General features: G+C 71.2%; 46 protein-coding genes and 2 pseudogenes (1 of these 48 running past the window's edge). 12 read left to right on the top strand and 36 right to left on the bottom strand.

All coding sequences use genetic code 11. From position 1 onward, the window contains the following. Positions 1-241, bottom strand: a pseudogene (locus ABD339_RS27080) (RDD family protein); the annotation flags it as partial. 303 nt (positions 242-544) lie between these two features. Here ABD339_RS27080 and gabT point away from each other — a divergent pair. Both gabT and ABD339_RS27070 read left to right on the top strand, forming a co-directional pair. After that, a complete protein-coding gene (gene gabT, locus ABD339_RS27075; RefSeq protein WP_344569580.1) occupies positions 545-1,894 on the top strand; it encodes a 4-aminobutyrate--2-oxoglutarate transaminase in 1,350 nt (449 codons plus the stop codon). Positions 1,895-2,225: 331 nt separating this feature from the next. Beyond that, on the top strand, positions 2,226-2,987 hold the full coding sequence (locus ABD339_RS27070; protein ID WP_344569544.1) for a phosphatase PAP2 family protein: 762 nt from the start codon (positions 2,226-2,228) through the stop codon (positions 2,985-2,987). On the opposite strand, the gene ABD339_RS27065 is transcribed toward ABD339_RS27070, so the two are convergent. Then, positions 2,977-3,459: a hypothetical protein gene (locus tag ABD339_RS27065; RefSeq protein WP_344569543.1), complete on the bottom strand. Its 483-nt coding sequence runs from the start codon at positions 3,457-3,459 to the stop codon at positions 2,977-2,979. The two genes, ABD339_RS27070 and ABD339_RS27065, sit on opposite strands and share 11 nt — an antisense overlap. A gap of 64 nt (positions 3,460-3,523) precedes the next feature. Next, positions 3,524-4,402: a DUF4190 domain-containing protein gene (locus tag ABD339_RS27060; protein WP_344569542.1), complete on the bottom strand. Its 879-nt coding sequence runs from the start codon at positions 4,400-4,402 to the stop codon at positions 3,524-3,526. A gap of 94 nt (positions 4,403-4,496) precedes the next feature. Between ABD339_RS27060 and ABD339_RS27055 the strand changes: the two genes are divergently transcribed. The 3 genes from ABD339_RS27055 to ABD339_RS27045 all read left to right on the top strand — a co-directional run bounded on the left by ABD339_RS27055 (position 4,497) and on the right by ABD339_RS27045 (position 6,877). Continuing rightward, a complete protein-coding gene (locus tag ABD339_RS27055) occupies positions 4,497-5,567 on the top strand; it encodes an adenosine deaminase (RefSeq protein WP_425576105.1) in 1,071 nt (356 codons plus the stop codon). Between the two features lie 5 nt (positions 5,568-5,572). Continuing rightward, positions 5,573-6,343, top strand: coding sequence for a glycerophosphodiester phosphodiesterase (locus ABD339_RS27050; protein ID WP_344569538.1), 771 nt, complete (start codon positions 5,573-5,575; stop codon positions 6,341-6,343). 159 nt (positions 6,344-6,502) lie between these two features. Then, complete coding sequence (locus tag ABD339_RS27045) at positions 6,503-6,877, top strand: zinc ribbon domain-containing protein (protein ID WP_344569578.1); 375 nt, start codon at positions 6,503-6,505, stop codon at positions 6,875-6,877. Between the two features lie 122 nt (positions 6,878-6,999). On the opposite strand, the gene ABD339_RS27040 is transcribed toward ABD339_RS27045, so the two are convergent. Continuing rightward, a complete protein-coding gene (locus ABD339_RS27040) occupies positions 7,000-8,433 on the bottom strand; it encodes a gamma-aminobutyraldehyde dehydrogenase (RefSeq protein WP_344569537.1) in 1,434 nt (477 codons plus the stop codon). A 172-nt stretch (positions 8,434-8,605) separates the two neighbouring features. On the opposite strand from ABD339_RS27040, the gene ABD339_RS27035 reads away from it, so the two are divergent. The 4 genes from ABD339_RS27035 to ABD339_RS27020 all read left to right on the top strand — a co-directional run bounded on the left by ABD339_RS27035 (position 8,606) and on the right by ABD339_RS27020 (position 12,630). Continuing rightward, on the top strand, positions 8,606-9,109 hold the full coding sequence (locus tag ABD339_RS27035) for an Lrp/AsnC family transcriptional regulator (RefSeq protein WP_344569535.1): 504 nt from the start codon (positions 8,606-8,608) through the stop codon (positions 9,107-9,109). A 235-nt stretch (positions 9,110-9,344) separates the two neighbouring features. After that, entirely contained in the window at positions 9,345-10,118 is a 774-nt protein-coding gene (locus ABD339_RS27030; protein ID WP_344569533.1) for an ABC transporter ATP-binding protein, read from the top strand. After that, positions 10,100-11,335 carry a hypothetical protein gene (locus ABD339_RS27025; RefSeq protein ID WP_344569531.1) on the top strand — a complete coding sequence of 412 codons (1,236 nt, stop codon included), beginning with the start codon at positions 10,100-10,102 and terminating at the stop codon, positions 11,333-11,335. Before ABD339_RS27030 ends, ABD339_RS27025 begins: the two co-directional genes overlap by 19 nt. 281 nt (positions 11,336-11,616) lie before the next feature. Continuing rightward, positions 11,617-12,630 (top strand): hypothetical protein, encoded by a 1,014-nt coding sequence (locus tag ABD339_RS27020; RefSeq protein WP_344569529.1) that lies wholly within the window; start codon positions 11,617-11,619, stop codon positions 12,628-12,630. On the opposite strand, the gene ABD339_RS27015 is transcribed toward ABD339_RS27020, so the two are convergent. The 9 genes from ABD339_RS27015 to rpsB all read right to left on the bottom strand — a co-directional run bounded on the left by ABD339_RS27015 (position 12,613) and on the right by rpsB (position 22,851). Continuing rightward, the gene (locus ABD339_RS27015; RefSeq protein WP_344569527.1) at positions 12,613-13,656 is read right to left on the bottom strand and encodes an ABC transporter ATP-binding protein; all 1,044 of its coding nucleotides are present in this window, start codon (positions 13,654-13,656) and stop codon (positions 12,613-12,615) included. The two genes, ABD339_RS27020 and ABD339_RS27015, sit on opposite strands and share 18 nt — an antisense overlap. Next, positions 13,656-15,266 (bottom strand): ABC transporter permease, encoded by a 1,611-nt coding sequence (locus tag ABD339_RS27010; protein WP_344569525.1) that lies wholly within the window; start codon positions 15,264-15,266, stop codon positions 13,656-13,658. Before ABD339_RS27010 ends, ABD339_RS27015 begins: the two co-directional genes overlap by 1 nt. A gap of 197 nt (positions 15,267-15,463) precedes the next feature. Further along, complete coding sequence (locus ABD339_RS27005) at positions 15,464-16,549, bottom strand: thiamine ABC transporter substrate-binding protein (RefSeq protein WP_344569576.1); 1,086 nt, start codon at positions 16,547-16,549, stop codon at positions 15,464-15,466. A gap of 163 nt (positions 16,550-16,712) precedes the next feature. Then, positions 16,713-17,825, bottom strand: a complete 1,113-nt coding sequence (gene rlmN, locus ABD339_RS27000) for a dual-specificity RNA methyltransferase RlmN (protein WP_344569521.1) — start codon at positions 17,823-17,825, stop codon at positions 16,713-16,715. 156 nt (positions 17,826-17,981) lie between these two features. Next, a complete protein-coding gene (locus ABD339_RS26995; protein ID WP_344569519.1) occupies positions 17,982-19,151 on the bottom strand; it encodes a phosphatidate cytidylyltransferase in 1,170 nt (389 codons plus the stop codon). 39 nt (positions 19,152-19,190) lie between these two features. Further along, positions 19,191-19,748 (bottom strand): ribosome recycling factor, encoded by a 558-nt coding sequence (gene frr, locus ABD339_RS26990; protein ID WP_344569517.1) that lies wholly within the window; start codon positions 19,746-19,748, stop codon positions 19,191-19,193. A gap of 255 nt (positions 19,749-20,003) precedes the next feature. Continuing rightward, entirely contained in the window at positions 20,004-20,756 is a 753-nt protein-coding gene (gene pyrH, locus ABD339_RS26985; RefSeq protein ID WP_344569515.1) for a UMP kinase, read from the bottom strand. Positions 20,757-20,948: 192 nt separating this feature from the next. Next, the gene (gene tsf / locus ABD339_RS26980) at positions 20,949-21,785 is read right to left on the bottom strand and encodes a translation elongation factor Ts (RefSeq protein ID WP_344569513.1); all 837 of its coding nucleotides are present in this window, start codon (positions 21,783-21,785) and stop codon (positions 20,949-20,951) included. A 148-nt stretch (positions 21,786-21,933) separates the two neighbouring features. Further along, positions 21,934-22,851, bottom strand: coding sequence for a 30S ribosomal protein S2 (gene rpsB, locus ABD339_RS26975; protein WP_344569510.1), 918 nt, complete (start codon positions 22,849-22,851; stop codon positions 21,934-21,936). A gap of 438 nt (positions 22,852-23,289) precedes the next feature. Between rpsB and ABD339_RS33885 the strand changes: the two are divergent. Beyond that, a pseudogene (locus ABD339_RS33885) lies at positions 23,290-24,084 on the top strand (peptidoglycan DD-metalloendopeptidase family protein); the annotation flags it as partial. Between the two features lie 370 nt (positions 24,085-24,454). Here ABD339_RS33885 and ABD339_RS26965 read toward each other — a convergent pair. The 16 genes from ABD339_RS26965 to ABD339_RS26890 form a co-directional block, all read right to left on the bottom strand. Next, complete coding sequence (locus ABD339_RS26965; protein WP_344569574.1) at positions 24,455-25,012, bottom strand: TetR/AcrR family transcriptional regulator; 558 nt, start codon at positions 25,010-25,012, stop codon at positions 24,455-24,457. A 138-nt stretch (positions 25,013-25,150) separates the two neighbouring features. Further along, positions 25,151-25,996 (bottom strand): RNA polymerase sigma factor WhiG, encoded by an 846-nt coding sequence (gene whiG / locus ABD339_RS26960; RefSeq protein ID WP_344569508.1) that lies wholly within the window; start codon positions 25,994-25,996, stop codon positions 25,151-25,153. A 299-nt stretch (positions 25,997-26,295) separates the two neighbouring features. Then, positions 26,296-27,600: a DNA-processing protein DprA gene (gene dprA, locus ABD339_RS26955; RefSeq protein ID WP_425576109.1), complete on the bottom strand. Its 1,305-nt coding sequence runs from the start codon at positions 27,598-27,600 to the stop codon at positions 26,296-26,298. A 71-nt stretch (positions 27,601-27,671) separates the two neighbouring features. Beyond that, positions 27,672-29,291, bottom strand: coding sequence for a YifB family Mg chelatase-like AAA ATPase (locus tag ABD339_RS26950; RefSeq protein WP_344569506.1), 1,620 nt, complete (start codon positions 29,289-29,291; stop codon positions 27,672-27,674). Continuing rightward, entirely contained in the window at positions 29,291-29,677 is a 387-nt protein-coding gene (locus ABD339_RS26945; protein ID WP_344569504.1) for a YraN family protein, read from the bottom strand. Before ABD339_RS26945 ends, ABD339_RS26950 begins: the two co-directional genes overlap by 1 nt. Before the next feature lie 479 nt (positions 29,678-30,156). Further along, positions 30,157-30,480, bottom strand: coding sequence for a DUF2469 domain-containing protein (locus ABD339_RS26940; protein WP_027735391.1), 324 nt, complete (start codon positions 30,478-30,480; stop codon positions 30,157-30,159). A 39-nt stretch (positions 30,481-30,519) separates the two neighbouring features. Further along, the gene (gene lepB, locus ABD339_RS26935) at positions 30,520-31,257 is read right to left on the bottom strand and encodes a signal peptidase I (protein ID WP_344569501.1); all 738 of its coding nucleotides are present in this window, start codon (positions 31,255-31,257) and stop codon (positions 30,520-30,522) included. A gap of 71 nt (positions 31,258-31,328) precedes the next feature. Beyond that, positions 31,329-32,345 (bottom strand): signal peptidase I, encoded by a 1,017-nt coding sequence (lepB, locus tag ABD339_RS26930; protein WP_344569570.1) that lies wholly within the window; start codon positions 32,343-32,345, stop codon positions 31,329-31,331. Beyond that, positions 32,227-33,759 (bottom strand): signal peptidase I, encoded by a 1,533-nt coding sequence (gene lepB, locus ABD339_RS26925; protein WP_425576104.1) that lies wholly within the window; start codon positions 33,757-33,759, stop codon positions 32,227-32,229. Before lepB (ABD339_RS26925) ends, lepB (ABD339_RS26930) begins: the two co-directional genes overlap by 119 nt. 91 nt (positions 33,760-33,850) lie before the next feature. Further along, positions 33,851-34,570: a signal peptidase I gene (lepB, locus tag ABD339_RS26920; RefSeq protein WP_344569500.1), complete on the bottom strand. Its 720-nt coding sequence runs from the start codon at positions 34,568-34,570 to the stop codon at positions 33,851-33,853. Positions 34,571-34,614: 44 nt separating this feature from the next. Next, entirely contained in the window at positions 34,615-34,965 is a 351-nt protein-coding gene (gene rplS, locus ABD339_RS26915) for a 50S ribosomal protein L19 (protein ID WP_344569498.1), read from the bottom strand. A 127-nt stretch (positions 34,966-35,092) separates the two neighbouring features. Then, on the bottom strand, positions 35,093-35,902 hold the full coding sequence (trmD, locus tag ABD339_RS26910) for a tRNA (guanosine(37)-N1)-methyltransferase TrmD (protein ID WP_344569496.1): 810 nt from the start codon (positions 35,900-35,902) through the stop codon (positions 35,093-35,095). Beyond that, the gene (rimM, locus tag ABD339_RS26905) at positions 35,899-36,516 is read right to left on the bottom strand and encodes a ribosome maturation factor RimM (protein WP_344569494.1); all 618 of its coding nucleotides are present in this window, start codon (positions 36,514-36,516) and stop codon (positions 35,899-35,901) included. The genes trmD and rimM overlap by 4 nt, the downstream gene beginning before the upstream one ends. Before the next feature lie 97 nt (positions 36,517-36,613). After that, positions 36,614-36,853 (bottom strand): RNA-binding protein, encoded by a 240-nt coding sequence (locus ABD339_RS26900; RefSeq protein ID WP_326687697.1) that lies wholly within the window; start codon positions 36,851-36,853, stop codon positions 36,614-36,616. Positions 36,854-36,855: 2 nt separating this feature from the next. After that, entirely contained in the window at positions 36,856-37,311 is a 456-nt protein-coding gene (gene rpsP, locus ABD339_RS26895) for a 30S ribosomal protein S16 (RefSeq protein WP_344569491.1), read from the bottom strand. Between the two features lie 244 nt (positions 37,312-37,555). Continuing rightward, positions 37,556-38,272, bottom strand: a complete 717-nt coding sequence (locus ABD339_RS26890; RefSeq protein ID WP_344569489.1) for a hypothetical protein — start codon at positions 38,270-38,272, stop codon at positions 37,556-37,558. 552 nt (positions 38,273-38,824) lie between these two features. On the opposite strand from ABD339_RS26890, the gene ABD339_RS26885 reads away from it, so the two are divergent. After that, complete coding sequence (locus ABD339_RS26885; protein WP_344569487.1) at positions 38,825-39,631, top strand: class I SAM-dependent methyltransferase; 807 nt, start codon at positions 38,825-38,827, stop codon at positions 39,629-39,631. A 102-nt stretch (positions 39,632-39,733) separates the two neighbouring features. On the opposite strand, the gene ABD339_RS26880 is transcribed toward ABD339_RS26885, so the two are convergent. From ABD339_RS26880 to ABD339_RS26855, 6 genes are all read right to left on the bottom strand, one after another. Next, a complete protein-coding gene (locus ABD339_RS26880; protein ID WP_344569485.1) occupies positions 39,734-40,252 on the bottom strand; it encodes a GNAT family N-acetyltransferase in 519 nt (172 codons plus the stop codon). 32 nt (positions 40,253-40,284) lie between these two features. Further along, positions 40,285-41,847, bottom strand: coding sequence for a signal recognition particle protein (gene ffh, locus ABD339_RS26875; RefSeq protein ID WP_344569484.1), 1,563 nt, complete (start codon positions 41,845-41,847; stop codon positions 40,285-40,287). Positions 41,848-41,967: 120 nt separating this feature from the next. Continuing rightward, positions 41,968-44,604 carry a [protein-PII] uridylyltransferase gene (locus ABD339_RS26870; RefSeq protein WP_344569566.1) on the bottom strand — a complete coding sequence of 879 codons (2,637 nt, stop codon included), beginning with the start codon at positions 44,602-44,604 and terminating at the stop codon, positions 41,968-41,970. A 98-nt stretch (positions 44,605-44,702) separates the two neighbouring features. Continuing rightward, on the bottom strand, positions 44,703-45,041 hold the full coding sequence (locus ABD339_RS26865) for a P-II family nitrogen regulator (protein WP_344569482.1): 339 nt from the start codon (positions 45,039-45,041) through the stop codon (positions 44,703-44,705). Beyond that, a complete protein-coding gene (locus tag ABD339_RS26860; protein ID WP_344569480.1) occupies positions 45,038-46,405 on the bottom strand; it encodes an ammonium transporter in 1,368 nt (455 codons plus the stop codon). Before ABD339_RS26860 ends, ABD339_RS26865 begins: the two co-directional genes overlap by 4 nt. 303 nt (positions 46,406-46,708) lie before the next feature. Beyond that, entirely contained in the window at positions 46,709-48,337 is a 1,629-nt protein-coding gene (locus ABD339_RS26855) for an NsdA family TPR-like regulatory protein (protein WP_344569478.1), read from the bottom strand. Positions 48,338-48,748: 411 nt separating this feature from the next. Between ABD339_RS26855 and ABD339_RS26850 the strand changes: the two genes are divergently transcribed. Next, on the top strand, positions 48,749-49,447 hold the full coding sequence (locus ABD339_RS26850; RefSeq protein ID WP_344569476.1) for a bifunctional DNA primase/polymerase: 699 nt from the start codon (positions 48,749-48,751) through the stop codon (positions 49,445-49,447). 171 nt (positions 49,448-49,618) lie between these two features. Here the strand turns inward: ABD339_RS26850 and ftsY are convergent, their stop codons facing one another. After that, on the bottom strand, positions 49,619-50,463 hold the 3' portion of the coding sequence (gene ftsY, locus ABD339_RS26845; RefSeq protein ID WP_344569474.1) for a signal recognition particle-docking protein FtsY. 376 nt of this gene lie beyond the right edge of the window; the window shows 845 of its 1,221 coding nt (coding positions 377-1,221); the start codon falls outside the window, past its right edge; it ends in the stop codon at positions 49,619-49,621.

The following is a 50,463-nucleotide window of genomic DNA, read 5'->3' as shown; positions in this document are numbered from 1 at the left end:
CGGAGACGGGCTGCGGCGGCGGGGCGGCCGGCTGCGGGGGAGGGGCGGCGGCCGGCGGTGGTGTGGCCGGGCCGGCGGGGGCGGCCGGGAGGTCGTTGCCGCCTGGGCCGGCGGGGCGCTCGGCCCAGGCGCGCCCGGCACCGTACGGGGTGCCGTTCGGGGTGCCGTACGAGCTGTCGCACGCACTGCCGTCCGTGCCCTCGTCCGTGCCCTGCTTCCGGTGGGGAAGCCCCATGTCCATGCGCTGCCTCTGCTCCCTGACGCCCCGACGCACCGGCCCGGCGAGGCCGACGCCCTCCTGTCCCAATCTAGCGGCCGCTCATCGGAGTTGGACCACGGCCGCGGGCCCGGCCCGGCCCGCCGTGACCGCACCTGTCCCCATACGTGCCGGGCTACGCCCCGGGGCCCGGGTGGCACCTATGTCCGTGGCGGACAACACGCGCGCCACACTTCTCCGGAGCGGTGCATGTGTCGGCCCCGGAGGTGCCCCTAGCCTGCGAAGTGCCAGTCCCCCGTTCCTCCCGAGGAGTGCGCTATGACCGCAATGACGGAACTGCCCGGAGGCCCCGCTCTCCCCCAGGAGCGGCGTGTCGTCACCGCCGTCCCCGGGCCCAAGTCGCAGGAGCTGATGGCCCGCAAGCAGGCCGCGGTCGCCAACGGCATCGGCACGGTGATGCCCGTCTTCGCGCGGCGCGCGGGCGGCGGTGTGCTGGAGGACGTGGACGGCAACTCGTTCATCGACTTCGGCTCCGGCATCGCTGTGACCTCGGTCGGCAACAGCGCGGAGGCCGTGGTCCGCCGGGCGACCGAGCAGCTGGGCGACTTCACGCACACCTGCATGATGGTCACGCCTTACGAGCCGTACGTCGAGGTCTGCGAGGAGCTGGCCAAGGTCACCCCCGGTGACCACGCGAAGAAGAGCGTGCTGTTCAACTCCGGTGCGGAGGCCGTCGAGAACGCCGTCAAGATCGCCCGGGCGCACACCGGCCGCCAGGCGATCGTCGTCTTCGACCACGGTTACCACGGCCGCACCAATCTGACGATGGCGCTGACCTCGAAGAACATGCCGTACAAGCACAGCTTCGGCCCGTTCGCGCCCGAGGTCTACCGGGTGCCGGTCGCCTACCCCTACCGGTGGCTGACCGGGCCCGAGAACTGTGCCGAGGAGGCGGCGGCCCAGGCCATCGACCAGATCACCAAGCAGATCGGCCCGGACAACGTCGCGGCCATCCTGATCGAACCGGTGCTCGGCGAGGGCGGGTTCATCGTCCCGGCCAAGGGCTTCCTGCCGCGTCTGGCGCAGTTCGCGCGGGACAACGGCATCGTCTTCGTCGCGGACGAGATCCAGTCCGGCTTCTGCCGCACCGGCCAGTGGTTCGCGTGCGAGGACGAGGGCATCGTCCCCGACCTGATCACCACGGCGAAGGGCATCGCGGGCGGCCTCCCGCTCGCCGCCGTCACCGGCCGGGCCGACATCATGGACGCCGCGCACAGCGGCGGCCTCGGCGGCACTTACGGGGGCAACCCGGTGGCCTGCGCCGCCGCGCTCGGCGCGATCGAGACGATGCGCGAGCAGGACCTGGCCGGCAAGGCACGGCGTATCGAGGAAGTCATGAAGCCGCGCCTGGAGAAGCTGGCGGCCCAGTCCGACGTCATCGGCGAGGTGCGCGGACGCGGCGCCATGCTCGCCCTCGAACTGGTCCGACCCGGCGGCAAGGAGCCCAACCCGGAGGCCACCGCCGCGCTCGCCAAGGCGTGCCACCAGCAGGGCCTGCTGGTGCTGACGACCGGCACCTACAGCAACGTCGTCCGCTTCCTGCCGCCCCTGGTGATCAGCGAGGAGCTGCTCAACGAGGGCCTGGACGTGCTGGAGGAGGCGCTCTCCGGTCTGTGAGCGAGAGCGCGGGTGAGCGCGGTGGGCGGGTGAGCGCGGTGGCGAGCGGCGCGAGGGCGGCCCGGAAAAGGTGCGGGTGTTCGGTCACCCGCACCTCGCGCGGAGGAGTTGTGGCGGACGATGCGGGCGGGAGCGGTACCGGTGAAGAATCTGTGCGGGGGCGATGTCAGCAGCGCGGACCGGCTGTCCGGCGACGTCGTCCTGCCGTACGGTTTCCGCAGATGCCGGGATGTACGGGGGGATCTCCCCGGACTTCCGGTCCGAGCCCGTCACTCCCCTGGACAGGCCCGGTCGTGCCCTCGCGCACGCTCCACGGTGATCGGCTGACCGCGTGTCCCACACCCCCCGGGATCCGCGGGAACCCGATCGCCCCGGCCGCCCTGGAACTGTCCCCCCTGTTCCCGGGCGGCCGACCGCGTCCGCGCGGCTCCCCCGATTCCCCGGCCCGGCCGCCGCGCTGCTGTGCGCCGTCGCCTTCGCGCTGTTCACCTGGCAGGTGCTCGCGAACGGGCCGCTGCGCCGCTGGGACGAGACGGCGGGGGAGGTGCTGCGGGCAGCGTCACCTGCTCAGGGGGTGACGGAATTCCTCGCCGACCTCGGCAATCTCCCCGTCGCCCTCCCCGTGCCGGCCGTGGCCATGGCGCTGGTGCTGTGGCGCAGCCGTGGCCGCGACTGGTGGCCGGTGGTGTGCTACGCCTCGGCCCTGGGCGTGATGGCTCCGCTCGTCTCCGGTCTGAAGGCGGGGGTGGACAGGACGGGGCCGCTGGGCGGCGGCGGCTTCTTCCCCTCGGGCCACGCTGCGACCACGGCCCTCGCCTTCGGGGCCGCGGCCCTGCTGCTCACCGGCGTGCTCCGCGATCTCACGGCACGCGCCGTACCCGCCGCAGGCCCTGAACTCGCCGAACTCGCCATGTGGTCCGTCGCCGTGCTCGTGACCGCGGGCAACGGACTCGGGCTCGTGTGGCGCGGGTATCACTGGCCGCTGGATGTGGCGGCGAGCTGGTGTCTGGGTGCGGTGCTGCTGGCGGCGGCCACCGCAGCCGCCAGGCACGGTCTTCCGGCCTCGGGCCGGGGCCGGGACCTCAGTCGTTGATCCCCCTCGCACGGCCGTCCTCGTGCGCCGCGATCCGTGCGGCGGCCTCGTGCAGAGCCATTTCCACCACCACCGGGTCGTTGAGCGTGCCCCGGCCGTCCGGCGGAACGAGCCAGCGGGTGCCTCCCGTCGCCCGCCCCGGATACGGCACCACGACCCAGGTGCCGTGCCCGGCACAGCGCACCCCGGTACCCAGCCAGCGAGAGGCCGTGCCCGGCGGTACGAAGAAGCCGATGCGGGAGTCGCCGAAGTCCGCGAGCACGGGCCCTGGCTGGTCGAGGCAGCCGGTGAGCACGTCCAGCGCGGGGTGACCGAGCGCGGAGCCGACGATCAGAACGTCCCACAGCCGCCCGGCGGGCAGCAGCGTGACACCCAGCGAACTGCGCTCCCACTCCCATTGGCAGGCCACCGGATCCGCAGCGGCCGATGCCAACCACGCCACAGCACCTTCGGGCCCCGCCGTGCCACTCATGCCCTCCGCCTTTCCTCGTGATTGCGTACGCCGTCACGAGGGAGAGCGGGCCGGTGCGGAATCCTTACAGCACTTCGGCGGTATTTCCGCCGGGCTGCCTTCCGCCGACCTGTTTCCCGCCGGCCCGGCTCCCGAGGGGCGCCACGCTCCCGGGGATCGTCGGGACCGACACCTTCGCGTCGTACGAGTCCCCGTCGTCCCGTGAGGGGCCGCTTCCCGGGCCGGGGCCGGGACCACCGCCGCCGGGCTCGTCGGAGCCGGTCGCCAGAAGAACCACCAGTAGCGCGCTGACGACGACGGAGCCGACCAGCCCGACGATCCCCAGCACGAAGCCGGCCGTCGCCTGGCCACGCCCGCCCAGCTGCCCGGCGCGCACGCCCCGGCGCGCGCTGATGCCGAGGAAGAGCGCCACGGTGGAGGTGAGCACGCTGAGAAAGCTGCCCCAGCAGGTGACGATCAGCACCACGCTGACGATGCCCACCACCATGGCGGAGACGGATTTGCCCACGGGCGGCGGCGGTCCCTGCCAGCCGTACCCATGGGACGCGTACGCCCCCGCGCCATAGGCGGCCTGGCCGGGGGCACCGGGGTGCCCGGGCGGGGTCCCATAGGGGCCTGCCGCCGGCCCCGCCCCCGGCACCGCTCCGGGCCCGGATCCCGCCTCGGGGACGGACGGCCCGTGGCCATGACCGAACCCGTACGGTCCGCCGTATCCGGGCTGCCCCGGGTACGGCTGCGCGGGCCCGTCCGGGGCGAGGGGGATCGGCGGCGGCTGCTCCGGGCCGGCTCCACCGGGGCTGCCCGCCTGGCCGTTCGGGGACGGTCCGGCCGCCCAGGAACCCTGCACGTGCCCGCGTCCCGGTATCTGCCCTTGTCCCCGCTGCTGGTCGTCCTGCCGCCCCGGTCCCCCGGAGGGCGGCGGGTGCCCCGCCCCGTCGTCCATCCTGTCCCCTCTCCCGCTCGCAGCTGCCCACCGCGCGCTGGTCGTCCCATGCTATTCGCCAGCTCAGACACCGCCCCGGGCCATCCGACCTACGATGAACCGGTCCCCAAGGAGCCGGAGGCACCACTTGTCCGATTCAACCGACCTGAGCGCCTTCATCGCCGGGCTGCCCAAGGCCGAGCTGCACGTCCACCACGTCGGCTCTGCCTCCCCCCGGATCGTCGCCGAACTCGCCGCACGGCATCCGGGCGCCGGGGTTCCGGACGACCCCGAGGCGCTCGCCGAGTACTTCACTTTCACGGACTTCGCGCACTTCATCCAGATCTACCTCTCGGTCGTCGATCTCATCCGCGACGCGGAGGATGTGCGGCTGCTCACCTACGAGATCGCCCGCGACATGGCGCGCCAGTCGATCCGCTACGCCGAGCTGACCGTCACCCCGTACTCCTCGGTGAGCCGCGGCATTCCCGACGGCGCGTTCCTGGAGGCGATCGAGGACGCCCGGGTCTCCGCCGAGCGGGAGCTGGGAGTGGTGCTGCGCTGGGCCTTCGACATCCCGGGCGAGGCCGGGCCGGCCGCGGCCGAGGAGACCACCAGGATCGCCACTCGGATGGCACCCGACGGGCTGGTCTCCTTCGGGCTGGGCGGGCCCGAGATCGGCGTGCCGCGCCCGCAGTTCAAGCCCTACTTCGACCGCGCGCTGGCCACCGGTCTGCACAGCGTGCCGCACGCGGGCGAGACCACGGGGCCGGGCACGATCTGGGACGCGCTGACCTCGCTGCGGGCCGAGCGCATCGGCCACGGCACCAGCGCCACCCAGGATCCGCGGCTGCTGGAGCACCTGGCGGAGCGGGCCATTCCACTGGAGGTCTGCCCCACCTCCAACATCGCGACCCGCGCCGTGGAGACCCTGGAGAGCCATCCGATCGTGGAAATGGCCAAAGCGGGTGTCCTGATCACTGTCAACAGCGACGACCCGCCGATGTTCGGCACCGACCTGAACACCGAATACGCCATCGCCGCACGGCTGTTGGGCCTGGACGCACCGGGAGTCGCCGCGCTGGCCAGGAACGCCGTCAAGGTCTCCTTCCTGGACGAGCCGGGCAAGGCACGGCTGCACGAGGAGATCGACGCCCACCTCGCCGCCTGGCAGCGGCAGGCGTGAGCGCTATGACGGCGCGTGGCGACGGCACACCCGACGGGCTCCGCACACGAGCGGACACCGATCCGCTGACGGGGGGCGCCGGGCGGCCGGCGGCGGTCGCCCACCGGGGGGCGCCCTTCACCGCGCGCGAGAACACCCTGACGTCCTTCCGCGCGGCCATCGCGCAGGGCGCCGACGCGGTGGAGCTGGATGTCCGTCTGACGCGGGACGGGGTGCCCGTCGTGCTGCACGACAGGACGCTGCGACGGCTGTGGGGGCACGATGCCGCCGTCACCGCCTTGACCGGTGAGCGGCTGGGCTCCCTGATCCCGGGCATCCCCTCGCTCGCCGCCGCGCTGGCGGAAACCGGCGCGGTCCGCACGATGATCGACCTGCCCGATCCGGCAGCGGTACGCGCCACCGTCGGCACCGTCCGGGAAGCCGGGGCCACGGGGCGCGTGTACTACTGCGGCGGCCCGGAGGCCATGCGCCGGGTGCGGGCCGCGGACCCGTCGGCCGAACTGGCGCTCAGCTGGGACCGCGCGGCTCCGGTACGGGCCACCTTGCTGGACGAGCTGCGCCCGCGCTGGCTCAACTACGGCTTCGGGCTGCTCACTCCCGAACTGGTGGCACGCGCGCACGCGGACGGCCGACTGGTCTCCGCGTGGACGGCGGACCGGCTGCGTACCATGCGCAGGCTGACAGCGATGGGCGTCGACTCGATCACCACGAACCACATCGCGCGGCTGGTCGGAGAGCTGAACCGGAGGGACGGAACGGCCCTGCGGGGCCGGTGAGTTGGCAGGGCCCGGTGAGCCGGCCGGGGCCGCTGGGCCCTGCCGCACACCTTCGGGGGCCTGTCGGTGCACGGCTGTTACACGATTCGGCTTACGCCGACGGCCCGGCCGGTGGTTGGCTTCCGTTCAACAGCTACGCACACGTGAATGGAGCCCGCCGTGATCATCTTCGGCACCACCAGCAAGCTGGTGCAGCTGGCCATGCTGAATCTGCTCTGCGGTTTCTGCGGCAACCCGTCCGCACACGGGCTGCGGAAACGGGTCACGAAGTTCTCCCTCTTCTTCATTCCGCTTTTCCCGATCGCACCTGCGAAGCACTCGTTGCAGTGCACCTTCTGCGGAGCCCAGAGCGAGGTGCCCAAGGAGGAGGCGGAGCGCATGCTGGCCCAGGCGCAGGCTCCGGGCGGACAGCCGGGGGCGCCGCAGGGCATGAACGGCGTCCCGCAGCAGCCGGGCTACGGCGGCAACCCGTACGCCGGGCAGCACCAGCCCCAGCAGCCCCAGCAGCAGCCGGGAAACCCGTACCAGTCCTGAAGCGGGCACACCCCAGCACGCACGACGCGGCCACGGCAAGGGGGGCCCGGCATCGCCACACGGCGATACCGGGCCCCTTCCCGATGGCGGCACCTCACGCCGCCTCCGCTCACATCGTCCGCTCACATCGCGGTCATCACATGCTTGACCCGCGTGTAGTCCTCCAGCCCGTACATCGACAAGTCCTTGCCGTAACCGGACTTCTTGAACCCGCCGTGCGGCATCTCGGCCACGAGCGGGATGTGGGTGTTGATCCACACACAGCCGAAGTCGAGCGCCTTGGACATCCGCATGGCGGTGCCGTGGTCGCTCGTCCACACGGACGAGGCCAGCGCGTAGTCGACATCGTTGGCCCAGGAGAGGGCCTGCGCCTCGTCGGTGAACTTCTGGATCGTGATCACCGGCCCGAAGACCTCGTTCTGGATGATCTCGTCGTCCTGCCGGAGCCCGGAGATGACGGTGGGAGCGTAGAAGTAGCCCTTGTCCCCGACGCGTTCGCCACCCGCCTCGACCTTGGCGTGGGCCGGGAGGCGGTCCACGAAACCGGCGACCTTCTCCAGGTGGGTGGGGTTGTTGAGCGGACCGTAGAAGCAGTCCTCGTCGCTCAGGTCTCCGGTCTTGACCTCGTCGGCGGCTTTGGCGAGCGCCGTCACGAACTGTTCGTAGACGCCCTGTTGTACGAGCACGCGGGTCGCGGCCGTGCAGTCCTGGCCGGCGTTGAAGAAGCCGGCGTCCCGGATGCCCTCGACGGCTGCCGGGATGTCCGCGTCGTCGAAGACCACGCACGGGGCCTTGCCGCCCAGCTCCAGGTGGACCCGCTTGAGGTTCCTGGCCGCGCCGCCGGCGACTTCCATGCCCGCGCGCACCGAACCGGTGATCGAGGCCATCGCGGGGGTCTTGTGCTCGACCATGAGGCGGCCGGTGTCCCGGTCGCCGCACACGACGTTGAAGACCCCCTTCGGCAAGATCTCCCCCATCACCTCGGCCAGGAAGACCGTCGAGGCCGGAGTGGTGTCGGAGGGCTTGAGGACGACCGTGTTGCCCGCGGCCAACGCCGGGGCGAACTTCCACACGGCCATCATCGCCGGATAGTTCCACGGTGCGACCTGCGCGCACACGCCGATGGGCTCGCGCCGCACAAAGGAGGTGAGGCCCTCCATGTACTCGCCCGCCGACTTTCCGTCCAGCATCCGGGCGGCACCCGCGAAGAACCTGATCTGGTCGAGCATCATCGGCAGTTCCTCCTGCCGGGTCAGCTCCAGCGGCTTGCCGCAGTTCTCGCACTCGGCGGCCAGCAGCTCGTCGGCCCGCGCCTCCAGCGCGTCGGCGATCTTGAGGATGGCCATCTGACGGGTGCCGGGGGTCGCGTCGCGCCAGGCCGGGAAGGCGGCCTCGGCGGCGGCCATCGCGGCGTCGACATCGGCGCCGCCCGACAGCGGCGCTGTGGCGTACGGCTCGCCGGCGGCCGGGTTGACCACCTTCGTCGTCCGGCCGTCAGCGGCGTCCCGGAACTCCCCGTCGATGTAGTTGCGCAGCCGACGCAGCTCGGTGGTCACTTCGCACCCCTCCTGCTCCGTTTGTCCAATAGGTGAGACTGCCAGCCTAACGGGCCGGACAACGCATTCGATATACCTGACCCACTAGAACAACGGAATCAGTTCTGATCACGTGGCATAGCTACGGATTCCGTCTCGTACGGCTTGCGGGACAGTCGATGTCTCATGCACAGTGACCCGCGTGGCTCGTGACGCGAAGAAGACGAACGGCTCCTCCCCCCTGGACGCCGTGTCCCTGGCGATCATCGAACAGCTCCAGGAGGACGGGCGGCGGCCGTACGCCGCGATCGGCAAGGCCGTGGGCCTGTCCGAGGCGGCCGTGCGGCAGCGCGTCCAGAAGCTCCAGGAGCAGGGCGTCATGCAGATCGTCGCGGTGACCGATCCGCTCACCACCGGATTGCTGCGCCAGGCGATGCTCGGCGTGCGTGTCGAGGGAGATGTCGAGCCGGTGGCGGACGCGCTCGCCGAGATCGACGAGGTGGACTACGTGGTGATCGCGGCGGGCTCCTACGACCTGCTAGTCGAAATCGTGTGCCAGGACGACGAGCACCTCCTGGAGCTGATCAACAAGCGCGTCCGGTCCCTCCCCGGCGTGCGCTCCACAGAGAGCTTCGTCTACCTCAAACTGCGCAAGCAGACCTACACGTGGGGAACGCGATACCAGCCAGTCCAGTGAGCCCGGCCAACCCAGCGAGCCCAGCGAGCCCGGCGGGCAAGGAGTGGGAGCCAGGCTGGATCCACGGCCCACCCGGCTCCGCCCGGCCACCAGATCGTTCGCGCGGGCGCGCGGTCCCGCAAGGCGGGGGTATCGGTTCCAGTGACCGATATCCCCGCCTCTCGTTTCACCCTCCAGAGGGAAATCACAGCCCTCCAGAGGGAACCACGGCGCACACTTGAGTGGAGGTGCCTCCATGGCCTCGCCGGACAACGACGTGCTCTGGGCACGCGGACTGCATTACGCCTACGACGGATCGCCCGCGCTCCAGGGCATCTCGCTCGGCATCCGGGAGGGCGAGATCCTCGCCGTCACCGGTCCACGCGGCAGCGGCAAGACGACGCTGCTGCGCTGTCTGTCCGGACAGTCGCTGCCCGGCAAGGGCGAAGTCTGGTTCAACAGCGCCCCGGTCCACACCCTGGGCCGCGCCGCCCGCGAGCGGCTACGGCTGAGCCGGTTCGGCTGGATCGACAGCAGCCCCCGCCTCATCCCCGAGCTGACCGCATGGGAGAACGTCGCCCTTCCGCTCCTCCTGCACGGCTCGGGCCACCGGGCGGCCCGCAAGGCGGCCCAGGAGTGGCTGGAGCGGCTGGATGTCGGCGACTGCGCGCGCAAGCGCCCCGTCGTACTGCGCCAGGCCCAGCGGCAGCGGGTGGCCGTGGCCCGCGCCCTGATCCACTCCCCTTCCGTGCTGTTCGCCGACGAGCCGACCGCCCCGCTCCACCAGAGCGACCGCGCCCAGGTGCTGCGGACGCTGAGCGCCGCCGCACGCTCGCACGGCATCACCGTCGTCCTGGCCACCCACGATCTGTCCTTGACCCACGCGGCACGGACGGCGGACGCGACGGGCGCCGAGCTGGCCGACCGCACCGTGGCACTGGCCGACGGGCGCCGCGTCCGCACACACACGACAGGCGGGACTTCGAACGCCGGACCGGGGGGCTCGGCAGCGTGCTCGCTCTCCGCCTGACTCTCTCGGCCCCGCCGCTCGCGCTGCTGCTCCGGATGCTGCTGCTGTGCTCCTCCGCCGGCGTGGGCCTGCTGCTCTTGACGGCGCTCGGCCACGCCCTCCAACACCCGGAGGATCCCGCGCCGTCGGTCGCCCGGCTGCTGTGGTGTCTGCTTCCGGTGATCGTCACCGCGCAGCTGTCCGCCGCGCTCTCCCGTACGGAGCCCCGGCTGGAGGCGCGCACCGGGCTCGCCTCGGCCGGGCTGGGCCCGGCAGGGCTGCCCCTGCTGGCCGCGCTCACGGCAGCGGTGCCGTGTGTGGCGGGCAGTGGCGTCGCCCTGCTGCTGGTGGCCCGCCGCAGTGGCGAGGACGACTTGGCGCTGCCCGGGGCGCTGGTCGATATCCCGCTGCCCGGGCTGCCGCTTCCGGTGCCCGCGAGCATGACGCTGCTCAGTGCCGTGCCCCTGGTGGCGGCCGGAGCGGCGGCCTGGGCGGCGTGGCCGCGCGCCTCCGGAGTGACGGCCGGCGCACCGGATGCCGCGCCTTTTGGCACGTCCACCGGCGCGGCATCCCGGGAACGGCTCGACAGGCGCGGGGCGCCGGTGCGGTCGGGGCTGCTCTGGGGTGGGGCACTCACCGTGTCAGGGCTGCTGCTCGCCGCCTTCTCCGCGAGCGGGCCGGCCGGCCTCGCCGCCAAGTCTCCTGGGAGCGTGAGGCATCCCGTGCGGGCCGAGGATCTGATGGCCTCGCCGGTGCCCGCCGGCTGGACGCTGGCGGCGTTCGGCCTGGTGCTGGTGGGGCCCGCTCTGGTGGCGCTCGGGGGGCGCCTGCTGGCCTTCGGACTGCCGGGTCCCGTACGGCTGCTGGCGGGCCGGGCGCTGGTGAACGAGGCTCCCTACCTCGGACGGCCGCTGGGCGGGCTGGCGGTGGCCGCCGCCGCTGTGGTGGTCTTCGCCCGTATCCGGGGCGAGGGCGGCGCAGCGGCGGCGGCACGCCTTCCCGGTCCGCTGGCGGGGCTGGCGGTCGCGCTGACGGCGTGCTGTGTGGTGGGTACGGTGCTGGCCGCGCTGGCCCGCTCCCGGCACACCCGGCTGCCCGCGCTGCGGGTACTGGACCGGCTCGGTGCCGCCCGCCGGGTGCGGCGCCGGGTGACGCTCGCGCGGATGGCGGTTCTGACGGCGGTCTTCGTGCTGCTGGTCTGGGGCGCCGGAGTGCTGGCCGCGCTGCCCTTGTCCTGAGACGGCGTGCTTCCTTGAGGGACCGGGCCTCCTGGTGCCCAGCGACCTCAGCAGCCCTGACAGCCCAGGCGGCCCCGACAGTCCCGACCGTCCCGTTGGCCCCGGCAGCCCCGTCGGCCCCAGCAGCCCCGTCGATGGAACTCTGCCCGCATACCTAAAGCGCGCGACCCCGGGCGTCAGCGGTTTTTGCGTATACCTAGGTGTCCGGTCACCGATGACCGGGCACCGCGCGCACGACCACCCTGTACACACCATCGGACCGATGTGTGTGCGGAGGCGTAATGGTGATGACAGGCATCTTCGACCGCGAGGACGGGCGTGCGCGGCACGCCTCCCCCGAACTGATCGGACGGGGCTGGGAGTCCGCGAGACTGGACAGCTTGTTGGAGCGGTCCCGTCTGGTGACGGTCGTCGGCCTGGGCGGCGTCGGGAAGAGCGCCCTGGCGGCGGACGCGGTCGAGCGGGTGGGCCGTACCGGCACCACGGTGGTGGCCGTCGATATGGCGGGCTTCAACGGTGTCGAACAGGTCTTCCACGCCGTCGGCCGCTCGTCCTCGGAGGCCCTGCTCCTCGTCGACAACTGCGACCGTCTGCCGGGTCCTGCGGCGGCGGCCCTCAGTCGGCTGCTGGAGGCCCGCCCGGGGCTGCGGGTGCTGATCACCTCGCGGCGCAGGCTCGGCGCCGCGGACGAGACAGTGCTGCCACTGGCCCCGATGCAGCTCAACGACGCGGTCAGTCTGCTGGAGCTGCGGGCCCGGCAGTTGGGCACGCCGCTGCCCGACAACGAGGAAGCACGGGTGACGGCGGGCCGGATCTGTCTGCGGCTGGACTGTCTGCCGCTGGCGCTCGGCCTGGCGGCGGGACGGCTGCCCGACCGGGGGCCGCGCGAGTTGCTGGCGCGGCTCTCGGAGCGGGGCGGCCCGCTCGGCCTCTCGGGGGTGGGCACCGACATTCCCGGCCGGCACCGTACGCTGCGGCACTGCCACGGGTGGAGCCACGAGTTGTGTGTCGCCCAGGAGCGGCTGCTGTGGGCCCGGCTGAGCGCCTTCGGCGGCACCTTCACCCGCACCGCCGCCGAACGGGTGTGTGAGGACGAGCAGTTGTCGCGTCCCGAAATCGCGACGGCCGTGGACGGGCTCGTGGGCCAGGGGCTGCTGGAACACGTCAACGAGCGCCCCGAGCTGCTCAGGATGCCGCGCACCGTCCAGGACTACGGGGCCGAGTGGCTGACCCGGCTGGGCGAGGAGACCCGGCTGCTGGAGCGCGTCCTGATGTGGTCACGCGGCCTGCTGTGAGCCACCCAGCGCCACCACCTCGCGCGGATCGAAGACGACCCCCACCTCCTCGCCTTCTCGCGGCGCCTCCCGCAGCGTGCACGCGGCCTCCAGCGGCGGCCCGTCACCGGGGCGCAGCAGGGCCGTGACCACCGAGGCGTCGCCGCCCCGGAATGTACGGGCCGCCACGGTGCAGCGCAGGCCCTCGCCGGGAGCGCGCAGCAGCACCCCGCTCGGCCGTATGAGAAGCCGGGCCCGGCCCTCGGGGGTGTCTTCGGGGACGGCGAGAGTGCCCCAGACGGTCTCGGCGGTGCCGCCTCGCACCGTCGCCTCGGTGATGTTGTCGAAGCCGAGGAAGCGTGCCACGAACTCCGAGGCGGGCCGCAGCCACACCTCCAGCGGGCTGCCCGCCTGTGCGATGCGCCCTTCCTCCATGACCACGACCCGGTCGGCGAGCGCGAAGGCTTCCCCGTGGTCATGGGTGACGGCCAGCGCGGTGGTGCCCAGCCGGTGGAAGAGCGCACGCAGTTCGACGACCAGCCGCTCGCGCAGACCCCGGTCGAGCTGTCCCAGCGGCTCGTCCAGCATCAGCAGCCGGGGGCGCGGGGCGAGCGCGCGGGCGAGCGCGACCCGCTGCTGCTCACCGCCCGACAGCTGCGTGACGGCCCGCTGCCCGGCGCCCGGCAGTCCCACGAGATCCAGCAGTCCGGCCACCTGACGCGCCGTCTCTTCCTTGCCCGTGCGGTGCATGCGCGGGCCGAAGGCGACATTGCCCGCCACATCCCGCTGCGGGAACAGCTGGTGGTCCTGGAACATCAGCCCGACACCGCGCTTGTGCGGGGGCACTCCGGTCTGGTCCCGGCCCGAGAGCAGCACCCGGCCCGTATCGGTCCGCTGGAGTCCGGCGACCACCCGCAAGAGGGTGGATTTGCCGCTGCCGCTCGGTCCCAGCACGCACACGGTCTCGTGTTCGGCCACCTGAAGGTCCACGGCATCCAGCGCCGTCCGTTCGCCGAACCGTACGGTCACATCCTCCAGTCGCAGCATCACAACTCTCCCTGGCCTTCGGTGCGTACGCGCTCCAGCGCGAGCAGGACACCCGCGCAAACGAGCATCAAGATGGTGCTCAGAGCCATCGCCTGCCCGTAGTTGGTCTCTCCCGCGCGGCCCAGCATCCGGGCGATCGCCACGGGCAGGGTCGGCGCGTCGGGCCGCGCGATGAAGACGGTGGCGCCGAACTCGCCCAGCGAGACAGCGAAGGCGAACCCGGCGGCGACCAGCAGCGCGCGCCGCACCAGCGGGAAGTCCACCTCCCGCCATGCCCGCAGCGGCGAGGCACCCAGCACTGCGGCGGCCTCGCGCAGCCGTACATCCACGGCACGCAGCACCGGGAGCATGGTCCGGATGACGAAGGGCACGCCGACCAGGGCCTGTGCCAGCGGCACCAGGATCCAGGACGAGCGCAGGTCGAGGGGCGGCTCGTCCAGGGCGATGAGGAAGCCGAAGCCGACGGTGACGGCGGAGGTACCCAGCGGCAGCATCAGCAGCGCGTCGAAGCCGCGTACGAGTCGCCCCGCGCGCCTGGTCAGCGCCGCAGCCGCCAGCCCGCCCACCACCAGCGCGAGGACGCTCGCCACGGCGGCGTAGGCGAGGGAGTTGCCCAGCGCTTCGATGGGCGCGACGACGAACGTCGCGCTGTCGGGCTGTGCCCCCAGCGCGCGGAAGAAGGTGAGCCCGTACCCGCCGGGCCCGTCGAAGGCCCGCTCGATCAGCACGGCCAGGGGGACGACGACCAGGAGCGCGATCACGCCCAGCACCGACCACAGCGCCGCCCACTGGCCCGCGCCGGACGGCCGCCGCGCCGTCCGCTCGGCGGGGACGAGGTGCAGCGCCGTCTCCCGCTTGCGCAGCGACCAGGCGTGCACGGCCAGCAGCGCGGCGACGGCGACGAACTGGATGAGCGTCAGCACCGCCGCCGTCGGCAGGTCCAGCAAGGTGGCGGTCCGGCGGTAGATCTCCACCTCCAGCGTGGCGAAGCGGGGCCCGCCCAGCACCTGGATGACGCCGAAGCTGGTGAAGGTGAACAGGAAAACGATCAGTGCGGCGGCGCCCAGCGAGGGGGCCAGCGCGGGCAGGGTGACCCGCCGCCAGGCGGCGAGCCGGCCGGCGCCCAGGACCCGGGCCGCCTCCTCCTGGCGCGGGTCGAGTTGCGACCAGAAGCCCCCGACGGTGCGTACGACCACCGCGTAGTTGAAGAAGACGTGCGCCAGCAAGATGGCCCACACGCTGGTGTCCAGCCGCAGCCCGAACCACTCGTCGAGCGCTCCCCCGCGCCCGGCAAGGGCCAGGAAAGCGGAGCCCACCACGACGGTCGGCAGCACGAACGGGACCGTGACCAGGGCACGCAACAGCCGCTTGCCGGGGAAGTCCAGCCTGGCGAAGACGTAGGCGGCCGGCAGCGCCAGCGCCAGGGTGAGCGCCGTGGAGGCCGCCGCCTGCCAGAGGGTGAACCACAGCACCTGGAGGATGTCGGGGTCGCCCAGCACCTCCGCGATGCGCCCGAAGTGCCACTGCCCGTCCTCGCGCAGCCCCCGGCCGACGATGGCGATGACCGGATACCCGAAGAAAACGGCGAAGAACGCTGTCGGCACCACCATGAGCCCCAGCCGGGCCCAGGTCCCGCGCTCCAGCCATCCGGTGCGCCTTCCGGCGCGTGCCTCGTGGCCGGAGCGGGACCGGGCGGAGCGGATCCCGCCGGACGGGAGCGGGAGAGCCGGACCTCCCGGGTCGGAGCCACCAGGGGCTTCGGGGGCGTCAGAGCCACCCGGGGTACCGAGGGCATCCGAGGCGTCGGCTACTTCACGACGAGCGAGGTCCACGTCTTGATCCACTGTTCACGGTTCTCGGCGATCGTCTTCGGTGCCACGGCCGCGGGGCTGTCGGAATGACCGATGCGCTCGCCGTACTTGGTGAACAGCTTCGGCAGCCGGGCGTCCGCACGCGCCGGGCGGACGAACATCTTCAGCGGCAGATCCTCCTGAAACCTCTTGCTCAGCAGGAAATCCAGCAGCGCCTTGCCGCCCTTGGCGTTCCGCGCGCCCTTGAGCAACCCGGCGTACTCGGTCTGCCGGAAGCAGGTGCCCTTCGCGATGCCGGTCGGCGCCCGGGCGGGCTCCGGCTTGGTGCCCAGCACCTCGACGGGCGGGCTGGAGGCGTAGGAGACGACAAGCGGCCGGTCGCCCTTGCCCTTGCCGCCGCGTGAGCCGCTGAAGCGGTCGTTGTACGCCTGCTCCCAACTGTCCACGACCTCGACCCCGTTGCCGCGCAGCTTCTTCCAGTAGTCCTGCCAGCCCTTGCCGCCGTATTCACCGACGGTGGCCAGCAAAAAGGCGAGGCCGGGTGAGGAATTGGCGGCATCCTCGGTGACCAGGAGGTTCTTGTAGCGGGGCTTGGCCAGGTCGGCCAGGGTCCGCGGCGGGCTGAGCTTCTTGTGGGCGAACCACTCGCGGTCGTAGTTCACGCACACATCGCCGGTGTCGATGGGGGTGACCCGGTGCTTGCCCTGGTCGGCCCGGAGCCCGGCGGGCACCGCTGCCAGGTCCTTGGCCTTGTACGGCTGGAAGACACCTTCGTTCAGCGGCCGGGACAGCAGCGTGTTGTCCACGCCGAACAGGACGTCCCCTTGGGGGTTGTCCTTGTTGAGCACGGCCTGGTTGACGGTGGCCCCGGCGTCCCCGCCGCGCATGACCTTGACCTTGTATCCGGTGCGCTCGGTGAAGTCCTTGAGTACGGACTTGGAGGCGGCGAAGGAGTCGTGGGTGACGAGGGTGACGGTCTTGGGGTCGCCGCCGCTTCCGGAGCCGCCGCATGCGGTGGCGAGCAGAGCGAGGGTGACGACGGCTGTGGTGGCGGCAGCGGCGCGGCGCGCGTGCTTGTTCATGGTGTGCATCGACTTCCTACCCGGCATGACCCGGGCGAGGTTCGAGGGTCTGCGGCGCGTACGGGACGCACGGCCGCACTCTCAGCGCCAGTGGCGCTCCCCTGTCGGCTGTTCGGTTGTCGGCCGCCCACAGACGGCCCGTTCGAACACTACCAGCCGGGTTTCACCGCTCCGTCGCGGCGAGCTGCCCGCACGCTCCGTCGATCTCCTGACCCCGGGTATCCCGTACGGTCACCGGCACACCGTGCGAGGCGAGGGTGCGCACGAACTCCGCCTCGTCCTCCGGCCGCGAGGCGGTCCACTTGGAGCCGGGGGTGGGGTTGAGTGGGATGAGGTTGACGTGCACGCGCTTGCCCTTGAGGAGCCGGCCGAGCAGATCGGCGCGCCACGCCTGGTCGTTGATGTCCCTGATCAGCGCGTACTCGATGGAGACCCGGCGACCGGACTTGGCCGCGTACTCCCATGCCGCGTCCAGGACCTCGCGGACCTTCCAGCGCGTGTTGACGGGCACCAGGGTGTCGCGCAGTTCGTCGTCGGGGGCGTGCAGCGAGACCGCCAGTCGGCATGTGAAGCCCTCGTCGGCGAAGCGCAGCATCGCGGGCACCAGGCCCACGGTCGAGACGGTGATCCCCCGCTGGGAGAGCCCGAGACCGTCCGGCTCGGGGTCGGTCAGCCGCCGGATCGCACCGATGACGCGCTTGTAGTTGGCCAGCGGCTCGCCCATGCCCATGAAGACGATGTTGGACAGCCGGGAGGGGCCGCCGGGGACCTCGCCGTCGCGCAGCGCGCGCATCCCGTCGACGATCTGGTGCACGATCTCGGCGGTGGACAGGTTCCGGTCGAGGCCGGCCTGGCCCGTCGCGCAGAACGGGCAGTTCATGCCACAGCCGGCCTGCGAGCTGATGCACATGGTGACCCGGCCCGGGTAGCGCATCAGGACGGACTCGACGAGCGTGCCGTCGTGCAGCCGCCAGAGCGTCTTGCGCGTCGCGTCGTCGTCACAGCTGATGTGCCGCACCACGCTCATCAGCTCGGGCAGCAGCTCGGCGGCGAGCTTCTCACGGGCGGCGGCGGGAATGTCCGTCCACTGCTGCGGGCTGTGCTCGAACCGGGAGAAGTAGTGCTGGGACAGCTGCCGGGCGCGGAAGGGCTTCTCCCCCGCCGCCGCGACGGCCTCCCGCCGCTCCCCAGGACTGAGGTCGGCGAGGTGGCGCGGGGGCCGCTTGGCTCCGCGGGGCGCCACGAAAGTGAGTTCGCCTGGTGCGGGCGGTGCCATGGGACAAGCTCCTACGTCGGGGCATCCCCGACGGGCGGGGACGGGGGTGGGCGGGCCCGCGCCGGGAAACTCACCGGATCGCTCCGCCGTGGGCGGGATCAGAGATCGCGGGTTCGGACGCCTGCGGGCCTTCCCCAGCGTACCCGTTGCCGTCAGCTACGAGCCGACGAAGATCACGTACAGCAGCCACACCACCGGCGCCGTCGGCAGCAGCGAGTCCAGACGGTCCATGATGCCGCCGTGGCCGGGCAGCAGCGTGCCCATGTCCTTGATCCCCAAATCCCGCTTCATCATGGATTCGCCCAGGTCACCCAGAGTGGCGCTGGTCGCGACAGCGAGCCCCAGCAGCAGTCCCTGCCACCAGACGCCGTCCTCGATCATGAACTGGGTGCACAGGGCCCCGGCAGCCATGGCGAACGTCACCGCACCGACCAGGCCCTCCCGGGTCTTGCCGGGGCTGATCCGGGGAGCCAGCTTGTGCCGCCCGAAGCGCCAGCCCACGGCGTAGGCGCCCGTGTCGCTGACGACGGTGAGGATCAAGAAGGTCAGCACCCGCAGCGGCCCGTCGTCGGCCGCCAGCATGAGCGCCACGAAGGTGGCGAGGAAGGGCACATAGAAAGCGGCGAACAGGCCCGCCGTCACATCCCGCAGATAGTCGGCGGGAGGCTCGGTCATCCGCCACACGAGCACCGCGAGGGAGGTGAGCGCCATCGCGACCCACGCCCCCTCAGCTCCCCGCACATAGCCGGCGACCACCATGGCCGCCCCGCCCACCGCCAGGGGCACCAGCGGGGCGCTGATGCCCTTGCGCTCGTTCAGCCGGGAGGTCAGCTCCCACAGGCCCACCACGACGGCGACCACGATGACGCCGATGAAGACGGGCTTGTAGAGGAAGAGCGAGGCCACCACGAGCACGCCCAGGCCGAGCCCGACACCTATGGCGGCGCGCAGGTCACGGCCGGCGCGCTTCTTGCCCTGCCCAGCGGCGGGCGCCGGGGCGGACGAGGAGGCGCCGGCGGCCGGCCCCTGCTCGGGCTGCCGAGGTGGCGGGCCGGGGTCACCCGCGGAACCCGCGGCACCGGTGCCCTGCGGACGGCGGCCGTTCCGGTCGCCGTCCTCGTCACCTGGGTCGGACACAATGGGCATACGCCGAGTCTGCGACGCTTCGCCGTCCACGTCGTGCGCTGGAGCGGTCACGTCGTAAGCGGACACCCCCACGTCGCCCGGCCGGGGCAGCGCCCCCGGCGCGGTGGGCCCCGGATCGGGAGGGCCCCAGTAGCCCGCACCCGCGCCCGGTTGCGGCACTCCCCAGGATGAGTCGTTCACAGATAGCAGCCTTCGACCTCGGACCGTAGACAGGGGATCTCAGACTTCGAGCAGCTCGGACTCCTTGTGCTTGAGCAGCTCGTCCACCTGCGCGACGTACTTCGCGGTGGTGTCCTCCAGGTCCTTCTCGCCCCTGCGGCCCTCGTCCTCACCGACGTCGCCGTCCTTGATGGCCTTGTCCAGGGATTCCTTGGCCTTGCGGCGGATGCTGCGGATGGAGACCTTGGCATCCTCGCCCTTGGTCTTGGCGACCTTGATGTACTCCCTGCGGCGCTCCTCGGTCAGCTCCGGGAACGTCACCCGGATGATGCTGCCGTCGTTGGAGGGGTTGACGCCCAGGTCCGAGTCGCGGATGGCCTGTTCGATGTTGCGCAGCGAACTCTTGTCGAACGGGGTCACCACGGCCATCCGGGGTTCGGGAACCGAGAACGACGCGAGCTGGTTGATGGGCGTCATCGTGCCGTAGTACTCGGCCACGATCTTGTTGAACATCGCCGGGTGCGCACGGCCGGTGCGGATGGCCGCGAAGTCCTCCTTGGCGACGACGACCGCCTTCTCCATCTTTTCCTCGGCTTCGAGGAGGGTCTCTTCGATCACCACGTGCTCCTGGTTCGATGAATGAGCCTGACTGCTTCATCCGGGGCTGTGCCACTTCCCCCTCGGGGCCGCATCCCGGAAGTTCCGAAAGACCCGCCCCTGGAGCCGCCCCGGCCCCCGCAATGCCCTGATTCCTGCACGGTGTCCGACCGGCAGGCTGTTGTCCATCCCCGTACCGTGCCGTTCGTACGCCACGGTGTTGCCGCAGGCACCCGTCTCATGACGCGCCCGCCACGGCCCCTGCCCGGCGGCCGGTCAGTCGCGGGTGCCCTGATTGCTCACGAGGGTGCCGATCTTCTCACCCTTGACCGCACGCGCGATATTGCCTTCGGCGAGCAGTTCGAAGACGAGGATCGGCAGTTTGTTGTCCCGACAGAGCGTGATCGCCGTCATGTCGGCGACCTTGAGGTCGCGGGTGATGACCTCGCCGTACTCCAGCGCGTCGAACTTGACCGCCGCTGAGTTGTGCGCGGGGTCGGAGTCATAGACACCATCGACGCCGTTCTTGCCCATCAGCATCAGTTCGGCGTTGATCTCCAGCGCACGCTGCGCGGCCGTGGTGTCGGTGGAGAAGTACGGCATGCCCATGCCGGCGCCGAAGATCACGACACGGCCCTTCTCCAGGTGGCGGATGGCGCGCAGCGGAATGTAGGGCTCGGCGACCTGTCCCATGGTGATGGCGGTCTGAACGCGCGAGTCGATGCCTTCCTTCTCCAGGAAATCCTGGAGCGCCAGGCAGTTCATGACCGTACCCAGCATGCCCATGTAGTCCGAGCGGGCCCGGTCCATGCCGCGCTGCTGCAACTCGGCACCGCGGAAGAAGTTGCCGCCGCCGATCACCACGGCGATCTCGGCACCGTCACGGACGACGGAGGCGATCTCCCTCGCCACCTTGTGCACGACGTCGGGGTCGACACCGAGTCCTCCGCCGCCGGAGAACGCCTCGCCGGAGAGCTTCAGCAAGAAGCGCCTGCTGCGGTCGCTGTCTTTGTCGGTGTCATTGCTCATGGAGATCTCCTCGTGCACATACGAAAGAGGCCACTGCCGTCGGACCCTCGCGGTTCCCTGTGCGGCAATGGCCTCCTCGTCACAACTGCCCTGTGCCCGACCTTATCGGGCCCGTGCCGGTTCCGTGCGCCCTGCGCAATCCGCTCCGCGCGCGGACGGGCGGAACCGGCCTTCGGCGCCAGGGTGCGGCTGTCAGGCGCCGACGCGGAAGCGCGCGAAACGCTTCAGCGAGACGCCGGCCTCGTCCAGGACCTTCTGGACGGACTTCTTGTTGTCCTTGGCGAAGGGCTGGTCGAGCAGGGTGTTCTCCTTGAAGAACCCGTTGACCCGACCCTCGACGATCTTGGCCAGGGCCTGCTCCGGCTTGCCCTCCTCGCGCGCGGTCTCCTCGGCGATGCGGCGCTCGTTGGCGACCGTCTCCTCCGGGATCTCCTCGCGGGTGAGGAACTTCGGCGCGAACGCGGCGATGTGCTGCGCGACGTCCTTGGTGATCTCGGCGTCGGCCTTGTCCAGCTCGACCAGCACGCCGACCTGCGGGGGCAGGTCCGGGCTGGTGCGGTGCAGGTAGCAGCCGACGTAGGCGCCGGAGAACTGCGCGAAGCGGTCCAGGACGATCTTCTCGCCAAGGGTGGCGTTGGCCTCGTCCACGTACGCCTGGACGGTCTTGCCGGCCTCGATCTCGGAGGCGAGCAGCGCGTCGATGTCGGCGGGAGAGGTGGCCTCGATGTGCGCGACGATGGCCTCGGCGACGGCGATGAACTTCTCGCCCTTGGCGACGAAGTCCGTCTCGCACTTCAGCTCGACCAGCACACCGGCGGAGTTGTCGTCGGCGATACGGGCGATGACCGCGCCGTTCTCAGCCGTACGGCTCTCGCGCTTGGCGACGCCCTTCTGGCCCTTGACGCGCAGGATCTCTACTGCCTTGTCGACGTTGCCCTCGGCCTCGTCCAGCGCCTTCTTGCAGTCCATCATGCCGGCGCCGGTCAGCTCCCGGAGCTTCTTGACGTCGGCGGCGGAGTAGTTCGCCATGGTCTGTGAATCTCTTCTCGAATAAGTCGATGAGGATGGATCGGCCCACCGCGGATCAGGGGCGTTCCACGGCTGTACGGCGGGGGCGCCCGGCCCCCGCCGTATCACCGCGAATCAGCGGAACCCATGTGACCCGCCGGGCCGTGGATCAGCCCTGCTCGGTGGCGGGCTGCTCGGCCTGCTCGGCCTCGGCGGCCTGCGGGGTCTCCGGAGAGGACTGGACCTCGGCCGTGGCGGCGGTCTCGTCCTTGGCCTCGGCTGCCTCGACGGGCTTCTCGGCCTCGGCGGCCTTCTCGCCCTCCAGCAGGTCGCGCTCCCACTCGGCGAGCGGCTCGCCCGCGGCCTTCTCGCCCTTGCCCTCGCCGGAGCCGCCGGACGAACGGGCGATGAGGCCCTCGGCGACAGCGTCGGCGATCACGCGGGTGAGCAGGGTGACGGAGCGGATCGCGTCGTCGTTGCCCGGGATCTTGTAGTCGACCTCGTCCGGGTCGCAGTTGGTGTCGAGGATCGCGACCACCGGGATGTTGAGCTTCCGCGCCTCACCGACGGCGATGTGCTCCTTCTTGGTGTCCACGATCCAGACGGCGCTGGGCACCTTCTGCATCTCGCGGATACCGCCGAGGGTCTTCTCCAGCTTGGCCTTCTCGCGGGAGAGGACCAGCAGCTCCTTCTTGGTGAGACCGGAGGCGGCCACATCCTCGAAGTCGATCTGCTCCAGCTCCTTGAGGCGCTGGAGGCGCTTGTAGACCGTCGAGAAGTTGGTCAGCATGCCGCCGAGCCAGCGCTGGTTCACGTAGGGCATGCCAACGCGGGTGGCCTGCTCGGCGATGGCCTCCTGGGCCTGCTTCTTGGTGCCGACGAACATGATGGAGCCGCCGTGCGCGACGGTCTCCTTGACGAACTCGTAGGCGCGGTCGATGTACGACAGCGACTGGAGCAGGTCGATGATGTAAATGCCGTTGCGCTCAGTGAAGATGAAGCGCTTCATCTTCGGGTTCCAGCGGCGGGTCTGGTGCCCGAAGTGGACGCCGCTCTCCAGCAGCTCCCGCATCGTGACGACGGCCATGGCCGTTCTCCTTGAGGTACTCGGTTGTCATCAGCGAGGGCCGGGATGGCCTCCGCTTGCCTGACGCCCCTGTCGCGCCGCCCTGGAACTACCGACTGGCGGACGTTCCTGGGACCGAGATGCACGGCCACCGGGTGAGGGTGGCGGGGCGTGCGAAGTCAGCCCGGTCACCCGGGCCGCACAAGCAGTGTACGGGACCCACGAGGGGGCCCGCGCCGGATGGGGAAACGGGAACCCAGTAGGTGCGGAGGGACTCCGGAAGCCGCAGAGAAGAGCGGGGAATTTTGCCCCGATCTCCACTGCTTTGATCCAGCACTCCGAGCCTCTGTCACTCACTCCGCTCCCCGGACGGGTGACGACTTTATCCACATCTCCCTGGCCATCCACAGATTCTCACCATGATCCAAAGGGCCCGGGAATGTGCGTCAGGGTCGCCGCATGAGACAACGCGGGCCCCGCAGCGGGGCGAGCACGGCGCGTACGACGAGCGAGCCGAGCGGGCGCCGCCCGGCGGCACACCCGCGGGCGGCGACAGGAGCGTGGACCCTGGCCCTGGCCGGGACCTTGGTGACGGGGCCGACAGCGGGGCTGGTGGCGGGGCTCGCATGGGTGGTCGCGGCAGCGGTCACGTGTGTGCTCGTGATCGCGGGGGCGGTCACGCATTCGTTCGCGGACGAAGTCGCCCCAGCGCGCTCAGGGAGTGCCGCCTGGCCGTGGGCCCCGCACACCGCTGCCCCCTCGCGGGAAGCGGCTCTCCCGGCACACCAGCATCCCGGCCCCGTCCCTTCCCCCGCACGGGCCGCCCGTGCGGGATCACGGGCGCAATCGGGCGCGCACACACAGTCGCTGGCACGGACACCCGTGAAGGCCCGGACAGGGACAGGAACGCGGGCGCGGGCGGGGGCCTCCGGCGGGAGAGCCTGGCCGGTGTCGGGGCCCGGGGGTGCGCTGCGGCCCTTGGTGCCGCGCGGCTGGGACCCGCCTCCGGAGCCGTGGGCCGCAGGGCATCGCGGTGTGGATCTGGCGGCCGAACCGCGGCAGCCGGTGCGGGCCGCCGCAAGTGGAAGGGTGTCCTTCGCGGGCAAGGTCGCCGGGCGCGGGGTGGTCTCCATCGAACTGTCGGGGACGGGCCGCCCGCCGCTGCGCACGACGTACGAACCGGTGCGGCCCTCGGTGCGCAAAGGAGACCGGGTGACGGCCGGCGAACAGGTCGGCAGCGTCACCCGGGGCCGCCACTGCCCTGTCACCTGCCTGCACTGGGGCCTGCTGCGGGGCGACCGCTACCTCGACCCGCTCTCCTTGCTGCCTCCCGGCCTGCTCGGCGGCGGCTCACGCCTCCTGCCCGTCACCGGAGTGCCGGTACCCGGCCGCCGCACAAGCCCGCACGGGTCCCCCGGAACAGCGGGCGCCACCGCACAGCTCACCCCGACGCGTCACGCCGTATCGGCGGACCCTCCCGACGGTGGCCTCGCGGAACTCTTCGCCGCGCTGGCCCTGGTGGTGTGCGCGCTGTGGGCGCACCGACGGCTGCACGGCGGGGCGGCGAATGCGTGGCTGCGGAAAGCACCGACGGCACAAGGGCAGCCACAGGAGGTCCGCGACGTCAGCCCCGGACGCCATTCAGCGCCATCGAGACGGCTGCCTCGGCGATCTGCTGCGGGTCCTCCGCGGCGCCCAGTTCGATGCGGCGCACACCGGCGTCCACGACACCTTGCAGCAGCATGGCCACCAGTCGGGGCTGCTCATGGCCGAGGTCTCCGAGCGCCTCGACGACCATGGAGATCAACCCCCCGTGGGCGGCACGGATACGTTCGCGGGCGCCGGCGTCGAGCTCGCCGGCCGAGATCGCGACAACGGCGCGGTGTCGTCGGTCGCCGACCAGCGTGAGCTGCTGGCGCACATACGCCTCGATCTTGCCCGCGGGGCTGCCTGCCTGAGCCATCGCGGATTCCACCTCGGCCGCCCAAACGGGAAAGTCGACGGCGCACAGCTCCTCGACAACCGCGGCGCGGGAGCGGAAGTACTCATAGACGGAGGAGCGCGCGAGGCCCGTGTGCTGGGCGAGGGCGGGGAAGGTCAGCGCTTCCGTTCCCCCCTCGGACAGCAGTGACCTCGCGGCGTCCAGCAAGGCCGCGCGCTGCATGGTCCGGTGCTCGGCCACGGAGGCCGCTCGAATCCTGGGCACGCTTCTAGCTTACGGACAGGAGGTCGAGGCTCACACGGGTAGGGCCGGGGCAATGAGGAACGACCGTTCATCAGACGCTGAATGATCGGTTCATCAGGTTCTGGGTTCGCCGGATCAGCGTCCGAGGTCGGCGAGCTTGGCGCGGAGCTGAAGGACGGACTTGGTGTGGATCTGGCTGACCCTGCTCTCGGTCACCCCCAGCACCTGGCCGATCTCGGCGAGCGTCAGCCCTTCGTAGTAGTAGAGGGTGACCACGGTCTTCTCCCGATCGGGCAGGGTGTTGATGGCGCGCGCGAGGAGTCTGCGCAGCTCACGGTCCTCGGCCACCTCGACTGGATTGTCGGCGGCCGTATCCTCCAGCGTGTCCATGAGGCTGAGCCGGTCACCGCCGTCGCCGCCCACGTGCAGCAGTTCTTCGAGGGCGACCACGTTCGCGAGGGACAACTGGCTGAAGACGCCGTGCAGTTCCTCTATGGCGATGCCCATTTCGGAGGCCACCTCGGACTCGGAGGGGCTTCGGCGGAGCTTGGCCTCCAAGGTGGCGTAGGCGCGCTCGACCGCGCGGGCCTTTTGCCGCACGGAGCGGGGAATCCAGTCCAGCGCCCGCAGCTCGTCGATCATCGCGCCCCGGATGCGGGTGATGGCATAGGTCTCGAACTTGATGGAGCGCTCGGGGTCGAACTTCTCGATCGCGTCGATCAGTCCGAAGATCCCGGAGGAGACGAAGTCGGCCTGCTCGACATTGGAGGGCAGACCGACACTGACCCTTCCCGCGACGTACTTGACCAGCGGCGAATAGTGCAGGATCAGCTGCTCGCGGAGCCTGCTGTCGGCCGTGTCCTTGTACGACCGCCAGAGTTCCTCCAGCGAGCTGGGCGCAGTCCTGGGCGCGCCGTCGTCGACCACGGTGGGCGCCACCGCGGCGGCCGTGCGGTCGGGCCCGGAGATGTGCTGAGGCATGCGTCGCCTTGAGCCGTTCTGCTGGGTGGGGGTGGTCTGTTGATGTGCGGAGCCGTGCGTCTCATCGAGAGATGGTGTGAGCGTAGCGTGACGAACAAGTTGCAGGGAGCGACGAATTGTTCGTTCTCGTGAGTGCGGTCGTATTCCTTTCGGCTGTGACTCACCGCTCGCCGGCAAGGCCGCGGGGCGGGTGACCGCGTGCGGGGCGGGAGTGGCGCATCGCGCGGGGCACTCCGCGGCCCGGCACGCGCACATGGCTCAGCTTTTCACCCGATAGCCCCAGGTCAAGGACCGGCTCTTCACCCGATGGAGTGCCCATCCCCTGCTCGGACCAACTGCCAGCGCTCGCCGACCCGTTCGACGAAGCCGAGAGCCCGCAGCTCATGGAGCCGGGCCAGCGTGACATCCGCCGGCATGCCCGCGGACCGGGCGATACGCGCCAGATCACACGCGCCACGCCCTGGCACCGCCTCCAGCACACCGCCCGCGCCCACGCTCAACGCGTCGCGCGGGACGGCCGGTCCGCGCCGCTCCGGCGCCAGCTCGCCCATCATCCCGACCAGTTCGATCACCTCGTCGGCGTCGGTGACCACCGTGGCCTCGCCCCGCAGGAGTTCGTGCACCCCTTGCGAGAGCCCGGAGGTGACCGGCCCCGGCAGCCCCATCACATGCCGGCCCAGCCCCAGGGCACGCCGCGCGGTGACCAGAGCGCCGCTGCGCAAAGCCGCCTCGATGACAACGGTGCCCCGCGACAACGCGGCGATGACCCGGTTGCGCAGCACGAACCTGCTGCGGGTCGGATGGGCGCCGGGTGGCAGCTCCGCGACCAGCAGGCCACGGTCGCCCAGCAGCCTGATCAGCTCCTGATGCCCCCGCGGGTAGGCGACATCCACGCCGCAGGCCAGCACACCGACGGTGGGTCCCCGGACCGCCAAGGCTCCCCGGTGCGCGCCCGCGTCGATTCCATAGGCGGCACCGGAGACCACCGTCCAGCCCCGCTCGGCGAGCCCGGCGCCCAGCAGCGAAGCACAATGGGCGCCGTACTCCGTGCAGGCTCGGGAGCCGACCACCGCCACCGAGCGCAGGGCCCATACGCGCAGCGACGCCGAGCCCCGGACCCACAGGCCGAAGGGCCTGCCCGTGCCCAAGTCGTCCAACTGCCGCGGCCATTCCGTGTCTCCCGGGCAGACGAACCGCCCGCCCAGCGCCTCGATCGCCGCGAGGTCCGCATGAGGCCGTGCCTCCTCGGCCCGCAGCCGCAGCCCCTCCCAGCGCTGTTCTCCAGCACCCTTCCACGGTGGCCGCGCCTCGGTCAGCGCGGCCACGACCTCCTGCGGTGTGTGGCTGGTGAGCCAGCCGCCCACCAGAGCGTCTCCGGGCTCGGCGATCCGGCTGAGCACGGCACGGGCCAGCCGCTCGGGGTCATCGGGTGGGCCGACAGCAGGGGAGGTCCGGGAGATGACATCAAGCGGGCGGGTTCCCGCTTCCGCCTGGCAAGAGGAAACAGAGGTGAGGGGGGAGGCAGCGGAGAGGGAGGAGGAAGGGCCTGAAGAGGCGGAGGAGGGAACGGAGCGAGAGGCGGCCCCTCCCCCAGGGGGCGGCATCACCGCGTCGGTGCCGCTCGCGGAGCCCGCCTTCCCGCCGGAGCCCCGGGCGCGTGCCGGACCGCGCGCCGTCACGCGAACCGCCCTGGCACGAGTGGGCTGCTGCGCCGAATCCCGGTGCGCAGCTCCAGCGCGAAGTTGACATCGTCACGCGAGGGCCTGGCATGCCCCGCCAGATCGGCGACGGTCCAGGCCACCCTGGCCACCCGGTCGAGCCCGCGCGCCGTCAGCAGGCCACGGTCCAGATCCGCCTCGGCCTCCCCCAGCGCTCCGGGCTCCACCGGATGACGGGTGCGCAACTCGTGGCCGGGCACCTCGCTGTTGGTCTTCCACGGTGTGCCCGTATAACGGGCGGCTGCCCGCTCCCTGGCTTCCCATACCCGGGCGGCGACCACGGCGCTGGACTCCCCGCTGCCGCACACGGCCGCCAGCTCCGAGCGGGCCAGCGGTTCCACGGTGACGCGCAGATCCACCCGGTCCAGTAGCGGGCCCGACAGCCGCGCGCGGTAGCGGCGTACCGAGGCAGGGTTGCATTCGCACTCGCCGCCGACGACGCTGTGCCGCCCGCACGGGCAGGGATTGGCGGCCAGAACCAGCAAGAACCGGGCCGGCATCCGCATCATCCCGGCAGCCCGCGCCACGACGACATGGCCGGACTCCAGGGGCTGCCGCATGGCATCCAGCACCCTCGGACCGCACTCGGCCGCTTCGTCCAGAAAGAGCACTCCGTTGTGCGCCAGGGACACGGCTCCGGGGCGCGGCAACCCTGTTCCGCCGCCTACCAGGGACGCCATCGTGGCCGAGTGATGCGGGGCGCAGTAGGGCGGCCTGACGATGAGTGGCTGGCCGGGCGGGAGCGCACCAGCGACCGAGTGGACGGCCGTGACCTCCAGGGACTCCTTGCGGTTGAGCGGCGGAAGCAGCCCGGGGAGGCGCTCGGCCAGCATCGTCTTGCCCGCGCCGGGCGGCCCCTTGAAGAAGACGTGGTGCCGGCCCGCTGCCGCGATCTCCAGAGCGCGGCGGGCACGCTCTTGTCCCACCACGTCGGCCAGGTCCACAGGCCGCTCCTCCGACAGGAGCCCGGTCAGCCCCGGTGTTCCCGGAAGCAGCCCGGTGAGACCGGCGAGCCCCGGATCGGGCAGACCGTCCTCCCGGTGCCCCGTGTCCTCGGGGACGGGCTCGTCCGTCAGTACGGCGATGAGCTGGCGCAGGCTGCGCACTCCCACCACCGAGACATCGGGCACCAGCGCGGCCTCCGCCGCCGTCTGTTCGGGCACGACCACCTGGCGGTACCCGGCCTCCGCCGCGGCCAACACCGCCGGAAGCACGCCGCGTACCGGCAGTACGCGGCCGTCCAGGCCCAGTTCACCGATCATCATCAAACCGGCGATCTCCCGGGGGTCGATACGCTCGGCGGCGGCGAGTACCGCGCAGGCCACAGCGATGTCGAAGCCACTCCCGCCCTTGGGCACGGCGGCGGGGCTCAGACCCACGGTGAGCTTCTTCTGCGGCCAGGCGACGCCGGAGTTGACCACGGCCGCGCGCACGCGGTCCCGGCTCTCGGTGAGACTCTTGTCGGGCAGGCCGACGAGGGTGAAGGCCGCGACTCCCGGCTCCAGATCGGCCTGGACCTCGACCAGGACCCCTTCGACCCCGACGAGCGCCACCGCACAGGTGCGGGCGAACCCCATCAGCCCACCCCTCGTACGTGCTGGAGGACAGGCGCGCCCCGGCCGGGCAGCACAACGCCCACCAGGTCGATCCGCACCCCGCCGACGGGCGGATATCCATAACGGGGGATCCAGCGCTCGGTCAGCCAGCGTGCGGCCAGCCGGCGCAGCCGCGCCGTCTTGGAGGCGGGCAGTGCGTCCATCGGATGCTGGAAGGGGATGGCCCTGCGCGTTTTGACCTCGCAGATCACCAGCGCGTCCGCTTCCCGCGCGATCAGGTCGATCTCACCCTCGGCACAGCGCCAATTGCGCTCAAGGATCATCATTCCTGCCTCGCGCAGCCTGCGAGCCGCGAGGTCTTCCCCGTACCGCCCCAGCGCTCCCCGCGCCCCGGTCCGCACCTGCACCGATGCCCGTGTCCGAGCCTGCGCCCGCGCTCCAGCTTCCCGCCCGGCTGCCGCGCCGGGCCGGCAGGTCCCGGTCGGCGTCCCGCCCGGCCGGGCTCCGGGCGACGTCCCGCTCCCGGCCCCCGCTTCGACGGCCGAACCGGGCTGTGCCGACTGCCGCTTGCGCGTGCTTCCTGTGCTCCGCGCGTTCTTCGTGGTCATACGAACCACCTCCGGACACCGACTGTGGCGGCACCGGAGGCGGCTTAGGGATCTTGGTCTTTTTCTGGGGACAACTCAGCGATTGTGGAAAACTCCGTCACCCTCACGAGCGGCAGCCGACGGACCGCCGACAGACCGCGAGCCCCTGCCGCAGCCATCGCGGCAGGCAAGCCGACAGACCGACAAACGGCCAGGGCAGCGGGTCAGCAAACCACTGGGCCAAAGGACCGACGGGCCGACAGACCGACAAAGCCCCAGGCCCCTGGTCCAAGCCGGCCTCAGCCCTTGAAGCCCGAATCCTCGGGAAGGTCCAGCTCGCTCTTGTTGAGCTCCTCAATGTTCACATCCTTGAATGTGAGCACTCGGACCTGTTTGACGAATCTGGCCGGCCTGTACATGTCCCAGACCCACGCATCCGCCATCGAGACCTCGAAGAAGACCTCGCCCTGTACCGAGTGGACCTGCATCTCATAATCGTTGGTGAGATAGAAACGCCGGTCAGTCTCGATCACGTATTTGAACAGACCGACGACATCCCTGTACTCCCTGTAGAGCTTCAGCTCCATCTCGGTCTCGTACTTTTCGAGGTCCTCGGCGCTCATGGCATGTTCCCCTTCAGCCGTGCGTCCCCCCATTGTGCGTCACCCCGAGCGGCCACGTGCCGAAGATGCGATGCGCCGCGCGATCGGCCCGTATGCGGCTCCGCCCAGTACCAGCACGGCTCCCACCACCACCGCCGTCAGCACCAGCGGCAGCGGTCCGCGCTCCGAGGTGCTCTCCGGGAGGGCCGCGAACCCGGTCGCCTCGGGCAGCATGCCGAGCGATCCGAGGGGCCAGGCGACCGCCTCGACCCGGCCTTTGACCGCGGTGCGCGGCACGGCCCCGTGGTCGGCGTCCTCAAGGTGCACCCGGGAGTCGAGCGACTCCATTCTGTTGTCCCCCAGCAGGAAGAGCTTGCCGCGGGGAATCTCCGTACCGTCGAATGGCCGCTGGGAATCGGCTCCCCGCGAGCGCAGATAGGGCTCTTCGACGGACTTCCCGTTGACGGTGAGTCGGCCGCCCCTGTCGCAGCAGGCCACCTTGTCGCCTCCGACGCCCACGACCCGCTTCACCATGGGGACGGCTCCCCATACCGAGTCCTGGAAGACGACGACATCACCTCGCCGTACCTCGCTTCCGTCCACCCGCTGGGCCAGGACCCGGCTGCCGGACGGGACAGTGGGGTGCATGGAATCGGTGGGCACGGTGTAGGGCTGGTAGAGCACGGCGCCCCAGACGAATCCGCCGAGGAAGAGCACACAGCCGAGGGCCACGGCCAGCCCGGACAACCTGCTGCCCAGGCGACCGGGGCCCTCGTCGGTACGTATCGCCTTGCTCACTTCCGCACTCCCGGTCGTCCGCCGCAGTCTCGAAGATCTGCGCGCACCCTACCCGGGGGTACGTGAGGCCGTCAGCCCTTGGGCCGGCCCTCGACAGCCCGCTTTCCGTCCTTCGCGACCAGGCGCTTGCGCCGCCACAGCGCCAGCGGCACGGCACCGGCGAAGCCGAGCGCGGCCGGTGCCGCGTTCAGCGCCCCGGAGGACTGGATGCCCTTCTGGTCGAAGGTGGCCGGCACGGGCAGCGTGCCCCAGCGGTTGATGGGCCATGCCTTGACGATCGCGCGTCCGACGACCTTGCTCTCCGGCACGAAGCCGCTGCCCGGCTGGTTTTGGTGATACCGGGAGTCGAGAGAGTCCTGCCGGTGGTCGCCCATCACCCACAGCTTGCCCTTGGGCACCTGGACCGGGCCGAACGGCTTGTCGTCGCAAGGGGTGTTGCCGGGGAAGAGGTAGGAAGACTCGTCCAACGGCTTGCCGTTGACCCGTACCTTGCCGCCCTCCTTGCACTCCACCGTGTCCCCGCCGACCGCGATGACCCGCTTGATCAGGTCCTTCTCGTTTGCGGAGGGCATCAGTCCGATGAAGCTGAGCGCGGTCTGGACGAAGTTCTCCTCGACGTTCGCCTCCGGAAGCCAGCCGCCCGGGTCGTTGAAGACCACGACCTCGCCCCGGTCGGGCGTTGACCCGAACCACGGGGTGAGCTTGTCCACCAGCACCCGGTCCCCGGTCTGGAGGGTGTCCTGCATCGAGTTCGAGGGAATGGAGAACGCCTGCACCAGGAAGGTCTTGATGATCAGAGCGAGGATCAGCGCGATGCCGATGAGCATCGGCAGTTCCTGCCAGAACGACCGCTGCTTTTTTCCGCCCTTCTTGGTGCCCCCCGAGGAGCCGCCGGAGCCGGAGCCGCCCGCGTCGTCTCCACCCGCGTTGTCGGCCGCATGTGTCCCATCAGTATCGGCGGTCACACCGTCACTCTCTCTTTCCACGGTCGGTGGCCCTGCGTCGCCCGTCCCGTTCGCCATCCCGCCGCCCACGCCGGGACGCTTGTCCTCCGGGTCGCCGGAACCGGACCGTGCGCCGACCGCCAAGTCCCCCACATTCACTCCTCACACCGCTCTGCCGCCTGTCCGCGTATCGGTACAGGCCCACCACTCCCATAACGAGCGGGAGTTCCGCAGAGAACGGGAGTTGCGCCACTCGATTGTCGGGGGCGACGGACGCCGAGGCCGGTGCGCCACGAGCGTCAGGTACGGAAGCATATGTCTCCGGCTCCTCAAGCCGTCGCCAGTGCCCGAACGGCCAGGCGATGACGAGCGCTCTTCCCTGGACGAGACGCTCGGGAACCATCCCCTTGTCGGGCTCTTTGAGGTGGTAGCGGGAGTCGGCGGAGTTCGCACGGTGATCACCCATCACGAACACGCGCCCTACTGGGACCGTGACCTTGAACTTGATCTGTGAGGGCTTGTTGCCCGGATGCAGATACGGCTCCTTGAGGGGCGTGCCGTTCACCGTAACGCGGCCCTGTTCGTCGCAGCAGCGCACGGTGTCTCCGCCCACGCCGACGACGCGTTTGATCAGGTCCTGTTCGTCGTCGGAGGGCAGCAGTCCGATGAAGGTCAGGAATTCCTTGCCCTGCTTGATGACCGGAGGGGGGTCCTCCTTCTTGGTCTGCTCGCCCTTGAGCCATCCGCCCGGGTCCTCGAAGACCACCACATCCCCTCGCTGCGGGTTGGAGCCGAACCATGGTGTGAGCTTGTCGACCAGGACCCTGTCGCCGATCTTGATGGTCTGCTCCATCGACCCGGACGGAATCACGAACGCCTGGACGAGGAAGGTCTTCAGCACCAGCGCGATCAGCAGCGCGACCCCTATGAGGATCGGAATTTCCTTGGTCGCCGAGAGGCGGCGGCGCCGCCTGATGCGCTTGGCCGCCCGCCTGCGGTCCGCCCGGCCCTGACCTGGACGGCGCAGCGCGGGCTCTTCCCGGGCATCCGGGGCCCCGGTTTCGCCGCCGGGTTCCGCTTCGGCGAACACCGGACCCGGGGGCGGGTCCTGGTCGTTGGTCCACTGCCCGTGAGGGCCGTCAACGGGGATGCCCGTACCCGCCGCAGAGGACGAGGCGGGGGACGGCGCGGGCTGTTCCGGAACGGCGTAGTCGAACGGTTCGCTGTACTCGTAGCTACCGCCATAGGGGCCGGGGGAGGGGGGCGGGGCGGCAGGGCCGTAGCCAGGGGCCGGGCCGAAGCCGGGGCCGGGCAGCGCTGTCCACTGCCCCTCGCCCTGCGACCACTGCCCGTTTTGCTGCCGACCGCCCCCCTGCTGTCCTCCGTATCCGTAGCCCCCGTACCCCTGGCCCTGATGTCCGGAGCCCGAATACCCGGGCTCCTGGCTCTGGCGTTCGTCATCGCCGCTCCCCTGGCCTGCCGGGGCGGGGCCCTCGTAACCGCCCGCGTAGCCGGCCTCGCGGCTGGGGTCGTAGTGGGCGTCGTCCTCGCTGGGCACGCCGTAGTCGTAGCGTCGCTTCTGGGGCCGCGGGGGGCGCGGATGCGGAGGCCGGGGGCGCCCGTCATCGCCGGGGGCCCGGCCCTGGCGGTCAGCCATGGCCGCCACCGGCCGCCCCGGGGGTCACCGAGCCGAGACGGCGTGGCGGCCACCCGATCCAGTCGGCCCGGCCGATCACGCGCTCCACGGGCACGGTCCCACCGCCGGGCTCGCCGAGGTGGTCGCGGGAGTCGCTCGACAGTGAACGGTGATCGCCCATGACCCACAGGCGTCCGTCGGGCACACGGGTCTCGAAGGGGACGGAGGAGGGGGCATCCGCGCCGTAGAGGTAGTCCTCATCCACAGGCTGACCGTTCACCTCGATCCTCCCCCGTCTGTCGCAGCAGCTCACCAGGTCCCCGCCGACGCCGATCACACGCTTCACATAGTCGGTCTCGGAGGGACGGACCAGGCCGGTGGCGGCACCCGCCTTGCGCAGCGCGGCAAGCACCGCGTTGCCGTCCGTCGCCTCCTCCCCGGCGAAGGAATCCGTCCCGTCGAAGACCACAACGTCCCCGCGCTCCGGATGGTTGCCGAATCGGTAGGCCAGCTTGTTCACCAGCACCCGGTCGCCGACATCCAGGGTCGGCTCCATGGAAGAACTCGGAATCAGAAAGGGCTGCACCACAAAAGCGCTGGTCAGCAAGAGGGCAACCAGCACCCCCGCCACCCAGGCAGCCATACGAAAGGAGCGCGATCCGCCCCAGCCTCCCCTTTCGGGGGCGGCGGAGGGATCGCGCTCCGGTTCGTCCTGCTGTTCCTGGTCGTCCATCGTGCGGAAGCCTAACCGGCGCTCCGGATGACCAGGACGCGAGATCAGTTCTCGCGCTTCTCCTTGATCTTGGCGGCCTTGCCGCGCAGGTCACGGAGGTAGTAGAGCTTGGCGCGGCGGACGTCACCACGGGTCACGACCTCGATCTTCTCGACGATCGGGGTGTGCACCGGGAAGGTGCGCTCGACGCCGACGCTGAAGCTGACCTTGCGGACCGTGAAGGTCTCCCGCACGCCAGAGCCCTGGCGACGGATGCAGACGCCCTTGAACTGCTGCACACGGGAGCGGTTGCCCTCGATGACCCGGACGTGGACGTTGACCGTGTCGCCGGGGCGGAACGCGGGGACGTCCTCGCGCAGGGACGCGGAGTCGACGCTGTCGAGAAGGTTGGACATGACCGTCTGCTTCCTCGCTGATGCCACAGGTCATCAGCGGAATATCGTGATGAGAATGGGAGCCGCCACTCCGTGCGTACGTTGGTCCCCCTGTGGCAGGGTCGCGCGCCGGAATCGAGGCAGCGGCCTATTCTTCCACGGGCTGCCCGCCGGGCCAAAATCGGCCGTCCGTCCCCTGCCGCCAGCCCAGCGCCTCCAGCGTGGCTCTGTCGTGCTTGTCCAGCGAAGCCGGGTCGCAGCGTGCGATCAGATCGGGGCGGTGCACTGCCGTACGGGCGAGTGCCTGGTCGCGGCGCCACCTGGCGATCTTGCCGTGGTGCCCGCTCAGCAGCACCTCGGGGATGCCGCGCTCGCGCCACTCGGGCGGCTTGGTGTAGACGGGGCCCTCAAGGAGGTCCGCCATGGCGCCGGCCGCGAAGGAGTCGTCGCGGTGCGACTCGGCGTTGCCCAGAACGCCGGGCAGCAGCCGGGCGACAGCCTCGACCATGACGAGCACGGGGGCTTCGCCGCCCGCCAGGACGTAGTCCCCGATGGAGACCTCGCGCACCTCGACGCGCTCCGCGTACTCCTCGATCACGCGGCGGTCGATGCCCTCGTAGCGGGCGGGCGTGAACACCAGCCACGGCTTCGCGGCCAGTTCGACGGCGAGTTCCTGGGTGAAGGGCCTGCCGCTGGGGGTGGGTACGACGATCACCGGCTCGTCCTGGCCGGACCGCAGCACCTCATCCAGCGCCTCGCCCCAGGGTTCCGGTTTCATGACCATGCCGGGGCCGCCGCCATAGGGGGTGTCATCGACGGTGTTGTGCCGGTCGTGCGTCCATGCCCGCAGGTCGTGGACGCGCACATCCAGCACCCCGCGGGCACGGGCCTTGCCGACCAGGGAGACGTTCAGCGGCTCCAGATACTCGGGGAAGATCGTGACGACATCGAGCCTCACCGCGAGCGCTCCTCGCCCTCGCCCCGCGGGCTGTCCGGGTCCGCTTCCCGCGGGCTCTTCGCGCCCTCGTCGCTGCCGCCCCCGCGCTGCTCCCCGCCCTCCGCCTCATCGCCCAGGAGGCCGGGCGGCGGGTCGATGACGGCCCGCTGTGCCTCCAGGTCGATCTCGGGGACGATCTCGCCGACGAACGGGATCAGCACCTCGCCCCCGTCCTCGCGCCGGACGACGAGCAGGTCCTGCGCCGGCAGGTGCGCGACGCTTTCGATGCGCCCCACCACCGCGCCCTCGCGCGTGACCACCTCCAGATCTTCGAGCTGGTGGTCGTAGAACTCTTCGGGGTCCTCCGGTTTCTCGTCCGGATCGACCTCGGCGATGAGCAGGGTGTTGCGCAGGGCCTCGACCGCCGTGCGGTCGCCGACCCCTTCGAAGCGAAGGACCAGGCGCCCGCTGTGCACCCGGCCGCTGCGGATGGTGAGCGGTCCGGCGGAGGCGGGGTCGGTGGCCAGCACGGCGCCGGGACCGAGCCGCAGCTCGGGCTCGTCCGTCCTGACCTCGACCGTGACCTCGCCCTTGATGCCATGGGGGCGGCCGATCCGTGCGACGACTAGCTGCACTGTGCTTCTCCGTGCTCGGTCTGTGGGTGCTCGCGACAACGGGCCGGGGACGGCTGTAGTGCCGTCCCCGGCCCGTGCCGGTGCTGCATGCTGCTGTTCAGCGGACCTGGTCCACGTCGACGAGATCGACGCGCACGCCACGGCCGCCGAGTGCACCCACGACGGTACGCAGAGCGCGTGCGGTGCGGCCGTTGCGGCCGATCACCTTGCCGAGGTCATCGGGGTGGACCCGGACCTCCAGCACACGCCCGCGACGGAGATTGCGGGAGGCGATCCCCACCTCGTCGGGGTGGTCGACAATGCCCTTCACAAGGTGCTCGAGGGCCTCCTCGAGCATCCTCAGGCCTCGGTCGACTCGGTGGCGGACGCCGACGAGTCAGCCTTCTCGGCCTCGTCCGCCTTCTTGTCGGCCTTCTTGGCCTTGGGCGTGATGGCCTCGCCCTTCGGGCCGCCGTCCGAGGAGTCCTTGGCCGCGGCCTCGAAGAGAGCCTTCTTGTCGGTCTTCGGCTCGGCGACCTTCATCGGCTCCGGCGCGGGCAGACCCTTGAACTTCTGCCAATCGCCGGTGACCTTGAGGATGGCGGTGACCGGTTCGGTCGGCTGTGCGCCGACGCCCAGCCAGTACTGCACGCGCTCCGAGTCGACCTCGATGCGCGAGGGGTTCTGCACCGGGTGGTACAGGCCGATCTCCTCGATTGCACGGCCGTCACGGCGAGTGCGGGAGTCGGCGACGATGATGCGGTAGTGAGGCGCGCGGATCTTGCCCAGACGCTTCAGCTTGATCTTGACTGCCACTGGTGTGGTGTCTCCTGGTCTTGACGTGGGTGGACACGGCGGACTTCCACGTGGGGTTGCGGGGCCGGGTGTCCGATGGACGCGTCAGCCGGAGGAGAGAGGGGTCCTGTGCGGCTGTCGAGTACAGCCGTCCATGATGCCACACCGCTCGGGCCCGGCCGAAACCCGCCCCCGGGCCGCGAAGAGGCCGCATCCGGGGAGCCGGGCCAGGGTGGGGCCGACGCCGCGAGGTGTGGTGGACCCGTCAGCCGACGGCCACCGCGGGCTCGGCCGCGGCAGCGGCTTGGACAGGATCGACGGCCTCGACGGCACTGACCGGACCGACGGGGCTGACGGGTTCGACAGGGATGCGGAACTGCTTGCCGCAGGCCCCGCACATGATGGGTGCCTGGGCCAGGACGGACGGGACGACGCGGACGTTGCGCCCGCAGTCGCAGACCGCCTTCACCCGCACCCCGCCTCCCGAGGAACCGTGCCGGGCCGCCGGGCCGCGGAAGCTGCGGCCGGTATCGGTCTCGGTAGCGGCGCTGTATGCCTTGAGCGCCCGCTGGAGCCGTTCGATGGTGGGGCGGTAGCGCCTTCTGGTCTCGGGGGTGAGGACCACGAGGGAGAAGCCGCTGCTGGGGTGCGGCTCCTCGGGGTGGTCCAGACCGAGTTCCTCGGCGATCGCCAGGAATCGGCGGTTGTGGTAGCGGCCTGCCCGTGAGGTGTCACGGACGCCCCGCGCTGCGGCGATGCCGTGGACTGCCTCATGGAGCAGCCTTTCGAAGGAGAGGCCGGTGCCGCAGGCGGACGACGACTCTCCGATGAGGGATTCGGGCGCGGCCAGGTCCGGCAGCTCGGGATGGTGCCGTTGAATGTCGGCCCAGGCGGCTGCCAGCTCGGCGGCGAGAACTGGTGGTGTCGTGCTCACGTCGTTCCCAACGAGCAGGAGTGCCCCGGTGTTCCGATTCCGGGCCATCCCAAATAATTTGCACGTACCAGTCAGTTAACGCTGATGGGTTGGGACGAGGGCGGGTGCGCAGATCTACGGAGAAGCCGCACACGCGGCTCAAGCCGGGACGTATCACCGGATCGGCGCGCCGCCGTAATGCAGTAGTCGCGCATCCACCTGGTGACGGATGCGGCCCGCTCCCCCTGCCGCCGCGGTATGCGCGGCCTCTGCTGCCGCAGTGTGAGCGGCGCTGCCGATCGTACGCACACTTCCTGTGCACCCCGAACAACATCGGCCACGCGGGTATCCGGGCGCCTGCTTCTGCGAGGCGCATCCACGAGGGGAATTCATGAGGGAGGGGAGCCCGGCCCGGCCCCGCGCTGTCCCCTTCCGGGTGGACGGCGCACGGAGCGGGAGGGGCGCACTCCGGGGGCGTGGAAGACATCAGGGCGCACCCTCTGGACGCGTGTACGGATGCGCAGTTCCCTGGGCACACAGGGAGGGGCAGCACTTTTCGGGGGGCCTGAACGGCTACGAGCCCACACGGCTACGAACAGACCTTCGGATTGGGGCGTTGTGATGTCACCCGCGCTCGTCGTGCACCACCCGCACCCCGCCGCACGCCCCGCCGCCGAGGCCGCGGCGCGCGCACGGGACTGGGCGGAGATCCAGGAACGGATGCTGGTCCCGCTCTACGAAGCGGTGTACGAACGGATGGAGACCGGCCCCGGAGCACGGGTGCTCGGCCTCGGCTGCGGTTCGGGCCTGGCGTTGCTGCTGGCGACGGGTCACGGGGCCGCCGTGCACGGGGTGGACGCGGACGGAGCCCGGCTGGAGCTGGCCCGGGAGCGGCTGATGGGCGGCGAGGCGGCCGGGTGCGACGCACGGCTGACCTGGGGCTCGTGCCTTGAGGCCCTCGCGGAGGCGCCGCCGCCCACCCTGGTGACCGCGTTCGACACGCCGCCCGGCAGTGAGGAACTGCTCTGTCTGCGCAAGTCGCTGGGCAAGGGTGTTCCCGTGGTCCTGGCGAGCTGGGGACCCGCCGAGCGCTGCTCGATGGCACCCGTGCTCCGGGTCGCCGAGCGGCTGGCCGACCCCTCGGACCCTCCATCCGGATGGTGCGGAAGGGATCATCTGGAAGAGCTGGCGACGCGCTCGGGGTTGCGGCTTGACGGGTCGGGCAGGGTCGCCTGCCCGTTCGGGTACGCGGGGCCGGAAAGCGCGGTGCGCGGCCTGCTCTCGACCGGGCTGTTCGACTCCGCGGTGCGCGCGACCGATGAGGAGCAGGTGTTCAAGGAGCTGGCGGAGGCGCTGCATCCGCATCTGCGCGCGGACGGAACGGTGTGGATGCCGAATCTCTTCCGGTACGTCATCGCGCGTACCTGACGGGCGCAGCCGCAGCTCGTGCCCGCGGCCGGGCATTCGTCGGGCCTTGGGGACGGGCCCGGCGAAGGACGTTCGGCGGACCTTGCGGCATCGGCAGGCCCGTCAGAAATCCTCCGGCCACTCCTCGGAGGTCAGTGCGAAACGCTCGTGGTCGCGCCAGGCGTTGTTGATGAAGAGCATCCGGGGCGAGAACCCCTCGTGCCGGAATCCGAGGCGCTTGGCCATCGCGAGGGAGCGCTCGTTCTCCGGCTGGACGTTGATCTCCAAGCGGTGCAGTCCGAGCCCGTCGGGGCCCGGCTGGAAGCAGCGGCCGACCACCAGCCGCAGCCCCTCGGACATGCGCCCGGTGCCGGCGTAGGGCACGTAACTGTCGTAACCGAGGGAGGCGTTGCGGAAGCGGGCACGCACGATGTTGGCGACGTTGACGCGGCCGACCAGCCCGTCGTCGCCCTCGTTGAGGATCAAGAACGTGCGCAGCGCGGGCCCCTGGCGGCGCAGCAGATCGGGAAGGCCGTCGGGTTCCACGGGATTCCACGGGCTGAGGTGGTCCGCCGAGCGGACGACAGCTTCGCTGTAGAGACGTTCGTCGGAAGCCCGCGGGGGGCGGATGTATACGCGCATGCACGACATCATCCGCCTCCCCGGCGGCGAACTCACTTGGGGGGCAGCATGTCCTTGAACTCCTGCGGGAGTTCGAAACTGCCCGGGTCCTGGCCCGGCCCGGGGATGCCGAAGGCACCGCCCTCGCCCCCTTCGCCGCTCCGGCGCGCGGCGGCGGCCTGCTCCTCCTGCTTGCGCTTCATCGGGTTGCCCGACTGGCGCTTGCCCTTGGCCTTCTTCTGCGGCTTGCCCTTCTTCTTGCCGGCCCCGCCACCCATGCCCGGCATCCCGGGCATACCCGGCATGCCACCGCCCTGGGCCATCTTGGACATCATCTTGCGGGCCTCGAAGAAGCGCTCCACCAGGCTCTTGACCGCGCTGACCTCGACGCCGGAGCCGCGTGCGATACGGGCGCGGCGGGAGCCGTTGATGAGCGTCGGCTCGGCGCGCTCGGCGGGCGTCATCGACTTGATGATGGCCGCGGTGCGATCGACCTCACGCTCGTCCAGATTGTTGATCTGATCCTTCATCTGGCCCATGCCCGGCATCATCCCGAGCAGCTTGGAGATGGAGCCCATCTTGCGGACCTGTTCCATCTGCGCCAGAAAGTCGTCGAGTGTGAACTCCTTGGGGCCCTTGGCCAGCTTGGCGGCCATCTTCTCGGCCTCTTGCTGGCTGAAGGTCTGCTCGGCCTTCTCGATCAGCGTGAGCATGTCGCCCATGCCGAGGATCCGCGACGCCATCCGGTCGGGGTGGAAGGCGTCGAAGTCGTCGAGCTTCTCGCCGTTGGAGGCGAACATGATCTGCTTGCCGGTGACCTGCGCGACCGAGAGGGCCGCGCCGCCCCGGGCGTCGCCGTCGAGCTTGGAGAGCACGACGCCGTCGAAGCCGACGCCCTCCTGGAACGCCTCGGCGGTCGTGACGGCGTCCTGACCGATCATGGCGTCCACGACGAAGAGGACCTCGTCGGGGCTGACCGCGTCACGGATGTCGGCCGCCTGCCGCATCAGATCCTGGTCGATGCCCAGGCGTCCCGCGGTGTCCACGATGACCACGTCGTGCTGCTTGTCACGCGCGTAGGTGATCGAGTCCTGCGCGACCTTGACCGGGTCCCCGACGCCGTTGCCCGGTTCGGGGGCGAAGATGGCGACACCCGCGCGCTCGGCGACGACCGACAGCTGGTTGACCGCGTTCGGACGCTGAAGGTCGGCCGCGACCAGCATCGGAGTGTGCCCCTGCTGCTGGAGCCACCGGCCGAGCTTGCCCGCCAAGGTGGTCTTGCCCGCACCCTGGAGGCCCGCGAGCATGATGACGGTCGGCGGGTTCTTGGCGAAGCGCAGCCGCCTCGTCTCGCCGCCGAGGATGCCGACCAGTTCCTCGTTGACGATCTTGATGACCTGCTGGGCCGGGTTGAGGGCCTGGGAGACCTCCGCCCCCAGGGCGCGCTCCTTGACCTGCCGGATGAAGGCGCGCACGACGGGCAGCGCGACATCCGCCTCCAGCAGGGCGATACGGATCTCGCGCGCGGTGGCGTCGATGTCCGCCTCGCTGAGGCGCCCTTTGCCCCGGAGGTTCTTGAACGTCGCACTCAGACGGTCGGAAAGGGTATCGAACACAGCGCTCGTTGGTCCTCGGGTCGGTGGCGGAGTCAATCTCTGCCAAGGGTAGCCGCCTCCGGCGCGGGCACTTCCTCGCCCGCCGGAATCCACCCCGCTCTCCTCCCGTGCGGCGCCCGCTCAGCGCCGCAGCTCCGCCTCCAGGTGCTCCGCGAGCCGTGCCGCCTCGGCGTCGGGCAGCGGGACGCCTGCCGCGTCCGTCACGTAGAAGGCGTCCACCGCGTTCGCCCCCAGGGTGCTCACATGCGCGCTGCGCACCCGCACGCCGGATGCTTCAAGGGCATGCCCCAGCCGGTACAGGAGACCGGGGGCGTCCTGGGCCCGGACCTCGATGACCGTGGCGGCGCGGGAGCCGTCCGGCGCGACGACCGCCCGGGGCGGCGGCGCGGGCCTGCCCCTCCGGCGCGAGCCCTGGTAGGCGGCCTCCCGCTCGGCCAGGCGGGACGCGATGTCCAGGGAGCCGTCGAGCGCGCGTACGAGGTCGGCGCGCAGCCGGGCCTCCTGCGGGAGGGCGCCGAACTCGGCCGCCACCCGCCAGGTCAGCAACAGCACCCGGCCCTCGCTCCCGTCCTCGGGCGCCGCCCCGGGCGGCAGCTCGGCCAGCCGGAGGTCTGCCGAGCGTACGGTCAGCCGGTGCAGTGCCAGGACGCCCGCGACGGCGGGCAGCACTCCGGGCCGCTCCCGCAGGGCCACCATCAGCTCGACCCCGACTGGCTCGGACGCGGGCTCCGTCCCCTCTCCACCGCCGGAACGCGCACTATCCGGTGCGAGTTTTCCCGGCCGGGCATCCGGTGCGCGATTTCCCGGCGGAGCATCCGGTGCGCTCCCGCCCGCGTGGGCCTCCGGTGCGACGGCGATCCCGTCCGGGCCGGTGTGCGCGCGCAGTCTCAGCACGGGCCCCCCGGTGCGGTGGGCCTCCATGGCCGCCCGTTCCGCCTCGGCCGTCAGCTCGCGGGGCTCCGTCCGGTACTCGGCCGGCTCACCCGCCAGCACGCCGCCGACGCGGGTGACCAGGTCGGCGACGAGCGCGGCACGCCATGACGACCAGGCGGCGGGACCGGTGGCGAGCGCGTCCGCCTCGGTCAGCGCGTGCAGCAGCTCCAGGGTGCCGGGCCCGCCGACGGCCGTGGCGACGGAGGAGATGGTCGCCGGGTCGTCCAGGTCACGGCGCGTCGCGGTCTCGACGAGCAGCAGATGGTGGCGCACGAGCGTGGCGAGCACCTCGGTGTCCGCGCTGCCGAAGCCGATCCGGGCCGCCATGTCGCGGACGATCGTCTCACCCGTCACCGAGTGGTCTCCCGGCCATCCCTTGCCGATGTCGTGCAACAGCGCCGCGACCAGCAGCAGATCGGGGCGGTGGACCCGGCGGGTGAGCGCCGAGGCCCGCACGGCAGTCTCCACCAGGTGCCGGTCAACGGTGTACAGGTGCACCGGATTGCGCTGCGGGCGGCAGCGGACCCGCTCCCAGTCCGGCAGCAGCCGGTTGATCAGTCCGACGGCCTCCAGTGCCTCCCACACCGGTACGGTCGCCTCGCCGGCGCCGAGGAGCGTGACGAACTCCTCGCGGGCCTGCGCGGGCCACGGCAGCGGCAGGTCGGGGACGGTACGGGCCATCTTCCGCACGGCGGGCAGCGCGAGGGGCAGCCCGGCCTGCGCCGCGGCTGCCGCCGCTCGCAGCGGCAGCACCGGGTCGCGGTCGGGCCGGGCGCTCAGCGCGAGCGATGCCTCGCCGTCGTGTTCGACCACGGACTCCGCCAGGGGCGTGCGCTCCCCCGCTGAGGCTGCGGCGCGCATTCCCGCCTGCGCTCCGGTCCGCCGGCCGCCGCCCAGCAGCCCGCGCAGCCGCGCCGCGCGTGCGCCCCCGGAGCGCGACCTCAGCACCCTGCCGACCTCGCGCCAGGTGACATCGGCGGCGTAGGCGATGGCGCCGGCTGCCTCATAGACGCGGCGCAGCAGGATGTCGGCGTCCGCCATGCCGAGTCCTTCGGCGACCTGGTCCTGGTCCTGGAGACCGAGGCGGTCGGTGGCACGGCCTGTGGACAGGTGCAGGATGTCGCGGACGTCGAGCAACGTGGTCCGCGCCTCCTCCAGGCCCTCGCGCGGCGCGTCGGCGAGCCAGGAGGCCGCGACGGCGCGCAGCGCGGTGATGTCCCGCAGCCCGCCGCGGGCCTCCTTCAAGTCGGGCTCCAGCAAGAACCGCAACTCGCCGTGCCGCCGGGCCCTTTCCTCGGCCAGTTCGTGCAGCTCGGGCAGTCGTTCGCGGGCGTGTGCGCGCCACTGTGCGAGCGCCCCGGCGCGCAGCTGCGCCGTGAGCGCCGAGTCTCCGGCGATGTGCCGGGCCTCCAGCAGGCCGAGCTGCACCTTGAGGTCCGCCGCGGCGGTGGTGCGCACCTCGGCGAGGTTCCGCACGGAGTGGTCGAGCGCGAGGCCGAGATCCCAGACCGGGTACCAGACCCGGTCGGCGATCGCCGCGACGACGCCGGCGGCTGCCCGGCCGTCGTGCAGCAGGAGCAGGTCGAGGTCGCTGCGCGGGGACAGCTCGCCCCGCCCGTAGCCTCCGACGGCCACCAGGGCGACCCCGGGAGGCGCGTTCTTGCCGATGAGCCCCGCCAGCCAGCGGTCGGTCAGCTCGGCCAGCGCGCGGCGGCGCTGCGTCCCCGGCTGCCCTTCCTTCTGGAGCAGCCGCAGCCGGGCCGCGGCGTAACCCCGCTCCCTGTGCGCCGTCTCCCGCTCGCTCCCCGCCGCCTCCCGCGCCACCGCGCCGCCGCTCTGCCGCGTCCCCCGGCGTGGCGCCCGTCCGCCGCGCGGTTCCGTTCCGTTGTCCTGCTGCCGGGTCTCCGCCGCCGAGGACTCCGTCACAGCGCGTCGGGTCCGCGCTCGCCGGTTCGGACCCGTACCGCCGTCTCGACGGGCACCATCCATACCTTTCCGTCGCCGATCTTCCCGGTGCGCGACGCCTCGACGATGATCTCGGTCAGCTGTTCGGCGTCGCCGTCCTCGACCAGCACCTCGATACGGACCTTGGGCACGAGATCGACCGTGTACTCGGCGCCCCGGTAGACCTCGGTGTGGCCGCTCTGCCGTCCGTAACCGCTGGCCTCGGTGACGGTGAGGCCCTGGACCCCGAAGGCCCGCAGGGCCTCCTTCACCTCGTCGAGCCGGTGGGGCTTGATGACCGCGGTGATGAGCTTCATGCGTCCACCTTGGTGTCGTGGTCGGCACTGTCGTTTCCGCCGGGGGCCGCCGGACCGCCGGGACCGCCGGGACCGCCAGGGCCCCCGGCCCCGCCCCCGCCGGGTTCGGCGCGGCGCCTGGCCGGGCCGGGTGCGAGTACCTCACCGCGCGTCCGGTCCGAGGAGCCGCCCAGGGAGCTGAAGTCGTAGGCGGTCTCCGCGTGGAACGCCTGATCGACCCCGGCGACCTCATCGTCCGCCTCGGCACGGAAGCCGACCGTGGCCTGCACGAGTTTGGCCAGCAGCCAGGAGACGACGAAGGAGAACGCCATCACGGAGAAGGCCCCCGCGGCCTGCTTGCCGAACTGTGTCAGACCGCCCACGCCGTCCGTGGCGAGGAATCCGACCAGCAGGGTGCCGATGACGCCGCCCACGAGGTGGACGCCGACGACGTCCAGGGAGTCGTCGAAGCCCAGCTTGTACTTGAGGCTGACCGCCCAGGAACACACGGCCCCGGCCACGACGCCGATGGCCAGCGCACCCATGGCGTTGACGGCCGCGCCCGCCGGGGTGATCGCCACCAGTCCCGCGACGGCGCCGGAGGCCGCCCCGAGCGTGGTGAAGGCGCCGTGCCGCACGCGCTCGTAGACGAGCCAGCCCAAGGCGGCGGCCCCGGTGGCGACCTGGGTGTTGAGCGCCATGTTGGCCGCGGTGCCGTCGGCGGCGAGCGCGGAGCCGGCGTTGAAGCCGAACCAGCCGAACCACAGGAGCGCGGCGCCGAGCACCACGAACGGCAGGCTGTGCGGGCGCATCGGCTCCTTCTTGAAACCGATGCGCTTGCCGACGACGAGGACAGCCGCGAGCGCGCCGATACCGGCGTTGATGTGGACGGCGGTGCCGCCGGCGAAGTCGATGACCTCCAGCTCGTAGAGCCAGCCGCCCGGGGCCCAGACCCAGTGGGCGACAGGGAAGTAGACGACCGTGACCCACAGCGTGATGAACAGCGCCCAGGCGCTGAACTTCACGCGGTCGGCCAGCGCACCGCTCATCAGCGCGGGGGTGAGGATCGCGAACATCATCTGGAACAGAACGAAGGCGAATACCGGAACACCCCCCTTCTCTGTGAGGGATTCCGGCGAGATTCCCTTGAGTCCTACGAAATCCAGGTTTCCGATCAGTCCGCCGGTGTCAGGACCGAATGTCAGTGAATAGCCATAGAGGACCCACAGGACGCTGACGATTCCCAGCGAGATGAAGGACATCATCAGCATGTTGAGCGCGCTCTTGACCCGGACCATGCCGCCGTAGAAGAAGGCGAGGCCGGGCGTCATCAGCATCACGAGAAACGCGCTGACCAGTACGAAGGTGGTATCCGCGCCGTTCAATGGGGGCGTCTCCTCGGGGTCGCGACCTCATCCGGGCCGACTCTGCGGGCGGTATGAGCGCCAGATTCCCCAAGCCCCGTTTCGAACGACGCCCCTCGGTGTTTCGCCGCCGTGAAAACGCGCCCGGCGTTGTTACGAGGAGATGAAGCACAGCACCGGAGGTGTCAGCCGCGCGTACCGTCCGCCCCGGAAAGAGCCGACCGCGCCGTCGTCCGGTGTGGGGAGCGCTTCCCCGTCCGCTCCGTCACCGGTCGGCCGGGGAGTTTCATCCGTAACCAGTTCAACCGGTGACGGTTCAGCCGGTCATCCCGCCGCCGCGCCCGCGTCCTCCGGCAGTTCCGCCCGGAGCCGCTCGCTCAGGTGCACCACCTCGGCGACGTCCCCGTATTCCCTGACCGCGCTGGCCGCCGTGCGCCGCAACCGGTTGTTCACCCGCTCCGAACGCAGCTGCTGGGCCACCCCGATCGCCTCGCCCACGCGCGCCGCGCAACCCTCCGGCTCGTGCTGGAGGAGATGGACGCTCGCCATCCCGATGAGGTTGAGCGCGTAGGAGCGCTGGTGCCCGGCGCCGTCGGTCTCGTCCGCCTCCCGGCTGAACAGCTCGACCGCCCGCTCCATGATGGGCCGCGCCAGTGAGGCGTAGGTGGGGCTGCGGCCCGAGGAGTAGGCCAGATCCCGGTAGGAGTGCGCGTTCTCCGCGCACAGCTCGGCCTCGGAGAAGAACCGGATCCAGTCCGGGTCGCCGTCGGCAGGGCCGATGTCGGCGAAGGTCTCCTCGGCCATCCGCACGGCCCGCTTGCACTTGCCGGGCTGGCCCATGTTCGCGTAGGCGCGGGCCTCCATGGCGTAGAGCATGGCCTGAGTGCGCGGCGTCGAGCCTTCTCTGCTGCCGTACTGCGCCAGGTGGATCAGTTCGAGGGCGTCCTCGGGCCGGCCCAGGTGGATCATCTGGCGGCACATCTTGCTGAGCACATACGAGCCCAGCGGCCGGTCCCCCGCCTCCTTGGCGGCGTGCAGCGCGAGGACGAAGTACTTCTGGGCGGTGGGCTGGAGGCCGACGTCATAGCTCATCCATCCGGCCAGCTCCGCCAGCTCCGCCGTCACACGGAAGAGGCGCCGGGTGCTCTGCTCGCAGTGCCGTTCCTGCAGCAGGTCCGTCACCTCGTGCAACTGTCCGACGACGGCCTTGCGGCGCAGCCCTCCCCCGCACTGCGCGTCCCAGCTGCGGAACATCTCGGTCGTCTGTTCCAGCAGCTCCAGTTCGGGCTCGGAGAGCCGGAAGCCCCGCCGCGCCCCGCCGCCCCCCGCCCGCTCCCCCGCGAAGGCGGCGCTCCCCGCGACGGACCGCGTGCCTGCGGCGGCTGCCCCGTATCCCGTCATGCCGGGGAGGCCCGTTCCGGTACCGCCCGCCCCCGCACGCGGCCCCCCGGCGTCCACGCCACTCACCGGCCCGGGCATGCCGCTCCCGGGCTCAGGGGTGGGTACGAGCCAGCGCTGCATGGGCTCGATCAGTGCGGGTCCGGCGGCCATGCCGAGGGAGTTCCCGAGGAAGCCGCGCCGGCCCAGCATCAGGTCGCTGCGCGTGAAATCGCTGATGAGCGCCACCGTCTGCGGCCCGGCCCACGGCAGGTCCACCCCGGATGCCGCGGGGGACTGCCGGACGGGCCGCAGGCCGAGGTCCTCCACCGGGAGGACGCAGCCGAAACGCTCGGAGAAGAGTTCGGACAGGATGCGCGGGATCGGCTCGCGGGGCTGCTCACCGTCCAGCCAGCGGCGTACGCGCGAGGTGTCGGTGCTGATGTGATGCGCCCCCAGCTGCCGGGCGCGCCGGTTCACCTGACGGGCCAGCTCTCCTTTGGACCAGCCGCTGCGCACGAACCACGAGCGCAGCCGCTCGTTCGGGCTCTTGCCGGACTGGCCGCCCTCACCCACTGGTCACGCCCCCATTCGCGTCAGCGGCGGACCCTGGCCCGCCGCTCGGCCGCATGCCGCGCGCCGCACAGCGCTCCCCCGCACGATGCCTCCGGCATAGTCCGCTGCCGTGCTCTTCACCGTGTGCACCGAAAGTAATCCTACGATCACGGGCACGCGAGAGTGATTGCAGAATCGCCACCATTCGCCACCCCTTCGAATGAACCCTTCGGCGCCTGGGCGCGCTTGACTTGACACCTCGCACGGGCCCGGCAGCTGAACGGCCGCACCATCCCCCGCCTCCTCACAGAGCTGCACCACCCCGCGCCTCTTTTCCGGAGGGGCGACCGCCGCACAGGCCCCCCGGCACCCACCTGTCACTGTGCGCAGCGCTTTCGTAACCATAGGCATACGAGACCCGTTGGAGGGAGCATGGGCTTCACAATCGGCGCCATCAGCGGTCTCAGCGGCATCCGGGAGATCAGGGACCTGCGGCCCGGTTCACGCAGGCGCGGTCGCGCCTCCGCGTGCACGGCCGTCGCGGAGTACACAGGGTTGTGGGGCTGGGACGTGGTTCCCGGGGCCCGCGCCGCCCGGTCCGGCGGGCGGGTCGGATGCTCCTGCGGTGCCACCGCGTGCCCCGCACCCGGAGCCCACCCGCTGGACGCGTCCTTGGAGGTCCCCGCCGGCGCCACCCTCGCGGAGGCGGGTCAAGCGTGGGCCGATGTCCCCGGAGCGGCGCTGCTGCTTCCGACGGGACGTTTCTTCGACGTGATCGAGGTGGCCGAGCGGGCCGGGCAGTGCGCCCTGATGCGGCTGGAGCGGATGGGCGTGCCCCTGGGCCCGGTCGCGGCGACACCGCACGGCAGAACGTGGTTCCTGGTCGCCACCGGAGCAGCCTCCGAACTGCCCGAACTGCTCTACCGGATGGGCTGGGACGACGCGGATCTCGATCTGCGCGGCAGGGGCGAGGGCGAGTACATCACCGCACCCCCCTCCGACCTGGGCGGCCTGGGCCCGGTGCGATGGCTGCGTCCCCCCACCCTGGAGGCGGCGGGCCGCCCGCCACAGGCGAGGCTCCTACTGGGCACGCTCGCCTACGTCAGCCACCGTTCCGCCGTCGCGGACTAGCTAGGGTCCGTCTTCAAAGGGATCTCGCCCAGAGCAGGAACGGGGCGGCGCCGTCGCGGCGGCATCGGGGGTACGTCGCGACGGCGCCGGTGTGTTTCTCCCTTGCGGAACGGATCGGCCGTATCCGGTGTCTCCGCCCGGCCCGTATCCACCCTCTTCGGCCGACGCGCGTCAGCCCTCTTCGACCAGGGCGTCCACGAAAGCCTCCGGCTCGAACGGCGCCAGGTCATCGGCTCCTTCGCCCAGGCCCACCAGCTTGACCGGGACTCCCAGCTCGCGCTGCACGGCGACGACGATGCCGCCCTTGGCCGTGCCGTCCAGCTTGGTCAGCACGATGCCGGTGATATCGACGACCTCGGCGAAGACCCGGGCCTGGACCAGCCCGTTCTGGCCCGTGGTCGCGTCCAGGACCAGCAGGACCTCATCCACCGGGCCCTGCTTCTCCACGACGCGCTTGACCTTGCCCAGCTCGTCCATCAGGCCCGTCTTGGTGTGCAGCCGGCCCGCCGTGTCGATCAGGACGACGTCGGCGCTCGCCTCGGTGCCCTGCTTGACCGCGTCGAAGGCCACCGAGGCGGGGTCGCCGGCCTCGGGGCCCCGGACCGTGCGGGCGCCCACCCGCGTGCCCCAGGTCTCCAGCTGGTCGGCGGCGGCGGCCCGGAAGGTGTCGGCGGCGCCCAGGACCACCGACTTGCCGTCGGCCACCAGAACGCGGGCGAGCTTGCCGGTGGTGGTGGTCTTGCCGGTGCCGTTGACGCCGACGACGAGCACCACCCCGGGGCGGTCGAGGGCGCCCTGGGTCTCGGTGTGCACGGTGCGGTCCAGGTCGGTGCCGACGAGCGTCAGCAGTTCCTCGCGCAGCAGGTCGCGCAGGTCCTGCGGGGTGCGGGTGCCGAGCACCCGGACCCGCCCGCGCAGCCGCTCGACCAGTTCCTGGGTGGGGCCGACGCCGATATCGGCGGTCAGCAGGGTGTCCTCGATCTCCTCCCAGGTCTCCTCGTCGAGGTGCTCCCTGG

The organism is Streptomyces axinellae, assembly GCF_039532135.1.
GTDB lineage: Bacteria > Actinomycetota > Actinomycetes > Streptomycetales > Streptomycetaceae > Streptomyces > Streptomyces axinellae.
This window is presented reverse-complemented; position numbering and strand designations above follow the sequence as displayed.

Coding starts and splice junctions, on each gene's coding strand:
- ABD339_RS27030 (WP_344569533.1), top strand. CDS start 9,345: ATGGCCTCGCCGGACAACGACGTGCTCTGGGCACGCGGACTGCATTAC.
- ABD339_RS26900 (WP_326687697.1), bottom strand. CDS start 36,853: ATGCTCGAGGAGGCCCTCGAGCACCTTGTGAAGGGCATTGTCGACCAC.
- ABD339_RS26880 (WP_344569485.1), bottom strand. CDS start 40,252: ATGCGCGTATACATCCGCCCCCCGCGGGCTTCCGACGAACGTCTCTAC.
- ABD339_RS26850 (WP_344569476.1), top strand. CDS start 48,749: ATGGGCTTCACAATCGGCGCCATCAGCGGTCTCAGCGGCATCCGGGAG.
- ABD339_RS26885 (WP_344569487.1), top strand. CDS start 38,825: ATGTCACCCGCGCTCGTCGTGCACCACCCGCACCCCGCCGCACGCCCC.
- dprA (WP_425576109.1), bottom strand. CDS start 27,600: ATGCCGCCCCCTGGGGGAGGGGCCGCCTCTCGCTCCGTTCCCTCCTCC.
- ABD339_RS27050 (WP_344569538.1), top strand. CDS start 5,573: ATGACGGCGCGTGGCGACGGCACACCCGACGGGCTCCGCACACGAGCG.
- rplS (WP_344569498.1), bottom strand. CDS start 34,965: ATGTCCAACCTTCTCGACAGCGTCGACTCCGCGTCCCTGCGCGAGGAC.
- lepB (WP_344569500.1), bottom strand. CDS start 34,570: ATGGACGACCAGGAACAGCAGGACGAACCGGAGCGCGATCCCTCCGCC.
- pyrH (WP_344569515.1), bottom strand. CDS start 20,756: ATGAGCAATGACACCGACAAAGACAGCGACCGCAGCAGGCGCTTCTTG.
- rlmN (WP_344569521.1), bottom strand. CDS start 17,825: ATGGCACCGCCCGCACCAGGCGAACTCACTTTCGTGGCGCCCCGCGGA.
- whiG (WP_344569508.1), bottom strand. CDS start 25,996: ATGCCTCAGCACATCTCCGGGCCCGACCGCACGGCCGCCGCGGTGGCG.
- ABD339_RS27065 (WP_344569543.1), bottom strand. CDS start 3,459: ATGAGTGGCACGGCGGGGCCCGAAGGTGCTGTGGCGTGGTTGGCATCG.
- ABD339_RS26950 (WP_344569506.1), bottom strand. CDS start 29,291: ATGGGGTTCGCCCGCACCTGTGCGGTGGCGCTCGTCGGGGTCGAAGGG.
- tsf (WP_344569513.1), bottom strand. CDS start 21,785: ATGGCGAACTACTCCGCCGCCGACGTCAAGAAGCTCCGGGAGCTGACC.
- ABD339_RS27055 (WP_425576105.1), top strand. CDS start 4,497: ATGAACCGGTCCCCAAGGAGCCGGAGGCACCACTTGTCCGATTCAACC.
- ABD339_RS27060 (WP_344569542.1), bottom strand. CDS start 4,402: ATGGACGACGGGGCGGGGCACCCGCCGCCCTCCGGGGGACCGGGGCGG.
- ABD339_RS26890 (WP_344569489.1), bottom strand. CDS start 38,272: ATGGCCCGGAATCGGAACACCGGGGCACTCCTGCTCGTTGGGAACGAC.
- ABD339_RS26940 (WP_027735391.1), bottom strand. CDS start 30,480: ATGAGCGCCGAGGACCTCGAAAAGTACGAGACCGAGATGGAGCTGAAG.
- ABD339_RS26865 (WP_344569482.1), bottom strand. CDS start 45,041: ATGAAGCTCATCACCGCGGTCATCAAGCCCCACCGGCTCGACGAGGTG.
- gabT (WP_344569580.1), top strand. CDS start 545: ATGACGGAACTGCCCGGAGGCCCCGCTCTCCCCCAGGAGCGGCGTGTC.
- ABD339_RS27020 (WP_344569529.1), top strand. CDS start 11,617: ATGGTGATGACAGGCATCTTCGACCGCGAGGACGGGCGTGCGCGGCAC.
- ABD339_RS27010 (WP_344569525.1), bottom strand. CDS start 15,266: ATGGTGGTGCCGACAGCGTTCTTCGCCGTTTTCTTCGGGTATCCGGTC.
- ABD339_RS27015 (WP_344569527.1), bottom strand. CDS start 13,656: ATGCTGCGACTGGAGGATGTGACCGTACGGTTCGGCGAACGGACGGCG.
- rpsB (WP_344569510.1), bottom strand. CDS start 22,851: ATGGCCGTCGTCACGATGCGGGAGCTGCTGGAGAGCGGCGTCCACTTC.
- ABD339_RS27005 (WP_344569576.1), bottom strand. CDS start 16,549: ATGAACAAGCACGCGCGCCGCGCCGCTGCCGCCACCACAGCCGTCGTC.